This window comes from Dorea sp. 210702-DFI.3.17 (genome assembly GCF_020560825.1).
Classification (GTDB): domain Bacteria; phylum Bacillota; class Clostridia; order Lachnospirales; family Lachnospiraceae; genus Dorea; species Dorea formicigenerans.
Map to the genome: position 1 here is coordinate 288,357 of NZ_JAJCNB010000001.1, position 57,035 is coordinate 345,391.

Consider the following 57,035-nt stretch of genomic DNA (forward strand, 5'->3'; position numbering starts at 1 on the left):
CCGTGCTCCGGAACAAGCCATATATTTGCAATTGCTAATATCAATATAAAAATATGAAATCTATCATAAATAATCTGGGTATCCCAATCAATAAGGGCTACCACAAGTAGTATTCCAAAATAAATCAACATGACTGTACCACGCATTGATAACAATCCAAGACTGCCACAGCCATAACGAATTCCACAGCCGATAAATGCTGCGCCGCCAATCACTTCCACGAAGAAATCTCTTCCCGGAATGCGGCTTTTACAACCTGCACATCGTCCGCGCAGGAATATGTAGCTGACACACGGGATCAGTTCCCACGCATGTAATACTCTGCCACAATTCGTACAATGACTTCTTCCGTTTACCACACTTTCTGCTCTTGGCAAGCGGTCAATCACCACATTCAAAAAACTAAAGATACAGGCTCCGAAAAAAAACCGGATCACCCATAAAATACTTTCTAATACAATTAACATGTTATTCTACTCATCTGTCTTATTCTTCTTTGCCAGCCATATAGTCTTCATAGTAGACCGTATATGATTTTGGCTCTAATGTGTACCAGACGGTGTAATCACCTTCCCGGTAAACGAACTTTTCAACGGTATATCCGTCCTCTGCCATCTAAAGCACCCAGAAATCTCCCGGTGCTTTGCTTAAATTAAGCACTTCTGTCCGGATACTCTCAGCAACGCCTCCCTCCTGGGAAGCGTCGAAAAAAGTACCACTCCTGCCATAGCATTCCTGTCCAGTTACCTGGAGCGCCAGCCGCACCGATTTTGCATGCCCCAGAGCCACTTGAGCGTCTGCCCGATGTAAAAGTCGGATCGCACACCCATACCAGATACTCCACGTCTGCCGGTTTATTCGCCCTGTCCGGTCCGTGCTTTACCAGCCAGTCATAAGCTTCCAGCACGACCGGATCCTGTTCTTTCAAATCCATCCTGATATACTCCTGTTTCGCAATGTAACGACCAGACGTCTCCAACTCTTTTAACACATTTTCATGCTGTTTGGTCCAGACAGTAATATTCGACATACGCTCCCTCCTTTTTACATACCTTTATTTAAAAGATGCCAGGGGCAAAAGGTCTTTCATCCACATGAGCTTGCTCATAAGTGGATGAAAGACCTTGGGATCCGCCCCAACATCATTTATTGCTATAATATCTTTGTTATACTTATCCATCAAGTAATTGCTTACATAAAATAGATGATATGTCACAAATTGTCAAATTATGCGATTTTTTTGTAATTATAGTATATTTTTGGAAAGCTCACAATGATTATTCTTTTACAATCCACTCATCTTTGATGCACCACAGTCCTGCCTGCACACTGTGAACACCACTGTTATCCCCCGCCTCGATTGCTTGCTGATGACCAAACAGACGTTTCCAGCTTTCCTGAATTCTCGCTTTCTGCTCCGGATAAAAATTACTGGTCATAATCTGAAATTCACTCATTCCCATGTTCTTCAATTCTTCGGAAAATGCAGATTCTTCTGATTCATTTTCACCGATATAATGCATCTGCATAATCTTCGTCCAGTCGAACATGTCAAACAAGATTGCTTCTCCTATTGGCACGTCTAACGTCAGCACATGTCCATCTCCTGTCTGATCCACATTATAAAGATCTGTGAATGCCCAGTATGGATACTCGGCTCCTTCTGGTTTTGGAACTATATGCTGCGCCTCCTTTACAAACCAGCCATATGCATTTATAAATACCTTCGCAGACTCCTTATATTTTTTTCGTACATACTCTTCTTTTGAATAACATACGCCGTCCCGTTTCAATACCTGATATACAACATCAGTCTGAAAAGAATACAGTCTTATCGTATTACATCTGTCAGCCATTCTCTTCTCAACTCCCATACATTTCCATATTTCGCATCGCTTCCCATAAGGATTGTATCATCAAACAGCCGCTCCCAGCTATTTTGTATCTCCCGCTTAATCTGTGGATAGAACTGGGAAATAACTGCTTTTACATCACTGATTCCATAATCATCCAGAAGTTGTCTGTGGCGTCTTAAGTCATTTTCGTCTTTCGGAATATATCCGTAATTTAAAATATGTCCCCACTTTGCGATATTAACTGATGTAATGATTGCAGGATCCAGTGACAACTCTAAAATTACTGTATTTTCACTGTTCATCATTGTTCCTTCGTTGGTAAATGACACCCATACCGGATACTCCACGTCTGCCGGTTTATTCGCTCTGTCCGGTCCGTGCTTTACCAGCCAGTCATAAGCTTCCAGCACGACCGGAGCCTGTTCTTTCAAATCCATCCTGATATACTCCCGCTTCGCAATATAACGACCGGTCGTCTCCAACTCTTTTAACACATTTTCATGCTGTTTAGTCCAGACGGTAATATTCGACATACGCTCCCTCCTTTTTACATACCTTCATTTAAAACCCACCGTTCTGATATGCTCTTGCGATCACATAAGATGGCTCATAAAATGCACTGCAGTTATCATTGATTTTAATACTTCCAGAAATCTTCGATTTTTTCCAGCTTTTTCTTGTAAATTCTTCCGGAAAATGCCAGATGTGGAAGTTCGTAGAACTCACATTTTTTCGGACAGATCGGACGGTACATTGGATCTGCTGCTATGATATCTGCATCTTTTAAAGCTTCTTCCATGTCTTCCTCTCCAAGAACCTGCCGGCTTGTTCGAAACAATAAATCTTCCGTCTCCTGTAACGGGCATAATACATGAACTGGTATTCCATATTTCTGTTCAATAGCCAAAGCCAGTGACTCTGTCGTGACCGGTTCACCGATCAGCATAACTTCTTTATCGTTTTTGCCGCTTCCAGGCTGCTCCTTATCCGAATTTTCTTCACGTAATCTTTTATATGGGTATCGTTCTTTCTTCTCCAATGCCTGTACGATTTCTTCTGTAAATGTTCCTACTGGCGTCCCAACTACATATGGCATTTTATATTCTTTTTCCAGATATTTTGCGGTGCGCAATCCCACGGAAGATACAACAAGATTTACTTCTGCTTCCAGTGCATGGCTCAATACTTCAAGATCATCTCCCATCGCCCAGGTTGATAACACCTTCCAGCCACATTTTTCCAGATTTTTTTTCATATATCCGGCACGGCTATATGCTCCAAAATCAAGCGGCGTGACACCAAGAAGATTAACCGTATGTGGCTGTATATTTTTCTCTTCGCAAACTGCCTTTGCAGGCACAAACTGCCTTGCAATCTGCTCCAGAGCTAGTCCTGCACCATATACATAATCGTGCATACCATTGGTCGGTACAGAAAATGTAGGAATCCCAAGTTCCTGTTCCAGCACTTCTGCCAGTGCCGGAAAATCTGTTCCGTTCATATATGGAATCGGCGATCCGGCAAGTGCAATAAACCTCGGTTTTAATTCCCGTGCTGCATCCATGATATCATTCAGGAACTTTTCATCATTTCCCATAATCGCATCGATTTCAGTAAGTCCCGAGATGTAGATCAGGCTGTCCTGGTCATACCAGCGGATCTCATCATGTGTATTATAAGTAGAATTACAGCCGGACGGATCATGCATCACTGTCATACCGCCCAGTTCATAAAGTGCAGAACAGACACCCGACACATCCGCCGTGTAAATTGGTATAATTTTGTATGTCTGTCTCATATGCAGCTTTCGCACCCCCATCCTTTTCGCACAACCAGATCCTCCACTTCTTTTTCTTCTTTGTAAGCCCGGATCATAAGTTCTGCCATTTTCCGGATTCCATCAAATCCATACCACCCTGCGCCTTCAACTACATTCACAAAATATGGGCTCTGGGTGAACCATGCTGCTTTTTGTCCCAGTGCCAGCATTTTTCCTTCATGATTTCTTGGAAGCACGCGCATCTTTGGCTGAATGGTCGCGCGAAGCTCCAGTTTTGGCGCATGTTTGCTAAGCCAGTAAAATTCCTGTTCTTCCTCCGGGCTTACACCATCCAGATAAACAGCTTCCACACAAAATCCATGTTCTAAAAGATATTTTGCCAGTCCAAGCGGTCTCGGATGCATGAGATAGTCGATGACGATTGGTGTGTCTCCAACAACTTCTCTTACTTTTTTAATAGTTTCTTCGCAAGCTTCAATCTCTTTTTCGTAATAGAAATCTTTTTGTGCATCTATCAACACATTTAATGTCTCTATCTGTTCTTCAGACGTCTGAATTATCTTAGATACCAGTGTCTTTTCCAGTATCTCTGCCAGTCTTTCCATCTGCTGCTTTATCTCTTCATAGTTAAAACTTGCCGGCATGTAAATGTGTTCTCGTCCCAGTCTTTTTGACAGCGTCTGCGCCCCGTATTTTGCTGTCGGATAGATAGAAAGAAATATATTTGCTTCACCAAGTTTCTCATACTTGTCCCATGTATCACAAGTCGTAATCTCTCTGAGTTCAAAGCCACATTTTTTTAGGAATCGTTTGATGTCAGAAGTTTCGTCCAATGGGAAATTATGTCCAAGCAACGTGACGATATGTGGATCTGCTTTTTGTACTTTTAATGGGTCATACATTGCTTTTCGTAGTTTCTGATCTGGTGTCAGACCAGTTTTTTGCATGATTGGATCCATATAGCAGCGTACAAATGCAATTTCCGGGAAACGCCTGTCAAGTTCCTCATAGACCATCTTAAGATCACAGCCAAGAAAATGGTGGAGGCACACGGTAAATAAGAGCACTGCTTTTGGTTTTCGTTCCAGTTTCTTTAATACATCTGTGACACCTTCAATTGTGATATCCTCCAGATTTCCGTTCAACAGATCGTCTTCTTCGATGATCACGTATGAAAAACGATCTGCCGCATTCATCTCGGCCGCCGTCAATACAACACCACGCATACAGTTATCTGCACAGACATATATCTGAATGGTCTCCGGCATCAACATTCCGGTGTGTACAATATTCCAGTTTCCATGAACCGGAGAGTTAAACTCCAATCCCGGATGAAATGGTGCCGGATAGGACGCATCTTTTATTCTGATTATGGCTCCTTCCGGGGTTACATGGTTTTTCTCCATTTCCGTCTGTCCTACTCGTTTTAACATAAATTCCCTCTCTAAATTCTTTCCCACTACATTTCACATTTTGTTCAAAAATGCCCCGGCAGCTTAGTTCTTACATATCGCCAGAACCGCCTCACTCAGAGCACGGTATTCATCTGCCATCTCACTGTCAGGATAACACTCCATCAACGTTTTTTTCTGCTCTTCAGCCGCCATTACAAGCTCGCTTCTGGAGAGGTACCCAATAGTACTACTATGGAAATCTTCTGCCAGTTCCTGCACTTTTTCTTCTTCTCTTGGCACATTTCTCCGGTTCAGAATAAATCCGCCAAGTTTTGCATATCCGCGATTCTGGAAGCGTTCCAGTGCCATTGCAATGTTCGCTCCGGCATGAATGGACATATTTTCTCCCGAAGTTACAACAAATACATAGTCTGCATACCCACTCCGCATAGGCATGGAAAATCCGCCACACACTACATCGCCAAGTACATCGTAAAGGACTACGTCCGGTTTGTAGACTTCATATGCTCCGGTCTCTTTTAGTTTCTCCAGTGCAGTGATAATTCCGCGTCCTGCACAGCCAAGTCCCGGGGTCGGTCCTCCTGACTCCACACAGACAACTCCTTTGTATCCGATTCTTGTAATCTCTTTCAAAGTCACATTGCCTTTTTTCTCATTATAGATATCCAATACTGCCGGCATAGGTTCTCCATCGCGCAAGGCAATCGTAGAATCTGCCTTTGGGTCACAGCCAATCTGCATAACTAATAATCCTTTTTCAGCCAGTGCGACCGCCATATTGGATACTGTCGTAGATTTTCCGATACCGCCTTTGCCATAAACTGCAATTTTTAACATGATAATTCCTCCGGTTTGGTGATGACATTGGAGTAAGCAGTCTTTGCCGACACTCCCTTAAGACGCCCTATTTTTCCAGAAAGCGCACTGATCACATCCTGCGGCGCATCAATCGCAATACTGATAATATGGATTCCTTTTTGACGGTACGGGATTCCCATTCTTCCAATAATATATTTTCCAGACTCATGCAGATATTGATTCAACTGCTCCGTCGCCTCCGGGTTTTCTACAATAATAGAAATCACTGCTACTCTTGTTTCCATACTTTCTCTCCCTGCTCTTATTTCTAAGTAATCTGATCTTAGCAGATTCTCGGCAATAATTCTCCGCCTGGCTGTGGCAATAATGCCTGGGTTCCAATCTCCGTCATCATTACAACTTTTCCCGGTTGTTCTTCTGTAATTTCACCAATAATGGCAGCATTTTCTGAATATGGGCACTGATGCAATGTCTCCACAATCTTCTGTGCTTCTTCCTTCGGTGCAATGATAACCATAGTTCCTTCACATGCAAGATACAATGGTTCCAGTCCCAACATGCCACAGACACCCCTTACTTCCGGCTGAACCGGAATATTGGCGCTGTCAAGCTGTACGCCTACCTGGCTCTGCTTCGCAATTTCATATAATACAGTTCCCACGCCGCCACGTGTCGCATCACGAATAACATGCAGATCGTGTGTCCTGTTCATCACTGCTTCCACCGTCTTCCAAAGGGGTGCACAATCACTCTTGATATCGGCCTCAATTCCCAAATCTTCTCTCTCAAGCAGGATTGTACAGCCATGGCGTCCGATATCTCCTGTTACAATAACCGCATCACCGGGTTTCGCAAGCTCGCCGCCGACTTTAACTCCATCTTCAATCTGTCCCATTCCTGTTGTTGTGATAAATACTCCGTCCACCTGCCCTTTTCCGGCTACCTTTGTATCACCGGACACGATGTGAACACCTGCTTCTTTGGCGGTTTTTTCCATTGCTGACGCAATTTCTTCCAGTTTGTCCATTGGAAATCCTTCCTCAATGACAAATGCACAGGTCAGATACAGTGGCTTTGCTCCCATACACGCCAGATCATTGACTGTTCCGCAAATAGACAGTTTTCCGATATTTCCTCCTGGAAAAAATGCAGGTGATACGATAAATCCATCGGTAGACACTGCCATTTTCCCAACTGGCGGATTTAACACAGCCGCATCATCCGCAGTCAGATCCGGATTTGCAAAATGTGCCGCAAATATGTTATCGATTAACTCTGATGTCTGACGTCCTCCGGCACCGTGTGCCATGGTGACTGTCTGATCTTTTATTCCATTATTCATAATATATCACTCCCAGCTTTTTATTTCATTTTCTCTGCTTCGCCGTACATATAGTACGCGGAACATGCACCTTCTCCTGACACCATGCATGCACCGATCGGATGCTGTGGTGTACAGACCTTACCAAATACCTTACAATCAGAAGGTTTACATTTTCCCTGAAGAACATCTCCGCACCGGCATGCAGGATTTGCTTTTCCCTGAATCAGCGGAATCTTGTATTTCTTCCGTGCGTCAAATGCGCTCCATTCCTCTTGAAGTCTCATTCCTGAACCTTTGATTACGCCAAGTCCTCTCCATTCACTATCACAAGGTTCCATCATCTCTTCTACCAGCTTCTGCGCCTGTGGGCTTCCATTCTCTGTTACTACACGCGGATAACAATTTACAAAAAATGGCCTGCCTTCCTGAAACCGTGCCAGTGCCACTGCCAGCGCTGTCAAAAGTTCTTTTGCTGTAAATCCTGCTACCACACCGCTGACTCCTTCTTTTGCCAGTTCTTCGCACAACTTTGTCCCGGTGATTGCATTAACATGTCCCGGATACAGGAAAATGTCTGCGCTTCCCTTCAATGCTTCATATGCCTGCGGCATCGTTTTATTCGCTGTCAGAATCGAGTAGTTCGTCAAGCCCTCTTCCCTTGCTTTTTTCACAGAAAGACAAGCAGACGGAGTGGTGGTCTCAAATCCGACTGAAAGGAATGTAACCTGTTCCTTTGGATGTTCTTTGGCATACTCCTTCGCATCTACTGGAGAATAGACAATACGGATTTTCGCACCCTTTTCTCTTGCCCCGGCAAGACTCATATTCGTTCCCGGTACACGTACCAGATCACCAAATGTACAGATCGTCACTTGCCTTTCCAGTGCCAGATAAATTGCTTCGTCAATGAATCCGACCTGTGTTACACAAACCGGACACCCCGGTCCCGAAATCAGTTCCACCTGTTCTGGCAAAAGTTTCCGGATTCCAAGTCTGAAAATCTCATGTGTATGGGTTCCGCACACTTCCATGATCCGCACCGGAGGACCATCATAGCCTTCGATGATCTCTCTGGCTGTTTTCTTTTTTTCTTCCATTATAATAAATCCTCCATGAGCTGATCTGTCTCACTTTCATCTTCATCCGTAATCTTCGCGATTGCAACTCCTGCATGTACCATTACATAATCTCCCGGCTCCAGTTCATCCAGAAGTTCCGCAGAAACCTCCCTCTTTGCTCCATCAGCATCTACCACTGCCATGCCTTCATTTATTCGCACTACCTTTGCTGATAATCCAACACACATGCTCTTAACCTCCCATAATCTATTCTTTTTATCTTTCAAGATCTGTTTTTACTTTACATTTTTACTATCTGTCTGCTTCTTTTTATTCAGATATGCCATGCCGTAAACTGCCTGGCCAAGCCCGATACCGCCATCATTTGGTGGAATCAGATGATGCCGCAATACCTGAAACTTTCGATTTAAAAGTTCCTTTTCCACGAGTTCCAGCAATAGACGGTTCTGAAATACGCCGCCGCTTAGCGCCACCTGATTACATTTCTTCTGCATTCGTACATTTTCGCAGGCAGCGCAGATCTCCATTGCAAGCAACTGATGAAATATATACGCAAGCTTTCCGACATCTTCCCCTTGTCTTCTGCCCTCGATCATCTGCCAGACAATTGCATTCGTCTGCAAGAAAATATGTTCATGCTCCTTAACATCTGTATACTTACCATTCTTAGCATTTGGAGCATTCTTGACATTCTCGGCATTTTTGGCGTTTTTGGTATTTTCCGTATTCTTTGCCTCATGTTCTTTCTGCCATGCCTCTGCTGTGAATTCCAGTGCCATGGACGCTTCCCCTTCAAATGTAGAGCTTTTTTGAATCCCCAAGATTGCACTTACTGCGTCAAACAACCTTCCTGCACTTGTAGACTCAATTGCATTCAAATGTCGCTGTGCCATAGTAAGAATCACATTTGCTTCTGGTTCGGTACATAATTCCAATTCTTTTATGATATTTTTTGCTTTTTCTTTCTCCCTCACAAGTCCACCAATGATGGAGACTGCAATACGAAATCCTTCTTTGGAAGCAATGTCTCCGCCTACATGCCAGAATGGTTCAATACTGCCTATTCGCTTAAAATGTTCATAATCTGCGTACAGAACCTCACCGCCCCAGATTGTGCCATCCGTTCCATATCCGGTTCCATCAAAGGAAATGCCAATGACCGGACCTGCGCAGTCATTTTCCGCCATACAGGATAAAATGTGCGCATAATGATGCTGCACTTGTATCATTGGAAGCTCCATTTCATGCGCCACCATTGTGGAATTGTACTTCGGATGCAAATCTGCCACTACAAGCTCTGGCTCTACTTCCAGCAAAGCAGTCAGTCGCGTGATCGTCTCTTGAAGCGCTTTCACCGTCCGAAGATCTTCCAGATCTCCTACATACGGCGCCGGATAAAACCGGTCATCATGTCCAATACAACATGCATTTTTCAATTCTCCGCCCACAGCAAGTACCTGCCCCTTCCACGCTTTTGAAAGCATATATGGGAGTGGTGCATACCCCCGGCTTCTTCGGACCATATACGGTTCTCCCCGGTAAAAATCCATCACAGAATCGTCTGCACGGATACGGATCTTCCGGTCATGAGAAAGTATGCAGTCGCATAAATGTGACAGTTCCTCTTTCGCTTCCCGGTCATCTCTGCAAATTGGTGCACCGGAAATATTCCCACTGGTCATCACGAGAAAATCCGGCATCTGAATGCCGTCATCATACTGAAATAACAATAATTGAACCGGTGCATAAGGAAGCATCATGCCCACCTTCGGATTAAAAGGAGCTACCGATTTTGCAAGTTTGCTTACGCCTTCTTTTTTATCCAGCAACAGTATCGGTTTTTGATGCCCGGTCAGTATCTTTTCCTGTTCTTCGCTAAGTTCACATACACTGCGCACCGCCTCTTCGTTACGTGCCATCACTGCAAATGGTTTGACCGGACGTTTTTTTCTTGTCCGCAAAAGTTCCACGGCTGATTCCTTTGTCGCATCACAGCACAAATGAAACCCACCGATTCCTTTGACTGCCACAATTCCGCCTTCCGCGATTACACGTCTGGCGTAAGTAACCGCGTCTCGTCCTCGTTCGCTTCTTTCTGCCAGATACACCTGTGGTCCACAATTATTGCAGCAAACAGGCTGTGCATCAAATCTGCGGTCCTCTGGATCATGGTATTCGTGTTCACAGTCCGGACACATTGGAAATTCTTTCATACTGGTACGTTCCCGGTCATACGGAAGTGCATCTAAAATAGTCAGTCTCGGTCCGCAGCATGTACAGTTAATAAATGGATGCAGATACCGTCTGTTCCCCGGCTGATACATCTCTTCCTTGCACTCTTCGCAGATTGCAATATCTGGAGAGACAAAGATTTCCCCTTTCGTCTTTTCGCTCTCAACAATCTGAAAATCTTTATAAATTTCCGGATTTTCAACGTCTTCTATATTCATCTTCAAGATTGCTGCACGTTTCGGAGACTGTTCACGGATCATGGTCACAAATCTATCCACCTGTGCTTTTGGCGCCTGTGCGAAAATCTCTACATAAGGACCTTTGTTACTGACGCTCCCATGGATATTACAAGTCGTTGCGTGACGGCTTACGGTTGGACGAAAACCGACTCCCTGAACAATTCCGTAGACACGGATTCGTCTGGTCACTGTTTCTTTCATCTCTACGCCTCCCGCTTTTTCATTTCCTCACGCAATTTTCCTGACACGGCAAAATGTGTGGCATCTATAAAAATTCTTTTTCTTTCCGTCTCATGTGCATCCGCCACACAACCTGTTCCAGCCATTTTATAAGCATCTTCAGTCATGCGTTTCATCATCGGATCTGCAAAAACAATGTCGTAATCCTCTTTCTTGATAAGCTCCATATAATCATCTTCTTCTCGAAGTGAAATGTCACCTTCTTCGGAGAGTTCCTGCTTCATCATGAACCAGCTTGCTACCGTAATAACTGCATTGTTATCAACAGCTGGATCCCCATTTACTTTCTGGCATCTTCGTCTGATTTCTGCACGCATTGCATTTCCAATAACCTGTTGATGCACAATCAGGATTTTCTTTCTCCGATAATCCATATCCGGAACCAGCTCTTCTACAATTGGGTAAGTGACCTCATAAGGTGTGCCAAATGTTTTTTCCAGATATTTCGCAGCTGCCAGAGCCGCCGGGGAAACTACAATATTTTTTTCAACCTCTCCTGCTGTTCGATGATTGTCAAGACCATACGTACTCCGGCAGACATTTTCTCCCATGCAGTAGCAGATTGCTTCTTTTCCTTCTTTTTCCTGATAATATTCTCGAATCTTCTTTGGTGCCTGAAGGTCACTTATATCCTGCGGCGTTAATCCAAGAACCCCGATCTTTCCCTGTTTTTTCTCAATATCCAGATTCGGCTTAATTCTTTCACTTGCCTTATCAATCATTTCCTTTTCTGCAAATGTCCGGAAAAGCTCCAGCCATGCTTTTTCTTCGCCCACATCATATAATTCCATACCATCTGTATCAATGGTGATAACAGGCATATTTAATTTTTTCTCGCACATTCTTCCAAGTGCCTTGTAATCCGTTCCGATTACTGCTGGAACCGGTGTCCCGATGATTGCTACAAACTTTACATCGAGCTTTGAAGCTGCATCCACCAGCTTCTCCACCAGACGGTCATCTCGTCCGAGAATTGCGTCCATATCACGCAGTCCCGCACTGAACAAGGCACTTTTTTGTTCAAACCAGCGCGGCTCATCAAAACCACATACATTTCCTGTACAGCCGCCGGCGTCACAGATTGCGATCAATCCCCCAAGTTCATATAACACGGACACCGCACCAGACTGATCCGGTGCAAATGGTGTCAGATATTTTCTAAGTCCTCTCACTATACTACCTCCAGTAATTGTTCGAATAATCTTCTCACTCCTGCATATCCATATGGCTGTTCTTCCCCGTTCCACATGACATATGGACAATCCGGATGATAATAACAGGCATCTTTTCCGATTGCCAGATTCACATCGCTTTTCACCGGGTCATAATAAATCATCGTCGGTTCCATATTGGAAAATACTTTCGTCTCTGGACTTATTTTTGCCAGAGAACGAATGTATGTGAAGTTCTCCACCGTGATTGTCCCGTAAATTTCCGGCACAGAAAATCCGTAACGTATCAAGGCTAATGATAGTTCAAATGGATCAGCGTTCAGGCATTCTCCGATTGCAAAAGAAGCATCCGGACACTTCTGCCGGAATTTTTCCAGTGCATCTTCTGCCTGCTTTTTATATTTTTCATCATAAAATGCAACACCGAGTGCATTACCAAGTGCATGATACTGGTTTTCAATCTTGTCTATCTGATAGAGTCTTCGAAGCTCGATAAATGGAATTTGAAGCCGGTTGTGAAAATCTTCTGCTGCAAATCTTGCTTCGTGATGCAGTACCAGATTGAAATTCGCTTCTGACATAGTCTGATATTCCATATAATCCTTACATCTGGAAATCTCATGAATCGTCTTCACTCCCGCACTGTGCAGCAAATCATAAATCTCACAGTCATCCACAAGCGGCGAGAAAAATCCCAAAAGATTGACTACATTGCCTTTCTTTTTTCCCGGCTCAAGCAGTGAATATAAGGACTGCCTTACATGCACCATCGGTGGTTTTCGGCCTTCTCTTGTAAGTGCATACATATAACAAGGTCTGACCGGAATCTCTACCTGTTCTTCCGCCTTTTTGCACACCCGCTCCATATCCGTTCCAAGAAGGGCATCCACACAGGTAATGCAGATCATAACGACCGACGGTTTTTTCGGACAGACACTGCAGATTTCCTCCACTGCTTTTGGAATTTTTTTCAAATGTCTTCCTGTCACAATATCGGTCTCGTCCATCATCAGATAATAGAACCGGTCATTATATTCTTTCATAGAACTGATCAGTGAAGTATTCCTTCCACAACACCCCGGAGCCACGATCAACATAATGGAATCTGGTACTGCAAGACCGGCACGCTTCACGCCAAAGCCTTCTGCTCCCGGTGAATTGAATGCCAGTGTAGCCGGCGAACTGTAGATCAGATGCTTATGTGACTGAAACTGTGTCGGAATCTGTTCCAGGCCAAGCCTGCTCAGTTCTTTCGTTGTACAGAAAAATGCTTCTTTTTCCGCTTTCTGTTTTTCTGCTTTCATCTTCGTAATTTCCACCATGTCCTTACTCCTCGCTTTCCAGTAATTTTTTTGCGAGGTCATAGAATCTTCCACTGATCTCTGACTCTGGATTTCCTTCAATCACTGTCTGCCCCTGATCTTCGTAACGGATGATCTCATCGCTTCTTGGAATCTCTCCCACGATTGGAATTCCGCTTTCCTTAGAAAATGCCTGCACTTTTTGCACCTCATTTTCCACGTTTCTGTGATTCAGTACAATGCCAAACACCCGTGCATAGCTTCGGTCTTCAAAATTGCGAACTGCGCTGGAAATGTTATTAGCCGCATACAACGCCATCTTTTCTCCAGATGTTACAATCAATACTTTTTCTGCATAGCCTTCCCGGATCGGTGCTGCAAAGCCGCCACACACAACATCTCCGAGAACATCGTAGAGCACTACATCCGGCTTATATGTCTCAAAAAGTCTCAAATCTTCCAGAAGCTGGAATGTTGCGATAATACCTCTGCCAGCACATCCCAGTCCCGGCGTCGGGCCGCCTGTCTCTATACAGAGTACGCCGCCAAATCCTTCCTTTGAAATATCTTCTAATTTCTCCGGTTCTTCGTCTTCCTCCCGCATATAGTTCATGACCGGACGAAGAGGCTTTCCTTCCAGCAGATTAATTGTAGAATCTGCTTTCGGGTCACAGCCTATCTGGATGACTCTTTTCCCCATTGTAGCAAATGCTGCCGCCAGATTCGAAGTTACTGTGGATTTCCCTATTCCACCTTTTCCGTAAATCGCTACCTTTAACATGTCTTTCTCCCAATTTTCCCCCAACGAAAAAGGACCTTTCTCCTTCCGGAAAAAAGTCCTTATATCTGCCACTAAAGTAGTATTCACCCTGAGAAATCTGTACAGATGCGATTTCTGCATGATGGATTCTTGTACAAGGAAGATGCACTTTCCCCAACTGTATCTTCCCTGTGTCTGATATATTCGACTATTCCCGCTCGGATCACCTTGCCGTCAGAGTCTTTTTTAATTATTTTCTTTTAAATTATCTTTGTTTATTATAACCTGCCAAACTACTTTTGGTCAACATATGCTATTTTATTCACAAAATTATTTTTTCTTTTTCGGCAAAAACAAACTCAACAACAGAGAGACTACAAACACACCTGCCACTGCATTTCCATTGAAGATATCTCCCACCTCATGTGGAAATGCACTGAAGAAGTTTCCGGATGTCTGTGTCAGTCCTACACCAATCGCAAATGCCAGTGATACAATGACCATCGTCCGGTCATCGAACTCACATTCTTTGAGCATCTTGATTCCTTCATACATAATAGAACCAAACATCATAACTGTACAGCCACCAAGAACTGCCTGTGGCAGGGAATTAAAAAATGCTCCCAGCGGCGGGAAAAGTGATGACAAAATCAAAATAAATGCTCCCATCAAAATCGTAAACCGGTTGATGACCTGCGTTATCGTTACAAGTCCTACATTCTGGCTGAAAGAAGTCAACGGCAGACATCCAAAGCAGCCGGAAAGTGCACTGGAGAATCCATCTACAGCAAGTGACCCCTGCAATTCTTCCATCTTGATTTCGCGATCCAAAGCACCGGTACATACGGCGCTTGTTGCACCAGTTGTCTCTGCCGCAGATACAAGAAATACAATAGCAATTGTCAAAAATGCTCCCAGATCAAAGATTGGTTTATGGCTGGTCAGAAAGACCAGCTTCGGCAGACTGAAGACTCCAACTTCCTGTACAGTCTTTGTAATTCCAGAAAAGTCTACCATCGGCGCAATACCTGCAACCGTAAAAATGATCGCCAACAGATATCCAAGAATCAATCCTACCAGGACATTCAGATTCTTATATACCCCTTTCAGTAAATATCTGGCTATCAGGCATACAATCAGGGTAAATGCTCCAACAACCAGATGATACCATGCGCCAAAATCAGCAACTCCGCTTCCGCCGCCCCAGGAATCCATACCTACGGACAATAACGAAAGTCCGATTGCGATAACTACACACGCGGATACGACCGGTGTCAGGAAGCGCTTCCAGTATCTGGCACTAAGCCCCACCAGTCCTTCAAAAATACCGCCTAAAATAACAGCACCAACCATCCCTTCATATCCAAGTTCCGGATTGGTACAGATTACTAACAGACTTCCAAGAAACGTAAAGCTGACTCCCATAACAATCGGAAGCCCAGACCCGATCTTCCACACCGGATATAACTGCATACATGTTCCGATACCTGCCACGAACATAGCACATTGTAAAAGCTGGGTGATCTCTGCTGAAGTCAAATGTTCCCCTGTTCCTCTTACCAGCGCGGCACTGCAAACGATCAGCACCGGCGCCAGGTTTGATACAAACATAGCCAGTACGTGCTGCAGCCCGAATGGAATTGCTTTTTTCAGTGGCACTCTTCCGTTCAGCCGGTATATATTCTCCGTACTGACATCTGCCACTTTTTCTTCTTTGTTTGTTGTACTCATTGTTTTTCCCTCTCAAATCCTTTTTCTTACTTTTATTAGTCCGGTCTACTCAACCTTACCAACCTCACTGAACGGCCAGTAGCGGAAAACGGCCTTTGCAAGAATCGCATCTTTTTCTACGAAATGATTCTTCCAGTACCTGGAATCCAAACTGTTATTACGATTATCCCCCATCATAAAATAGCAGTTTTGTGGAACTTCATATGGTCCGAAGTCTCCGATTGGTACTTCGTTGCAGAAACTATCATCCAATGGCTTCTCTGCTCCATCTATGTATACTTTTCCGTCTTTCACTTCCACAGTCTCCCCAGGCAGACCAATGACTCTTTTTATAAATATCTTAGATGGATCATCCGGATATTTAAAAATGACGATATCAAACCTCTGCGGATCTTTTGATTTGTATGCAAGCCGGCTGCCGATGATCCGGTCTCCCTTCATAATTGTTGTCTGCATAGATTCAGACGGAATCACCGCATTGATATAGACCAGTTTATTTAGTGCAAACACGACCAGAAAAATAATAAGAAATGTCTTGGCATAATCCCATATCGTTGCAAGTACCCCTTCTTTTTCCGGTTCATGTTTCCCTTTCTTTCCACTCATATATATCTTCCCTTCTACTTGAACATTCTCTTTTCAAAATATCATGTGTTACAGCTCACAAGATGTTTCTATTCTACCACACATTGCCCTATGCAGGAAACTAATTTCTATTTCTATTTTTCAATGCTTCCAGTTATGGCAAAAATGGCAAAAATCACATTTTCATCTTGCTTTTACGTTTTTTCAGGTCTATAATAACTGGTGAATCGGAACGTTCCATGCAATACATATCATTTCATGGACATTTCGAAAATTACATACGGGGAGCTGGTGAAAACCGGCTGAGAGGAAGCGTAATTCCGCTTCGACCCATAACCTGATTTGGATAATGCCAACGTAGGGAACATATCTTAACGCGATAATTAAGGAAGATGCTCTACGCACCTTCTTTTTTTGCGTTATTTCATCAGGAAATTACATTTCCTGGCAAACCCAAAAGCGATACATTGGGGACACCACCTTGTACCGCTATAGAAAAACTCAGACAAAAAATGAAAATGGAGGCAAAATGAACATGAGAAACTACACTACACAAATGGATGCAGCCAGAAAAGGAATTCTCACGCCTGAAATCAAGACCGTTGCTCAAAAAGAGCATATGTCCACTGACGAGATGATGAAGCTCGTTGCTGAAGGCAAGGTTGCAATCTGTGCCAACAAAAACCACACATGTCTGAATCCGGAAGGCGTCGGCAGTATGCTTCGCACGAAGATCAATGTAAATCTCGGAGTCTCAAGAGACTGTAAAGATTACGATATCGAAATGCAGAAAGTGATGAGTGCTGTAAATCTCGGAGCAGAGGCCATTATGGATTTATCCAGCCACGGCAACACTCAGCCTTTCCGGCAGAAGCTGACACACGAATGTCCGGCAATGATCGGAACTGTTCCGGTCTATGACAGCGTCATCCACTATCAGAGAGATCTTGCTACTCTGACTGCACAGGATTTCGTCGATGTAGTACGTCTTCACGCTGAGGACGGTGTGGACTTTGTAACACTGCACTGTGGAATCACCCGCAAAACTATTGAACAGATCAAAAAACACAAACGTAAAATGAATATCGTAAGCCGCGGAGGAAGTCTTGTATTTGCATGGATGTGCATGACCGGAGAAGAAAATCCGTTCTATGAACATTTCGACGAAATTCTGGATATCTGTGAAGAATACGATGTTACCATCTCCCTTGGTGATGCATGCCGCCCGGGATGTCTGGCCGATGCCACAGACGTATGCCAGATTGAAGAGCTTGTACGCCTCGGCGAACTGACAAAACGTGCATGGGCACATAATGTACAGGTCATGGTCGAAGGTCCTGGACATGTACCGCTTGACCAGGTCGCAGCCAATATGAAAGTTCAGCAAAGCATCTGTATGGGCGCTCCATTCTACACACTTGGACCACTCGTCACAGATATTGCTCCTGGATATGACCATATTACTGCTGCCATTGGAGGCGCAGTTGCTGCCATGAACGGTGCTGCTTTCCTTTGCTACGTAACACCTGCCGAGCATCTGGCACTGCCAAATGTAGACGATGTAAAACAAGGTATCATTGCTTCTAAGATTGCCGCCCACGCTGCAGACATTGCCAAAGGTATACCTGGCGCAAGAGATATTGATGATAAAATGGCTGATGCACGCCAGAAACTGGACTGGGAAGCACAGTACGCCTGTGCTCTTGACCCGGATACTGCAAGAGCAATCCGCGACAGCCGCCGTCCGGAGGATGACCACAGCGATACATGCAGTATGTGTGGTAAATTCTGTGCCGTACGAAGCATGAACAAAGCACTTGCCGGCGAATACATCGATATTTTGTAATTCACCTGCCACTTATAGCAGGAATCTTCTCAGGAGATAGAATACATAAGAAAAAGGGATACATAGAAAAAGCTTCCAGATACAAATACATTTCATCTGGAAGCTTTTTCTCTAAAATCTGTTTTATTTATTTTCCTTTTTCCATCTCTTATGAATGTCATTCAGATACTTTTTATTGTACGCAGCCCATTCGTACTGTGACATATACTCCCCTTTATATGCATTCATAACCTCTACATCTTTTTTATTGAATTTGTAATAGTCACAGTCGATCATCTCCGGAACAATGGCAATATTATTGTAGCTTTTCTCTATTACGTCTTCTGCTTCCAGCTCCTTCAACGTCTGTTGCAGGGATGACAAAATCTTCTGAATATACCACTGTTGTTTTTTATCATAGGGTTCATTTTCAAATAAAACTGCTGCCAGTTCCTTCACTGAGCAGGAAGAACCGTTGCGATCCACCAAATATGCCATTACCTCTTTCGCCTTCGATCTGCTGAAATGTGCCGGCTTTCCAGTTCTGTCATATACTTCAAAATTGCCAAAGCACTGAATTTTCAATCTTGGTTCATTTTCAGCCGGCAATGGATAGCGAAGATCTTCCGTCTCTTTTCTGACTTTCCCAGCCGTTACTGGTTTTTCAATATAACCGCTGGCATGTATTGCCATTGCGTCTTTTGTATACTCATCATATCCTGTAACAAAGATAATATTAATGTCCGGAATAATTTCTTTTAACTGTTTTGCCACATCGATGCCGCTCACACCACGCATACAGATATCTAAAAATGCGATTTTACATCTCGTCTCCTTTGCAAACTCCAGTAATCTGGACGGTTTGCTAAACGGGTAAATATTTGCTTTCGGGCATACCTCCCGGACAGCTTCGCACGTCATCTCCAATGCCAATGGTTCATCATCCGCTATTATAATGTTCATGATTGTCCCCCTTTCGGTAAATTAATTCGTATTTTAGTTCCTTTTCCCTTCTCACTGTAAATATCTACAGTTCCATTGCACATCTTTTGAAACCGGATTCTTGCGTTACGGACTCCTATGTGCTGTCTTCCATCACTTTGCTCTTCCATCTTTGATATATCAAACCCGACTCCGTCATCTATGACGCAAAGTTCAATCTGTTCTTCATTCTCTCTTGTCGTAATTCAAACAGTTCCCCCATCTTCTTTCTGTCCAACTCCCCAGTTTATTGCATTCTCAACAAAAGGCTGCACAGATAACATTGGTACTTTAAAATCAGTTTTCTGCAGATCATATTCTACATGCAGATCATCTCCAAATCGAAGCTGTTCCAGATATAAATATATTTTAACATATTTTAGTTCTTCTTCAAATGGAATTGATTCTTTTTTGTCAATTGCGTTTATATGATTGCGCCAGTAATCCGCAAAATTGATGATTGCCTTCTTCGCTTCTTTTGGATCTTTGCTGCAAAGCTGCGCCAGTGCTGTCAGCGAATTATATAGGAAATGTGGCTGGATCTGGGCAATCATCATCTGCATCTGATTCATGGACAATTCATGTTCCTGCTGTATCAGAAGCTTTTCCTGTTTCACGATCCGATCATACTGTGCCATATGGACACTAATGCAAATATAGATCAGCGCCAGCGTTGTCGCCAGATTAAATGTGGTTGATTTCCAAATCATTTGTGCCGGAATCGATGCAATCGGTATCAATCCGTACATAAGAAGGCTTAACACATCATGTCTGACAAGTGCTTTCCTGTGTTTTAACAAAATCACAATGTTTCCACACATCACAATAATACAATAAAACTGACACAGCCAATAAATCGAACCTTGTGTATAATTCCCCTGTGTGTCCAGATAATAAAACTTCCCACTGATATCACTGGTGATCCATAATATGATTGCAATCACTGTTGACAGCATGACGAGATACACGTAAGTATTTCCAATCTTCTCGTGTTGATAGATTGTCTCTTTTACATAATAGGTATAGACCATACATTCCAGAGAGAGACAGGTAAATGTCAGATTCAACATAAATAGAAGCCACACTTCATTCTTTCCGAAATCCATAGCGGTCCAGCTCAGTACATCTGCCGTAAGTACGATCATGTGAATCACAAGCCAGATGATCAGAATATAATCTAATGTATTCCTCTTTGCTTCCTTCAATGTAACATGTTTGATTCCACGTTGCATTTTAATCTTTGCAATACATGCAAACAGCAATACGAATGTAACTAATGCTGCGAAACTTTCCAAAGCAGTATTGGCAAAAGCTATTTCACCCGACATAAAAATCCCTCCATTTTTATTATCCGTATAATTTTTTATGTATCATTTGACATCTTGTAAAAAGAAAAGGATCCTTCTTTCTCGAAGAACCCTTATATGCACGTCTATATAAAAAAGAAGCTGGAAATCGGACTTGAACCGACGACCCCTTCATTACGAGTGAAGTGCTCTACCAACTGAGCTATTCCAGCAAATGTTGTGATTGACGTACGACAACCACAACTACTATTATATCGAATCTTCTCAGATTTGCAAGAACTTTTTTAGTTTCTGAAGCATTTTTTACTTCTTGCTTCTTATCAGTTCTCTTTTCCCATCTGGACAGTCAGATGCGGATATGCCATCTCAATCTCATTCTCATCCAGTTTCAGTTTGATTTCTTCCAGAATCCTCCATCTTGCATTCCAGTAATCTTCATTCTTCACCCATGCACGGGCACCAATGACTACCGAACTTTCTGCAAGTTCATGGACAAATACCAAAATTTCTTCATTCTTGATGGTCGCATCGTCCTGTCTGATAATCTCCTCAATGACCGCCTTTGCTTTTCGCAAGTCCGCTTCATAAGCAATATCTATTTTCAGATCCAGCTTTCTCTCCGCCTTAGCCGTTGCATTCGTCAGACTGTTGTTGGTCAGCATTCCATTTGGAATCACAATCGTTTTATTATCAACGGTCGATAACTTTGTATAAAAAATCTGAATTTCCTTTACCGTCCCTTCGTTGTGGTTTGTATCCTCAATAATATAATCTCCCACTTCAAATGGTTTCAGAAGCAGAATCAATACTCCACCTGCAAAATTAGAAAGGCTTCCCTGCAGAGCAAGACCGATTGCTACACCTCCAGAAGCAATAATCGCTGCCACTGAAGTTGTATCAACTCCTAATTTTGCTGCAATCATAAAAATCAACAGAAAATATAAAGAAAATTTCAAAACAGAGTCTACGAACTGCTCTACTCCTTTGTCTGCACTGGACCTTGCCAGCGATTTTCTCACAATTTTCCGTATAAATTGGATCAGAACACGCCCGATCATAAATACTGCAATTGCGATCAGCACTTTCACTCCAAATCCGATCAGGTCTGAAAGATGCTCCTGCAGATACTGCGTTGCCTGATTCACCTCATTCACTGCATCCTGCGTTGCATCTGTCACTCCTTTTGTCGCATCTGCCACCCCTTGTGACACATCCCCTGAATCCACTTTTAAGGATGTCCCCTGTGTTGTTGCCAATTTTAACAACATGCTATTCATATTATTGTCTCCTGCTTTACTTTCTAGTTTACATTTTCATATCCAGTCTCTCTATTTCTTCAGGGCAAGAAATGCACTCAATGTTCCGCGTTCATTTCCTGTTGTTCTGTGTGAGAACAAAATATCCGGGTTGCAGTGTGTACATACATTGGTCACTGCAATATGCTCCGGAAGAATTCCTGATTCTAAAAAAACAGACTCATTTGCCTTCCATAAATTCAACTGATATTTCCCATTTTCTTTCTGATAAAAAATTTCAGGCCAGAGATTTTCGTCATAATTCTCACGGAATTTTTTAATAACATCTTCACTGACTTCATAACAATCCTGACAGATAGACGGTCCTACCGCTCCTAAAATATCTGCCGGATCACAACCAAACTCTTCCTCCATCTTTTCCACAGTTACTTTTCCAATCTTTCCAACTGTTCCTCTCCATCCAGAATGGCTCAGTCCAATGACTTTCTTCACCGGATCCACAAAATAAAGTGGTACACAATCTGCATAAGAAGTTACAAGACAGATTCCCGGCACGTCCGTAATCATTCCGTCTGTCTCAGGAAAGGACTGTCCCCTCTCCCTGGCGTACACGCGCTTTACATTCGTCGTATGTGTCTGCTGCGTATAAGTAAAATCTGCTACTTCTACGCCGATTGCCTGCGCAATCAGTTCACGATTCTTTTTCACCGCCTCCGGATCATCTCCTCTTGTCAGGCTGATGTTCATAGAACTGAAGCACCCGGTACTGACTCCACCCAGTCTGGTAGAAAATCCGTGGTTGACGATTCCTGTATTTTCCAAAAGCGGATAAGACAGATACGGCACACCGCCACGCTGCCGCTCTGCAAATATCTGCTCATTATTCTTATATTTTAATCCAAGACTCATATATTTCTCCTAACTTCATCTGTCCATACTTCGTTGCTACATTTACATATCTTCAAATTCAAAAACTACATTAACTACATCAGTGTAAATGCATCTTTATACAGCGTGATTTCTTCCTGACCCTCAGCTCCGGCTATGGCAACCACGTCGAACCTACATGGTACGTCATCGTTCCCCTGCTTCATCAGAAAATGCATGGCACATTTTGCGATAGTCTGTTGTTTACGGGCATCGACTGCCTCTGCCGGATAGCCGCTTACACCCGTAGTTCTGTATTTCACTTCTACAAAGACAAGGTATTCTCCGTCTCTTGCAATCAGATCGATTTCTCCCAGCCTGCAGCGATAATTATATGTCACGATCTTGTATCCCAAAGATTCAAGATAAGCACCTGCTTTCCTTTCATAGCCGGTGCCTGTCCTGCGATTATTCTTCTTATACATAATTATGTATGAAAAATCTTCTGTGGATCGGTGTCGGTCCCAGTTCTTTTAACCCTGCAATATGTGCTTTCGTTCCATATCCTTTATTACTTGCAAAATCATACCCCGGCAGTACCTTGTCATATTCCACCATCAGCCGGTCTCTCGTCACTTTTGCAATAATACTCGCTGCCGCGATAGAAATGCTTTTCGCGTCACCTTTGATAATCGGCACCTGCAAAATGTCTACCTGTGGAATCGTCACCGCATCATTTAACAAAATGTCCGGACGCACTTTCAGATTATCAATTGCCATACGCATTGCTTCATAAGTGGCCTGTAAAATATTAATTTCATCAATTCTCGCAGGACTTGCCATACCAATCCCCGTTGCTACCGCGCGGTTCATGATCTCGTCATACAGCATTTCACGCTTTTTTTCGGACAGCTTTTTTGAATCATTCAGATACAGGATCATATCATCTTTGGGCAGAATCACAGCTCCTGCCACGACCGGACCTGCCAACGGTCCTCGTCCGACCTCATCAATCCCGCAAATGTACGGATAATCCTTGTATTCTTCTTCAAATGTGCTCATTGCTTTTGTTCTTGCAATCTCTTTTTCCAGACGTTCCTGCTGTTTTTTCAGCTTTTCTTCTTCCCGCTTATTCATGCCTGATCACTCCCATCTTGTCAAATGGATAGATACGCACCCACGCTTTTCCCATGATTGTATCTTTCTTCACTTCTCCTACACTCGGGTCACGGCTGTCCTGACTGTGATTCCGGTTATCGCCAAGTACAAAATATTCATCTTCTCCAAGGGTAATTGGCCGCGATGCCGCCATCGGATCGTCCATCAGTTCATTTCCATAAATGTCTGATTCCAAGCGGCTGCCATTGATATAGACATAACCGTCTACTACCTGTACCGTCTCTCCCGGCAGTCCGATAATACGTTTTATATAGTAAGTATTTTCCTCATACTGATATGGAAATACAATAATATCAAAACGTTTCGGATCTTGGAACCGGTAAGACAGCTTGTCCACCAGAAGCTGATCTCCATCGCTTAGAGTCGTCTCCATGGATGACCCGCTGACACTTGTTCTTTGTCCAACATAAGTAATGATGACATATGTTAAGACAAGAATGACTATAATATAAAAAATCCACCCTAATATCTCTCTTATAATTCCCGGCTCTCTCCTTCTTCGTCTTCTTGACATAGAAAGTAAGTTCCCCTTTCTGATTTCTATTTACCTTTACGCTTCTTCTGTCTGTGGATACTCAAGCGTAAGTCGTCCAAGCTTTCCTTCCCGGAAATCATCCATCAAAAGCATGGCTGCCTTCTCCGTATCCAGTTCATTTCCACGGACAAGGCAATGTCTGCTTTCTGCAATACGCCCAAGCATTACATATGGGTCTGGGGCAGCTGTAATGGTATACTTATTCTCCAGTACACCCGGATAATTTGCTGCCAGAAAACGGATCAGCTCTGCTGCCAGCTCTTCTGTCTGTAACACCTCATCCTTAATCGAACCGATCAGCGCAAGCCGCAATCCTACTGTCTGATCTTCGAATTTTGGCCAAAGAATTCCCGGTGTATCCAGAAGCTCTACCTGTTTGTTCAGGCGGATCCATTGTTTTCCTTTCGTTACACCTGGCTTGTTACCGGTTTTAGCGGCTGCTTTTCCGGCAAGTGAATTAATAAATGTAGACTTTCCTACATTCGGAATTCCAACGACCATGGCACGAACCGGACGGTTCAGAATCCCTCGCTTTCTGTCGCGCTCGATCTTCGCCTTACATGCCTCCTGGATCACGCTTTGTACGGATTTTACTCCGCCACCTTTTCTTGAATTTACTTTCACAACATGGAATCCTTTTTTCTTAAAATATTCGGTCCATGCCTCATTCCATCTTTCCTCTGCCAGATCTGATTTATTCAAAATGATCAGTCTCGCTTTATTCTTACCAAGCTCATCAATATCCGGATTCCTGCTGGATAACGGAACCCTGGCATCTACAAGCTCAATGATCAAATCAATCAATTTAATATTTTCCTGCATCATACGCTTTGCTTTTGTCATATGACCCGGATACCACTGAAAATGCATATTTCTACTCCTTTACAAATCCAAAGTGTGTTTTTGGCGAGATGACAAACCAGGCTTTTCCGTAAATGTAGCTGTATTTCACATTTCCTACATTGGCATTACGGCTGTCTTCACTGTTCTGCCTGTCGTCACCAAGAACAAAATATTCATCACTGCCTAATTTTATCTTTTCATTTACAATGCCTACATCATCAATCTTGGAAGTCTCATAATCTTCTTGCAGCTTTTCACCATTGATGTAGACTGAATTTTCGACAATCTCCACGCTCTCTCCTGGAAGAGCAATGATCCGCTTAATATAATAATGGGAATTTTCATTTCCCTTTGGTTTAAATATAATGACATCGCCACGCTTCGGCTTGCTTGCATTATACACAATCCGGTTGGCGAGCACAATATCCCCGTTTTCAAGAACCGGCTTCATGGAATCTCCGACAACACTCACACGCTGTCCGAAATACCATACACACACAAATGCGATCAGTATTGTCAATGCAATCTGAAAAATCCACTTTCCAATAACTGGGATTAAAGACCAGTCTATGCTTCTTAACAGCTTTACAGCTTTTTTCTTTGTCGGCTGCTGCATTCTCTTCTGCTGTCTTAAAAGTTTTCTTCTCTTAGCTTCCCGCTGTTTCCGGCGTTTCTTTGCCGCCCTTTTTCTGGCATTCTCTCTGCCCGTAAAATTACCCCTTATCGAACTTTTTTTCATAGATTTATCCCTATATCAGAAAAAGGACAATTACATGTATGTAGTTGTCCTTTTTTACTCTGTTCTCTTCGTTTAATTATTTTACCAGCTCTTTAACTTTAGCTTTCTTACCAACGCGGTCTCTTAAGTAGTTAAGTTTAGCTCTTCTTACTTTACCTCTTCTTACTACTTCAACCTTCTCTACGTTAGGTGAGTGAACTGGCCATGTCTTCTCAACACCGATTCCGTTAGATGTCTTTCTAACTGTAAATGTCTCTCTTGAACCGCCACCCTGTCTCTTAAGAACAGTTCCTTCAAAAATCTGAATTCTCTCACGGTTACCCTCTTTAATCTTACCGTAAACCTTTACAGTATCTCCAACTCTGAATTCTGGAGCCTGCTCTTTTAACTGAGCCGCCTCAATATTCTTAATAATATCGTTCATCTGTGTGACCTCCTTGTTTAATTGGACGTTCTTAATACAAAATGTACCAGAGGACCATCTCGTTTTTCTTCACAACATGCTATATTTTATCACAAACTTCTTTATGTTGCAAGAAGTTTTTAATTTTATTTTTTCATTTATTTTTCCGGCAATCCATTCAATGTTTTTAATCTTTACAGATTGTAAATTGACATTTTTCTAAATTCTACTGTCCTGTAGCTTCAAGCATAATTTCTTTTGCCAGCTTCTGCTCTTCTTTTGTCAGTTTGGCTTTTTCAATCAGATCCGGACGGTTCTTTGCTGTGCGGATCACAGACTGCTCTCTGCGCCATTTTTCTATATTCGCATGATGACCGGACAAAAGTATGGCTGGCACCTGCTTATCATGCCAGATCTCCGGTCTGGAATACTGTGGGTACTCAAGAAGATTATCCTGAAAGCTCTCGAATTCTGCGGACACATCATTATGCAGAACCCCCGGCACCAGTCTGGAAATCGCATCGATCATAATCATAGCCGGAAGCTCTCCGCCAGTCAGGACATAGTCTCCAATCGACACATAGTCTGTGACAACTTCATTTAATACCCGTTCATCAATTCCTTCATAATGTCCGCACAAAAATACCAGATCTTCTTCCTGGGCAAATTCCTCTGCCATCGTCTGGTTAAATGTCTTTCCCTGTGGAGACAGATAAATCACACGCGGGCTTTTCCTGGTACCCGGATCGCTTAGCAAAGCTTTCGTTTCTATTTTCTTTTTCACAGCCTCATAGCACTGATACACTGGCTCTGCCTGCATCAGCATACCTGCTCCCCCACCATAAGGATAATCATCTACGCTGTTGTGTTTGTTAAATGCATAGTCTCTGATATTTACCGCTTCTATATCCAAAAGTCCTTTATCCATGGCACGTCCGATAATACTTGTATTCAGACCGTCCATTACCATGTCCGGAAATAACGTCATAATATAAAACTGCATGATTACACTCCTTAAATCAGACCATTCATCAGATGAACAGTAATGATCCCACTTTCCATATCTACGTTCAGAACACATTCTTTAATTGCAGGCATAAGAACCTCTCCATGCTCCTTTGAATCAATCACATAGACATCATTCGCCCCTGTTTCCATCACGTCACTCAGTGTTCCGAATTCTGTTCCATCTTCTGTTATAACTTTCATGCCGATCATGTCTGCAACAAAATACTCATCTTCTTCCAACGGCACAGCATTTTCTCTCGTCACGAGCAGCGGGCAGCGTTTATAACGCTCAATATCATTAATATTGTCAAATTCTTTAAATTTTACAATAACGAACTGCTTAAAAAACTTCACATGTTCCACTTCCAGATCCAGCTTTTCTTTTCCCGTATCCAGAATTACTTTTTTCAGTTTCTTAAATCTTACCGGATCATCTGTAGTCGGAAAGACTTTCACTTCTCCGCGCACCCCGTGTGGCTGTGTGATGACACCTACCTGCAATAACTGTTCCATACATTCCTCCGCTTTTTCGAATCAATTCGTATATATCTATATCTGGTAACGTCCGAAGAACTTTCACTGTTCTGGCGGACACATTTCTTTCTTCATAAAGAGAGACAGGCCTGGTAAAACCCGGTCTGTCCCTATATCCATCCTGATTAATCCAGAATATCTACAATCACTTTCTTGTCTTCCTTCGCTGCCGCTGCTTTTACTACTGAACGGATAGCCTTGGCAATACGTCCCTGTTTTCCGATTACTTTCCCCATATCAGAATCTGCAACACGTACTTCCAGGATAGTTGTCTTCTTCTCCGTGCGTTCGTTTACCGTTACGCTTTCCGGATCATCGACAAGAGCTTTTGCAATAACTTCAACTAACTCTTTCATCTTTGTACCTCCAGGCACGAATTATCTATTTCTCAATTCCAGCTGCTTTAAAGATCTTTCCTACAACCTCTGTCGGCTGAGCTCCTGTATTTAACCATCTCTTAGCTGCTTCCTCATCTACAGAAATTCCGCTTGGCTCAAGGTTTGGATCATATGTTCCAATCTCCTCGATGAACTTTCCATCTCTTGGGGCTCTGGAATCTGCTACTACGATTCTATAAAAAGGTGCTTTCTTCTGTCCCATTCTTCTTAATCTGATTTTTACTGCCATTGTTCTTTTCCTCCATAAATGAAAATATTTATTTTTAATAGTTTTATTATATAAAGTGCCTTGCACCATATACCATTTTTAGAAAGGCAACTTGAACTTGCCTTTTTTGCCTGGTTTTGCAAATGTCTTCATCATCTTCTTTGCTTCGTTGAACTGCTTGATCATACGGTTCACTTCACTGATGTCTACACCTGCTCCTTTTGCGATTCTGTGCTTTCTTGATGGATTTAAAAGATCCGGATCTCTTCTCTCAGCCGGTGTCATAGAATGGATCATAGCTTCCATACGTGCCATACCTTTTTCTGCTTCATCCATCTGCTCATCGCCAAGACCCTTCATCTTGCCCATTCCCATACCGCCAAGTCCCGGCAACATGTTCATGATATTTCCAAGTCCTCCAAGCTTCTTCATCTGCTTGATGCTCTCAAGATAATCATCAAAATCAAACTGGGCTTTTTTCATCTTCTTGGACATCTCTTTTGCTTTGTCCTCGTCAATGTCAAGTTCTGCCTCCGCCTTCTCGATCAGAGATAAGACATCTCCCATACCGAGAATCCGGTTTGCCATACGATCCGGATAAAATTGCTCCAGATCAGAAAGCTTCTCGCCCATACCGACATACAGAATCGGTTTTCCGGTTACTGCCTTAACGGATAACGCAGCACCACCTCTTGTGTCACCGTCCAGTTTGGTCACGATCACACCGTCTACACCAATCTTTTCGTCAAATTCTTTTGCCACATTGACCGCATCCTGTCCGGTCATAGCATCAATAACAAGAATTGTCTGATGTACAGTAACAGTATTCTTAATCTCTTCCAGCTCAGCCATCATATCTTCATCGATATGAAGACGTCCTGCCGTATCAAGGATCACCAGATTATTGCCATTCTTCTGGGCATGCTCAATTGCAGCCTTTGCAATATTCGCCGGTTTATGGTTGTCACCCATGGTAAATACTTCCACACCCTGCTTTTCCCCGTTGATCTGTAACTGCTTAATTGCTGCAGGACGATAAACATCGCAGGCAACCAAAAGCGGTTTCTTGCCTTTTAACTTAAACTTCCCGGCAAGCTTTGCTGTTGTAGTCGTCTTACCTGCTCCCTGAAGACCTGCCATCATAATCACTGTAATGGCACTTCCCGGCTGAAGCTTGATCTCGGTTGTCTCAGATCCCATCAGATTACAAAGTTCTTCATTTACAATCTTAATTACCATCTGACCCGGATTCAGACCATTCATAACATCCTGGCCGACCGCTCTTTCCTGAACAGTCTTAATAAAATCCTTTACAACCTTAAAGTTTACATCTGCCGCCAGAAGCGCACGCTTAATCTCCTTTAACGCTTCCTGCACATCTGCTTCCGTAAGTCTTCCTTTACTTCTAAGATTCTTAAATACATTCTGCAGTTTTTCTGTCAGACTGTCAAACGCCATACTATAACTCCTCTATGATTTCTCCGGACAAGATTCGAATTCCGCTTAAAATATCTTCCCTGCGTTCTTTCTCATACTCATCCAGCAATTCATCAATCTGTTTTACTTTATTCTTCACGGTCATGAACTTCTCAACAAGATGAAGCTTTTCTTCATATCCTGCCAGTGACTGTTCACACCGCTTTACAATATCATGTACTCCCTGTCTGCTGATACCGGCATCCCTGGCAATCTCCCCAAGGGAGAGATCCTCTAATAGAAACTGTCCGTATATCTCTTTCTGATGATCTGTCAGTAATTCTCCATAGAAATCAAACAGAAGAGCCTGTTTTAGAATCTCATTCACATTTATCACCTGTGTTATCATACACGATACGCCTCATGGTGTCAAGTATTTTTTCTTTACACTTATATTTTTATTGTATTTTCTCGCATACAATCCCTATTCCTTCCTCTTTAGACTTCTAAAGTTTCAGAAAATCGCGGATATTCAGCATCCCCCACCCCTGTTCGCCTGCTCCGGGTAAATGTATGCACGTCTCCCTGAGTCTTAATTTCACCTCTACATTGGTAATCCTCGGATATTTTTCCATCAATAAAGCAACAGCACCGGACACGACCGGGGTCGCCATGGAACTTCCACTTTTTACCGTATACGCATCTTTCTTTCCGTGTATCTGACTGTTGCAGGAAATGATCTGGTATCCCGGTGCTATTACGTCCGGTTTCACTACACATTCTTTCGTAGGACCGGCTCCCGAACAGCTCCCCTTCTCTGCTTTTTCTGTTTTTACAGCGCCGACCGTAATCACTTTACGACTGTTTCCCGGAATTGCAATGGTTCCTTCTCCCGGTCCGTTATTTCCCGACGACACCACAACAACCAGACCTAAGTCCCATAGATGTTCTACAGCTTCGATCAACATTTTTTCTTTCCCGGGCTCCAGATTTTCCCCAGCTCCTGCTGACAGATTCACAATCCGTATCTTATATTTTCTGTGATTCATTTCCACCCACTTAAGACCTGCAAGAATACTCGCTACATTTGCCTCCCCTTTTTGATCCAACACTTTTACAATAACAAATCGACAAAGCGGAGCAATTCCGGACAGAATCCCACCGGACATCTGTCCACTTCCACCTAAGATCCCTGCCACATGAGTTCCATGTCCATTATCATCATAACATTTTTCTTTCCTATATATACAGTCCCGCCAGCCGACAACCCTGCTCTTAAAATCCGGATGCGGCGCAAGTCCGGTATCCAGAACCGCAACCGTCACCCCTTTTCCGGTAAGCCCTGCTTTTTTTATATCATCACACCAATAATGCACCATCTTTTTTACACGATCCATAAATGTCTCTCCAAAATATTTCCTTTAAAAATAGAATATTCGACGAAATAGAAATTGATTTCTTCACGCATTTGTCGTATGATATTCTTGCTAATTATTGGGGAGTAAATAGTGACACCATAAGGGGAGGAAATTTATGGAATCCAAAAACTATTATGATATACTTGAAGTTTCCGTAAAGGCGTCCGCACAGGAGATTACACTGGCTAAAAATAAACTGGCCAAGCGTTATCACCCGGACGTCAATATGAGGAACGGAATTGATACAACTGATAAGATGCAGGAAATTCTGGAGGCTTACCTTGTTCTTTCCGATCCGGTAAAGCGTGCCGAATATGACCGGGAAATCCGTGGAAACCGTCCTTCGAAAATGCAGACATTTAATCTCTATGAAGAATCTGAAGAAGTTGAAGACCCAGATCATCCTACATTTGTAACTTACTGGAAAGCAGCCGGTGCCTTATATGACATCATCGAGCAAAGCAATGCCCTGTTCCACCAAAGAGAAAACGCCGCCAAACTAGGTGAACTTGCGATCCAGGCACTGCATCATATCATTCTGCTGCGCGAAGCAAAAATTCCGGAGCGCTACTGGTATCCGGATATTATGAACTGGCTTCTGTTCAAATGGTATCAGAACCGGAATTATAATCTTGCATATCTTCTGAAGCTTTATGATGAGCATGAAAAGAATGATATGAACAAAATTGAAAAGTTAAAACTACAGAACCGGGCTTACCGCTATCAGCATTCCGTGAAGAAGTTGCTGCGCTACTAAAGCCCCAAGCATTATTAAAATGTTATGTTATTACTCACAGCTTTCCTGTAAAGTCTAATGTAATGCGCAATATTAAAAGATATAATTTATTCACACATTTTCTCCGCAGACATAGGATATAGTGTAAATATTCTTTATGCGGAGGAATTGACATGAGCGATTTAAGCGCAACAAACTGTGGCTGTGGATGCGATGACGGAAGAAGAGGAAATGGCTGCGGATGCGGTAATGATTGCGGATTTGCAAATAATAGCTGCCTGTGGATTATCTTATTGCTTATCTGCTGTGGCGGATGCGGCAATGGCTGTGGCGGATACGGCAATGACAGTTGCCTGTGGATCATCTTATTACTCATCTGCTGCGGTGGACTCGGCAATGGTTGTGGCGGATGTGGTGGCTGCGGTGGATGCGGCTGCGGCAACGACTGCTGCTAGTTCACATCTTTCAAAGTGTAGTGTAGACTTTTTATAAAGTCAAAATGAGGGAGATTCGGTTGAATCTCCCTCGTTCTATTTTTCTTCTTTCTCATATATAAATCTGATTTCTTCATAGATTTTTGCAAAATCCACCTTACATTCTCCTCCAAATATTCCAACTGGAACCTGCGTATCAAATCCATAGATTTTCGGAATTTCTTCCTGTTCAAAATCATAGACGATTACTTTTTTCTTTTCCGGATCAACAAGCCAGTATTCCCGTACCCCGGCATTCTGATACTTCATTAATTTCAGATAAGAGTCTTTCTTCTTTGTACTTTCAGATAAAATCTCTATCACAAAATCCGGCGCTCCGTAAATCCCACGTCTCGTAATCTGATTTCTGTCACACACAATTAAAATATCCGGCTCTACTATTGTCTTATCATCTTTATCCAATTGCACACCTATTGGTGCAAAAAACGGAATACATGATCCGCCTTTTTTCTCTATGTATCTTGCTAAATATCCATGTATTTTAGCCGACAGCAACTGATGTACGCTTAGAGGCGGTGCCATATCATAGATCACACCATCAATCAGTTCAGCCCTCACATCTTCAGGAATGGCATAGTAATCCGAGATGGTATACTCTCCCTGCTTCTTTTTCTCTGCTAGATAAGTCACTGCCTCTGCCACTCTGTCCGGCTGCATCATGTTTTCTACGTCTTTTTTCATCTTCTTCGTTCTCCTTTCTTTGACAAATGTAATATGTCCGAAAGAATTCAAGAATGCCTCAGCATTCTTGCTGCGAGGTGCGCGTCATGCAATTGCATGACATACTTCTACTGCGCATCTCTGCAATCCTGCCGGAGGCTATATCAGCTGGGGGATTGACTCCCCCACTGATACCAGCTTGTTTCTCACCACCTATAGAGGTTGAAGTCATCTCCCAGCTGATATATAATTATATTATCTCATATTCAAAATATATTCAAGATATATTGCTATAAACATATTATTGTCACTTATTCACCACTTTGGAATATTACCTGATTACTATTAGGCTCCGAAATGATTGAAATTTGCAGATACATTTTGCGGATGATAAAGAAGCATCATCCGCATGTCGATAGATTACCATACTATTTCAGGAATTGCCATTACAGATTTCTTACAATTCTGTTACATTTTTCCGAATGTTACAACTACCCTTGCCGCATCCTGAGCATACGTTTATATTCGTTCAAATTCTCCTGAGTTCTTCTCCTCTCTTCCATCTGGTTCTTTTCCGTCTGTACATCTTCCAGTCTCTTTTTCAGCATACAATTTTCATCCAGTTCGTATACGGCATTTCCATCTATAATCAACTTTCTACTCATTTTTAATCTCCTTTCATATGATGCCTTAAGATTGCTTCCTGCTACGCACTTCCACTAGCACCTTAAAATATCTTCTTACTATAAAATATGCCCGTTTTTCATAATTTCCATTCAAATCACATATATATTTACAACGATAATTTAAGGAGCGCTTATGGATCAGAAGCCCAAATTAATGACTCCTTTTGACATGCTTGTTACTTCCTCTTCTCTTTATACACTAAAGCTGATGCTGCCTTTTGCACCAGCTTCCATGCAGCGCTCCTTAGCTATCTACATAAAATTTTCGGAACTGAAAGCTACGATGGAACATTTCTATGGATTTCTAAATACAGACCATCCTGGTTCCGTCCTGGAGCAGTTAAAATCCTGTTTAAGCCCGGAAGAACAGACGCAGATGTCACAAATGGAAGAGCTCATGAATATGATGGAAATGATGCAGACTATGAATTCTGATTCCGATGGGGAAAATGGTTTCTCCCCTATGGATTTTATGAAAGGAGTTTTTAACAATGAATGAATGGTTGAACCACCCGGCACTGAAAAATATGGATCCTGTGAAACTGGAGCTGATAAAGCTTGCTGCGAAACAGACAGAGGGGAAAAACGGGAAATCACTCGCCCCGGTCATGATGTCTCTGATCAGCAGTGCACATAAAAAGGGAATCACTTTTTCTCCGGAGGAAATGTCCTTTGTTCTGGAAATCTTAAAAGATGGAAAATCAAAGGAAGAGCAGGCACAGATTGACCGCATGGTCCGGATGGTTTCCGGATATGCTAAGAGAGCCGGGAAATAATCCCAGCTCTCTCATCTCTTTTATCATTATAAAATTACAGTGATTTTCTAAGTTCTCTGCGTCGTTTTGCCTCTTCCCATTCTGCGGCTTCATCTTCTGTTGTAGGTTCAAGCCTTGGCACTGGAATCGGATGGTCGTTTTGATTCAGTGCTACCACTGTCAGATAAGCATGATTAATCAATGTTCTTGTGCCATCCATGGATTCTACATAGCTATCCACCTTAATGTCCATGGAAGTCCGTCCCACATAGACAAGCTGGCCAATGATCACAACACTGTCACCTGGATAAGCTCCTTTTAAAAAACTTAAATTATCCACACTTGCAGTCGTCACATTTGTGTGGGTATGACGTTTTGCCACAAGTGCAGCCACCTCATCAATCCACTGCATGAGCATGCCGCCAAACAGACGTCCTGCTGCATTCAGATGGTTTGGTCTTACAATATGAACGGTCTCTACTCTGGAATCCGATACTTTTCTGCTTTCTACTTTCATATTAATATTCTACTTCCTGTAAATACAGTCCCTTCGGATCACAAGGATTTCCAACTGTCTTTTCTCCGTTAAAAATTGCCTCAATATCTTCTTTCTTTCGAAGTCCAAACCCAATATCCAGAAGTGTTCCGATCATAAGTCTTGCCATGTTGTGCAGAAAATCGTCTGCCTGAATGAGGATCTGCATTTCCTCATTATCTCCATAAATGTCAATGTCGTAGACCTCACGTGTCGTGTTCTTGCTCTTCTTTGCAGTAGAGAAATTACGGAAATCATGTTCTCCGATAAATAAAAGAGCAGCCTGCTGCATTGCCTTTTTATCCGGTGTCTTAAAGCAATGGTAAGTATGCTTACGCTCAAAAACACTTGGAACATCCATAATCGTCATACGGTAAACATAAGTTTTTGATACTGCATTCAACTGGGCATGGAAACGATCCGGAACCTCTTCAACTTCCGTAATTGCAATATCCATTGGCAGATACCGATTCAGATAATGCTGAATATCTTTTGTACTCAGATTAGAAGAAGTCTTAAAATTCGCCACTTGTGCGTAAGCATGTACACCGACTTCTGTACGGCAGCCACAATTCAGCTCAATATTCTTTTCACCAGTCATTTTCCCTAATACATCAATAATCTTGGCAGATATTGTGTTGTTAGATTCATCTTTTCCAAGTCTTGTCCAGCCTTGATAACGGCTGCCATCATATTCAATTGTAATTTTTATATTTCTCATAATCTTATACTCCCTGTATTTAAACTGTAATGATATTTTACCCTATCATCATACGATTTTAGTATAACAAATTCCATCATATAATAAAAGAGCCTGTTGAGGTTTCTTTTCAAGAATGCCTCCATCAGCTGGGGTGATTGACTCCCACCACTGATACCAGTTTGTTTCTTACCACCTATAGAGATTGGGTCATCTCCCATCTGATATAATAGAAAATGCAATTCTCACTATTATACAAAAAAAACTGCAACTCAATCTTACAAGTTACAGTCTTTTCATCTCTACATATTAAATTTACTTTTTAGTCTTCGTCGTCATTCTGGACTGTGTATGTCTGACGTTTTCTTGCCATCTCATCACTTTCCAGATATTCGTCATATGTTGTTATCTTGTCAATCATCTTTCCGCCCGGAACAATTTCCATGATACGGTTTGCAGTTGTCTGAACAATCTGGTGGTCTCTTGATGAGAAGAGAATGACACCTGGGAATTTTGTCATTCCATTGTTCAGTGCTGTGATACTTTCCATATCCAGGTGGTTCGTAGGCTCATCAAAAATCAGTACATTTGCACCGGAAATCATCATCTTGGATAACAGGCAGCGCACTTTCTCTCCTCCGGACAGAACTTTCACTTTCTTTACTCCGTCATCTCCGGCAAAAAGCATACGTCCGAGGAATCCACGTACATAAGTCGCATCTTTCTCTTCAGAGTACTGTGTCAGCCAGTCTACAATTGAATAGTCATTATCAAACTCACTTCCACTGTCTAATGGAAAATATGCCCGTGAAGTTGTGATGCCCCATTTGTATGTTCCCTCATCTGGCTCCATCTCTCCCATAAGAATCTGGAACAGTGTTGTCTTGGCAAGCTCGTTACTTCCGACAAATGCGACTTTATCATCATGTCCCAATGTAAAAGAAATGTTGTCTAATACTTTTTCTCCGTCAATGGTCTTGCTCAGTCCTTCTACTGTTAATACTTCATTTCCAATCTCACGGTTCGGGCGGAAATCAATGTATGGATATTTACGGCTGGATGGCTGGATATCATCAAGCTGGATTTTCTCCAATGCACGCTTTCTTGAAGTAGCCTGCTTGGATTTTGAAGCATTTGCACTAAACCTTGAAATAAATTCCTGCAGCTCTTTGATCTTCTCTTCCTTCTTCTTGTTCGCCTCTTTCATCTGGCGGATGAGAAGCTGGCTGGACTCATACCAGAAGTCATAGTTTCCGGCATAGAGCTTAATCTTACCATAGTCAATATCTGCAATCTGTGTACAGACTTTATTCAGGAAATAACGGTCATGTGATACAACGATGACTGTGTTTTCAAAGTTGATCAAAAATTCCTCAAGCCATGCGATCGCATCCAGATCCAAGTGGTTCGTAGGCTCGTCGAGAAGCAGGATATCCGGATTACCAAATAATGCCTGTGCAAGCAGAACCTTTACTTTCTCAGGACCATTTAAGTTCTTCATCATCTCATAGTGAAGTTCTGTTCCGATTCCAAGACCATTTAACAATGTTGCTGCATCAGACTCTGCTTCCCAGCCATTCATGGTCGCGAACTCTGCTTCCAGCTCACTTGCCTTGATACCGTCCTCGTCTGTAAAATCTTCCTTTGCATAGATTGCTTCTTTTTCTTTCATAATTTCGTACAGTCTCGCATTTCCAAGCATAACTGTATCAAGAACCGGATACTCGTCATATTTGAAGTGATCCTGCTGTAAGAATGAAAGTCTCTGTCCCGGAGTGATGATGACTTCTCCGTTGGTCGGCTCAAGCTGTCCGGAAAGAATCTTTAAAAATGTAGACTTACCTGCACCATTGGCACCGATCAGACCATAACAGTTCCCTTCTGTAAATTTAATATTAACGTCTTCAAATAATGCTTTTTTCCCAACTCGTAATGTAATATTACTTGTACTGATCATTATATTTGCTCCTTTTTATCTATCAATCACGTTTTAGCTCATACGATGAATATCTTACCAAAGATACGTCAAAATAGCAAGCCGGGAAACCACTGTTTTTCGGCACTTTACGCACTTTTTCTATTTCCGTCGCATCTTTTTACTGCCTTTTTATCTACTTCCTGCATTTTTAACTGATTTTTTGTAAAAAGGCATTTTCATGATTCTATTTTTCGTTATATAATATCACTTAGAAAATGTTTCCAAAGTCAGGAATCCCTGCCTTTGAATCATGTTTCACCGAAAACTATTATCGAATTATTACAAAACAAGAGGTGTTGATTATGATAAATGCAACAATCGTACTGGAAGGCGGTGCCACCAGAGGTGTATTCACTTCGGGAGTTTTAGATTATCTTATGGAACAGGATACTTATCTCTCCCACGTTATTGGTGTTTCTGCAGGAGCATGTAATGCCGTAGATTACGTGTCAAAACAGATTGGGCGTACACGAAACTGTATGATCGTGGAAGATAAAGAATACAACTATCACAATAATCTTCGTGATTTCATGCGTGAAAAGAGTCTTCTGGATATGGACATGGTTTTTGACAAGTACCCACGCGAAATCTTTCCATTTGATTTCGAAACATTTCAGAAATCCTGTGAACAAGGCGTGGTCTGCGAGCAGGTCACAACGAACTGCATTACCGGAAAAGCAGAATATATGATTGAAACACAAGATTTTGACAGACTGTTACGCATCTGCCGGGCATCAAGCAGCATGCCTCTTCTGTGTCCTATGGTTAATATTGACGATGTACCTTATCTGGACGGCGGACTTGCAGATTCCATTCCAATCCGACATGCATTGCATCAGAACAATGAGAAGATTGTTGTGATTCTGACTCGCAATCCGGGATATCGCAAAAAGTCAATGACAAAAGGCATGGCAAAGTTATATCGCCGCGCTTATGGCAAATATCCGGAGGCTGTCAAGACTATGATCCGCCGGAATTATATGTATAACAAAGAACTGGAGCTCATCGAAAAATTAGAACATGAAGGACGGATTTTCGTACTGCGTCCACTCGTCCCAACCGTATCAAGACTGGAGCAGGACTGTGACGTTCTAAGAGAATTTTACGAACATGGATATCACCTTATGAAGCGAAACTATGAGAATCTGATGAGGTATTTAGAAAAATAATAACTTGAAAATCTCAAAACTTTTTCCTCTTTCAAGATTCCAGATATTATATAAGCCTCAACCTGTCGGGTAAAACAAAATAAATCTGCACAAATTCTCAAGATCAGAGATGAACATTGGATTTATTTTCGTACTATTTGTGAGCCTAGCTCGTCTTGATATGTACTGTCTGAGCCTGTTTTTTAGGCGAGTTTACATAGCAAGACGAAAATAAGCGGCGAAACAAATATAGAAAATAATCCACGTTCATTGTGATCTTGAGATTTGAGGCAGATTTACTTATTCATTACATGAGACTGATAGAATATCTTATCGCGCCCAATCCGGCACCTCATCTTCGTAATATACCTGATTTTCGGACAGTATCTGCATTTCTTCGCCTTTGATTTCTACTTCTGTGACTGCGCAGTTTTTATGAATGCTGCCAGCCCAAAGTTCGGATAATGGTGCTTTTTTTATATTATTGAGTAATGTTGCCAGCGCAACTCCGTGTGTGACCAAAAGAATATTTTTATCTCCGTATTCCTCCTGTCCTACAAGCCATTTAAGGAAATTATCTGTACGTTCTTTTACTTCTGCAAAGGATTCTCCACCCGGTGCTCCTACAAAATGTTCCGGATCATCGTAGAATTTCAGGAATTCGTCCGGAACTTCCATCTGGTTTCTTGCTACACTTTTTCCTTCCCATTCACCAAAGGCAATTTCTTTCAGTCTTTTATCCATAATAATTGGAACTTTACTGCTTCCTTCATCTAAAATCAGATTAGCCGTCTCCAGTGCTCTTTTTAAGTCACTTGAAAAACAAAGATCGAATCTGACATTGCGAAGACCGATCCCTGTCTCTTTTGCGAGATGTCTTCCAAAATCATTTAACGGAATGTCTTCCTGTCCCTGTAGCCTTTTTTCTTTGTTCCAGTCTGTCTGTCCATGTCTGACTAAATATAACTTCATAATCTGTCACCTGTTCCCTAAAATTCTATTTTGCAAAAACAAATTTTGCATTTCAATCTCGCATTTTTCTAGCATATCTGTCTGCCAAATGTTATACTGGTATTATTGTATTGATGCATATTCTAATGTTCCAATACAATAAATCACAATGAAAAGGAGTATTTTATTATGGAAAAAATCACAAGTTTCACCATAAATCATCTGAAACTGTTACCTGGCGTCTACGTATCTCGCGTAGATTATGTTGCAGGCAATCCGGTTACAACTTTTGACCTTCGTATGACTGCCCCGAACCGCGAACCTGTTATGAACACTGCAGAGATGCACACCATTGAACACCTTGGCGCAACATTCCTCAGAAACGATCCGGAATTCGGTGAAAAAGACATCTACTTCGGACCTATGGGCTGTCGTACTGGTTTCTACCTTGTACTTGCAGGTGAATACAAGTCTCGCGACATCGTTCCTCTAATGAAGCGTATGTTTACATTTATCGCTGAATTCGAAGGCGATATTCCTGGTGCCGCTGCCCGTGACTGTGGCAACTACCTAGATCAGAATTTAGGAATGGCCAAATACCTTTCCAAAAAGTATCTGGCCGAAGTTCTGAACGATATTACTGATGAAAGATTGATCTATCCTGAATAATCTTATTCTTCATTTTCAATCTGAATTTGACATGTCTTCATGACTGCCAGTGCATTCTTATGGCCTTCTGGTGTTGATCCGGCACAGCATGCTGCATCAACGATAATCGGTTTATCCGGGAAGAAGGCTTTAAGAATCATTGCATTAGAGATCACACAAATATCTGTACAGACACCAATCAGTGTAATACTCTCCACTCTTTCATTCTTAATGACACGAAGATTACTTCTGTAATCATTCAGCTTAAATCCAAGTTCAATACTTCCAAATGATGATTTATTTAAAATATCTCCTTCACAGAGTACATCAATTTCCGGAGTCAGTTTCCATCCATCTGTACCACGGATACAATGTTTAACCAGAAGATTCTTTCCTTCCTGTGTCTCCAAATATTTTTCATCGTGTGTATCACGGGTATAGAACACCTTTCCATCAAAATTCTTGATCTTCTCTGCCACTTTGGGCACAATTGCCTAAGCTTCTTTTGTTCCAAGCGCACCGTCAATAAAATCATTCTGCATGTCAATTACGACTAATATCTTCATAATCGATAACCCTCCAATACTTTTTTCTACATTTTGCTCTCTATTTTCTATATTATATAATCTTTGTGAATAATGCAAGTGCAGTTGTAGATAAAAAAACAAAAAAAAGAGAACAAAATATATACATCTTGTCCTCTGATTTATTCTTATTCAAATAAGTATTCTTAATTTAATTAAGCGATTTTGCTTTTAGCAAGCTCTGCAAGTGTTGCAAATCCTTCTGCATCATTAACAGCCATCTCTGCAAGCATCTTTCTGTTGATATCTACACCAGCAACTTTAAGTCCGTGCATCATCTTGCTGTAAGAAAGTCCATTTAATCTGGCTGCTGCGTTGATACGAGCAATCCAGAGCTGACGCATCTGACGTTTGCGCTGTTTTCTTCCTGCATATGAAGATGTAAGAGCTCTCATTACAGACTGTTTTGCAACTCTGTACTGTTTAGAACGTGCTCCTCTGTATCCTTTTGCTAATTTTAAAGTTCTATTGTGTTTCTTTTTAGCGTTAAGTCCGCCTTTAATTCTTGCCATGTCTTATTTTCCTCCTTCAATCTATCTGCTGAAAATCTTATAAATATGGTAAGATTTTCTTCATGTTCTTTACGTTTGTCTCGTCTGCGATTGTAGCGTGTCTTAAGTTTCTCTTTCTCTTAGTAGACTTCTTTGTTAAGATATGGCTCTTGTAAGCTTTATTTCTTTTTAATTTTCCTGTACCTGTCTTTTTGAAGCGCTTTGCTGCTGCTCTGCTTGTTTTAATTTTTGGCATGATATAGTTCCTCCTTTAATGAAATTACATGTAATTATTTTTAACGTTTTTCAGTTAAAACCATGCTCATACTTCTACCTTCCAGTTTGGCCGGCTTCTCTACTACTGCAACCTCTGCCAGCATCTCGGCAAAATCGTCAAGAATATGCTTGCTCTGCTGCATATGTGCCATCTCACGACCACGGAAACGTAATGTAACTTTTACTTTGTTTCCTTTTGCGATAAATTTCTTTGCATTGTTTACCTTCGTGTTCAGGTCGTTGGTATCAATGTTAGGTGAAATTCTTACTTCTTTCACCTCAACGGTTTTCTGCTTCTTCTTAGCCTCTTTTTCTTTTCTTGCAAGCTCATATCTGTATTTACCATAGTCGATAATCTTGCATACAGGTGGCTGAGCCTTTGGAGCAATCTTGACCAGATCTAATTCAGCTTCCTGAGCCAGTTTCATGGCTTCCTTAACCGGCATTACACCTAACTGATCTCCGTTCTCTGCAATTACTCTTACTTCTTTGTCTCTGATCTGTCCGTTAATCATTAAATCGCTAATTGTCGTGCACCCCCATCATAAAAATAAAATAAGTGAATAGTTCGAGACTATCCACTTATATATCTGCATCATAATCCTATTATGGTTATCAGCTCAATATCTGACCAATAGTCACCCGATTGTGCTATGGTGAGAGTGGATACTCTACTTTGTTTTTGTTTCACACAAGTGATAGATTAACACATCAATCCTGTAGTGTCAACAACTTTTTTGACTTTTCCTGAAATATTTTTGACTTTTTGACATTTCAACACTTTCCTATGCTGACCTTACAGCTTTACTTCTCTTTTATCTCCCATACAGAATACTGCTACAACACCCGGACCGGTATGTCCTCCGATAACAGTTCCGATATTGTTAATATAAATGTTCTGGATTCCCATTTTTTCCTGAACTCTTTTTGCAACATACTCTGCATCTTCCGGGCAATCACCATGTGTGATCATTATGATCTCATTTTCATATCCCTCTGCCTGCTTTGCGGCCATATCTACGATCTTGTTCAGAGACTTCTTTCTGCCACGCTCTTTGCCAACTACTTTCAGACATCCATTATCATCCATAATGATGATTGGTTTAATCTGTACCATTGTTCCAAGCACAGCACTTGTCTTGGACACACGTCCGCCTCTATGCAGATGATTCAGATCATCCACTGTTACATCATGGCAAATATGAAGCTTATTCTCTTCTGCCCACTTTGCAGCCTCCTCAATCGTTGCCCCGTTTTCCTTTTGTTTTAATACATAATATAGAAGTAACGCCTCTCCCAGACATGCACACAGTGTATCAATTACAATAATCTTACGTTCTGGATACTCCTCTTGAAGTTCCTCTGCCGCAATTTTCATACTGTTGCATGTTCCACTTAATCCAGATGAAAATGAAAGATGCAAAATATCTTTTCCTTCTTTCAGATATGGCTCCAACGCCTCACGTGCTTCGTCCGGATTGATCTGGGAAGTAGTAGACGTTTTCCCTTCTCTTAATTTGTCAAAGAATTCTTTTGAAGACAGACCTTCCATATCCGAATATGTCTGTCCATCAATTGTATATTTCAACGGAATATACGGCACGCCTCTCTCGGTCAGCCATTCTCTCGTTGTATCTACGGTACTGTTTACAGTAATAATATAGTCGCTCATCGCAAGTCCTCCTTATATAACCGCTTTTTGGCAGTGTATAAATGCCATACTCACCTATGCAATATCATATCATGTTTATAGGAAGGTTGCAAAATTTTTCTTATATTTGCTATTAACTTCAAGAATGCCTCGGCATTCTTGCTGCGAGGTGCGCGTCATGCAATTTGCATGACATACTTCTACTGTGCACCTCTGCAATCCTGCCAGAGGCTATATCACACAATTCTAATGTTTTAATTCAATCTGATATTCAAATAACTCCGTCCGGACAGCGTTTTGTTAAAGCAGATGCTGCAGATCACAATCACCGTTCCTGCCAGAAATCCAATCCAGTTAAATACCGCAGTCAGTACCAGTAATTCCAGTCTCATAAATTTTAACGCATATCCAAGCTCAAAATTAGGCTGCGTATAGTTCGCAACTGCCACAAATGCCATGTACAGCATAACTTCTGCGTTAAACCATCCGGACTTCACGGAGAACTCTCCCATAACAAGACCGGCAATCACACTCAAAGGCGTACTAAGCATGCTCGGGGTGTTCAGCGCTGCAAGCCTCAGACCATCAATAGCTACTTCCAGCATCAAAAGCTGAAAAATAAGCGGAATGTTGACAGTATCTTTTACCGCCACAAATGCAAAAATTTTCGGCAGCCAGCTCAAATTCTGCATAAATAACAAAAACACTGGTGTCAGAAAGATGGTCAGAAATGTAATAAGCGCCCGGGATATTTTCAAATACATGCCCGTCAACGTCGGAAAATAATAATCATTTGCTTCTTCAATAATATCCAGAATTGACGTTGGCAGAATCATTGCAGACGGTGAATTGTCCACCAGGATCACGACTTTCCCTTCCAGCAGACAGGCAGCTGCGGTATCCGGCCGCTCTGTAAATTTAAATTTCGGGAATGGATTGTACCATTTCCGTTTAAACAGGCACTCTGCCAGACTTTGCTGATTCATGCGAAGATCATCCACTTTGATATCCCGGATCCGGTAATTTAAATTCTTTAAAAGTTCCTGATCTACCCGGTCTTCCATATAACAAAGTGCCACATCCGTTCTGGAACTTTCTCCAACCTCCAGCATTTTCATAACAAGATGCCGGTCACGGATACGCCGCCGCATGAGGGCGGTATTAAATACAATTGTCTCCACAAACCCGTCCCTGGAACCACGGAGAGATTTATCCTTGTCCGGTTCATCCACACTTCTCGCCGGATATGTTCTGCAGTCGATGGCAAGGCAAGCCTGATATCCGTCAATGAACAAACACGTGACTCCTGACAAAAGATTCCGGAAAATCTGATCAAAATCCCCGATCACGTCCACTTCCACATAGGGAATGCAGGTCGTTGCGAACGCCGCTGCGTCCTTTGGCATATCTTCCTCTTTGATATTAAAAAAAGAGTCCATGATTTTTAACATAGACTCATCTTTCGTAAAACCATCTATAAAGTAAAATGTAGCGTCTTTTCCTCCAATCTGTATATCCCTTTGAACGATATCAAAACTGTCTTCTACCGGCAGCATCTGATTCATATAGTCTACATTTTTATCTCTTTTTGAAAAAACTTTTGTCTTGTCAGCCATACATTTACCCTCATCTTCTAAAATTCTACTTACATTTTCTTTTCGTTGTTTCATCTGTTAATCGGTATATCTTGAAAAGTAATAATAAGTCAAAATCTATGATAATAGTATGTCTGAAACTTGCAGTATCATACTTGATGCCCTGACATTTTTCAGTAATCCTTCTAATTATCTCTGGGATGTACTTCCGAACCCGCCATTTCTCACAGTTGTTACATCATCATCCATTGTAATTCCGTATTCCACAAAGATTCCCTGCATAAACCCACTTCCTGCTTCCAGTTCTACAGTCTTTCCTTCATTGGAATCATTCGTAAGTTTTGCAAAAATGTGTCCTTCATTGTCTGAGTAAAAATAATCGCTATCGATAATTCCTACCGTATTATTAAGCTGCAGACGGTACTTAAATCCAAGTCCGCTTCTCGGATAGCATTTTAACACCCAGTTTTCCTGCATCTCCACGCGGATTCCAGTCGGAATCTTTACTGTTTTCCCTGGTGCGAGCACAATCGGGATCGGTGTATAGAAATCATATCCGGCAGATCCGGCCGTTGCACGTTTTGGAAGCTTGATCGACTGATAAATTTCCTTTAATTCCCCTTCTTTCATTTCTCCGAAGGTGTCCTTAAATCCTTCTGCGAACTGTTCAAAACTTACTTTGTGAAACTGTGCGATTCTCTTTGCCATCATATGTTCTCCTTTTTTTCCTTACATTTTTTTGAAATCTCCCGTATTAATTGCCACATTCAATACTGATTTCATTAAATAAGGTAAGAATATCATCGATTGCCATGTCTTCTTTCTCTTTGCCCTTTTTGTCCAGTATCATGTGACCATTATGCATCATCACGAGGCGATTCCCATATTCTACTGCATAGCGTAGATTGTGTGTGACCATAATCGTTGTCAATTGTTTTTCTTTTACAATCTTATCAGTGAGCTGCATGATCAGCTCTGCCGTCTTTGGATCCAGTGCTGCTGTATGTTCATCAAGGATCAGAAATTCAATCGGTGTCATAGTGGACATTAAAAGTGCCATTGCCTGTCTCTGACCTCCGGATAAAGAACCGACTTTCACGTCCATCTTATCTTCCAGTCCAAGACCAAGCTGGGCAAGCTGCTCTCTGTAATATTCTATCCGAGCTTTATTCGTCCCACGTCCAAGACCATATAATTTTCCTTTATTGTCTGCCAGTGCCATATTTTCCAGAATTGTCATACTTGGACACGTGCCCATGGACGGGTTCTGATAAACACGGCCGATTCTTTTATTTCTCTTATATTCTTTTTCTTTTGTAATATCTGTATCCCCGATCAGAATCTGTCCAGACTCAACCGGGATACTTCCACAGATAATATTCAACATGGAAGTCTTTCCGGAACCATTGCTTCCGACTACGGAAAGGAATTCTCCTTTTTCAATATTCAGATTAAAATTCTGAAAAAGACACATCTCATTGACGGATCCTACATTATAATACTTTGAAATTCCTTTTAATTCAAGCATTTCCTTTCACCTTCTTCTTTCCACCCATGCTGATTACAAGAACAACTAGGAATAATATTGCTGTAATAAGCTTCATTGCCTGTGGCTCAAAGTTACGGATTGCCACTGCCACGCATGCTTTGTAAATAATCGAGCCAACCAGAACTGCCGTTGTTGTCTTCACAAATGAAATCTTTTTAAAGATACTCGTTCCAATGATGACGCTCGCAAGTCCAATGACCATTGCTCCTGTTCCCATAGAAATCTCAAACACTCGCTCCTCCTGAGCAAATACACAGCCTGCCAGAGAGACAAGTCCATTTGAAATAGCAAGTCCAAGAATCTTTACATTTCCCTGGTCTTTTGCAAGAGAAGTTACAAGCACATGATTGTCTCCTACTGCTCTTAACAGATAGCCTGATTTTGTCTGCATGTAAAGATCCAGAAGGATTTTACAGATTATCGTCAGAACCAGAATCAAAATCAGAGTCATATATGGTTTTATTCCTGTCGGAAGTCCATTTATAAAATCATTTTTAAAAATACTCTGCTGTGAAAACAGCGGTACATTTGCCGTTCCTGCAATATACAGATTCATGGTCCACAGAGCTGTCATCATAATAATACCTGACAGAAGATCACGTACTTTGCATTTTACATGGATAAGCCCTGTACAGATACCTGCCAGCACACCGGCTGCAAATGCCACCGGAAGCGTCAGATATGGATTCACTCCTCTTGTAATGAGGGCTGCTGTTACAGCCGCCCCCAGTGGAAAACTTCCGTCTACTGTCAAATCCGGAAAATCCAGTATTTTATATGTAATGTAAAGTCCAAGTGATAAAATTCCATAGATAAGACCTTGTTCTAATATGGTTACGATAAGATTCATGAAAATGCCTCCGTTTACTTGTTCTGTGTGATCTCGTCAAATGTTTCTACTGCATTGTCTGAAAGATCTGTTGGAACTGTAATTCCAAGGTTCTCTGCCACTTTATTGTTCACATAGAATCCTGGAGTTGTAATTGTCTCAAAATTAAGTTCTGATGCTTTTTTCTCACCTTTCAATACCTGGGCCGCCATTTTACCAGTCTGTTTTCCAAGAGAAATGTAATCGATTCCCTCTGCTGCAAGGCATCCGATCTTTACCTGCTCAATCTCACTTCCGAACACCGGGATTTTCTTGTCATTCGCTTTTTCAAGTATCGTTGGAAGAGAAGCAACAACTGTATTATCTGTCAGGTTTGTAATGCAGTCTACTTTACTTAAAAGATCATCCGCTGCGAGAGAAACATCTGCAGTTGTTGTAATTCCTTTTGTCACAAGTTCAAAATCATATTTACCTACAAGGTCTTCATATTCTTTGATTGCTGATACAGAGTTTGCCTCACTTGTTGTATACATGATTCCGATTGTCTTTGCCTGTGGAAGCATCTCACGGATCATCTTAATCTGCTCTTCTACCGGAAGTTTATCAGATGTTCCTGTCACCTCTCCTGCCGGGGTCCCATCTTCTGATGCAAGCTCTGCTGCAACCGGATCTGTAACTGCTGTATAAATGACCGGAATTCCAGCATCCATTGCTGCGTTGTATGCGCTTTGTGCACTTGGTGTTGCAATTGCACAGATCAGATCTACTTTATCAGATACAAAACTATCGGAAATCTGTCCTGCTGTTCCCATATCTGCTGCTGCATTCTTCGTCTCAACTTTTAGGTTATCTCCTTCTTTGATTCCTTCTTCTTCCAGTCCCTGTAAAAATCCCTCCCGGCAATTATCTAAGGAACCATGCTCTGCAAACTGTTCAATTCCAATCGTATAACTTTCTTTTGCATCACTGCTCTTGTCGTTTCCGGATCCTGCACATCCTGTCAGTAATGCTGCCATCATTGCTCCTGTTAATAATCCTGCTACTAATTTTTTCTTCATAATTTTGTCTCCTTTTCTTTGTTTAAATTTTTCCTGTCTGCAGTCTGCATATCGCCAGCCGACTGACCACTTGTTAGGAGAGAAAATGTTCTGAGGGATTTATCTGGATAAAACAAAGAATGTACCTTGGCACATTCTCGCGCCGAGCGCGGTCGCTTGCGACATAATTCTTATTCGCGCGAGTGCGCATCCTGCCGGAGGCTTTTTGCATAATAGGAAATGCAATTTCCTATTATACAAAAAAACCGCCTCAAACAAACTGTTTGAGGCGGTAATATTATCTATTATCGCGGTACCACTCAACTTGACATAATGTCCACTTTTCTCATGTACTAACATACACTCCTGATTGATAACGGGTTCGGTTCCCGACAAACCATAATCTTCTGCATTCAGAATTTCCGGCTGCCCTCGAAAGTCCATTCGATCATCCACTTAGTACGGCAATCACACCACCTGCCGCTCTCTGAAACTTCGTCAGATTATCTACTCCTCTTTCTCAACGGTTTCTATAAATATTTGTTTTTATTTATGTTCTATACTTTAACGTGTTAAACTTATTTTGTCAAGTTCTTTTTTTGCAATTTTTCAGTATTTTTCGTATCTATTGCAAAATAGTCTTATTTTTCTCCTGACTTTCTAATGCCTCATATGCACTTTCATAGAAGAACTCCTGTGAATTAAGCGGTGCCTCTTCTCCCGGTTGTAATCTCGTATATTTTCCACTGCTATTCAGTTCTCTTGCCTGTACATTGTCACTGAGCATCGTGATAAACATCTCGTTCAGACGCAGCTTCAGATCCGGATTCTCCACCGGTGCCGCCACTTCGACTCTATGTACCGTATTTCTTGTCATCCAGTCTGCAGATGCTATATAAATTTTCTGTTTTTCTTCTTTTCCAAATATGTAAATTCTGGAATGTTCCAGAAAACGTCCTACAATACTGATGACCCGGATGTTTTCTGTATACCCTTCCACTCCCGGGATAAGGCAGCAGATTCCACGTACAATAAGTTCTATCTCCACGCCTGCCTGAGATGCCTCAATCAATTTATCCATCAGCTTTTTATCAGTCAGAGAATTCATTTTCACACCGATATAAGCTTCTTCGCCTCTCTTTGCATGACGGATTTCTTCCTCTATCATATCAAGTAATCGGTTCTGAAGACAATTTGGCGCTACCAGAAGTTTTTTGCTGACCTGAACCGTTTCTCCCATAAATAATGCCTGGAAGATTGCTGCTGCCTCCTCACCAATCTCCTGATCATACATCATAAGAGACAGATCTGTGTACAGTCTTGCTGTCTTCTCATTATAATTTCCAGTACCAATTTGTGTATAATACTCGATTTTTCCATTCGTCTTTTTTGTGATCAGACACAATTTTGAATGAACCTTATAGCCGTCCAGACCATATATGACTGTACAACCAGCCTCTTCCAGTCTTCTTGACCATTCAATATTATTTTCCTCATCAAATCTTGCTTTTAACTCTACAAGAACCAATACATCTTTTCCATTTTCCGCCGCATCGATCAAAGCTTCCACGACCTTGCTCTGCTTTGCGACACGATACAGTGTCATCTTGATTGATACAACTTCATCGTCATTTGCAGCCTCAGAAAGCATATCTAAAAACGGACGTATACTCTCATATGGATAAGACAATAATTTATCTTTCTCCTTGATCTGCTCCAGAATCGATCTTTTGCTGTCAATCTGTGTAGACTTCTGAGGCACTCGTTTCTCATAGAACAATTCCGGATGATTGCGCAGGCTGTCCTGGATCTGGAATACAAAGGACAGATCAAGTGGTGAACTTCCACGGAATACATATTTGCCATCCAGATCCAGATACTCGCAGATCTTATCCACGATATCTCCATCCAGTTCTCTGGAAAACTCCACTCTTACCGGAAGCAGACGCTTTCTTTTCTTGATGATTCCTTCCATAAAATCGCGGTAATCCAGATCTTCATCATACAGCGCATCTGCATCTATATCCGCATTTCTCGTTACGCGGATCAGAGATTTTGCCTTCACAAAATAACCTTTGAATACTTTCGAAATAAAGTGGAGGATCAGCTCTTCTGCCAGCATGTAAGTTTCTTCTTCCCCCGGCACCTGCACAAGTCTCGGGAATACACCGGAATTACACGGAATAATTCCAAGTTTTTCTTTTCCGTTTTTCTTCTCCAGTACGACAACTGCATAGATACCTTTATTTTTCAAAAATGGAAACGGCTGTCTTTTTCCGACAACAATTGGAGAAATGAGCGGGGCAATCTCTGCATCAAAATACTGTTCCAGATATTTTCCTTCTTTTTTGCCAATTTTACGGAAATCCACAAGGCGAATCCCTGCCTGTGCAACTTCATCCATCAGATTTTCATAGACTGTATCTTTTCTGCGGTTCAGCTTTGCGACCCGTGCCAGGATTGCCTGAATCTGTTCTTTTGCTGTCATTCCAGTTTTATTGTCTTTTACATTTTTCGAAACAATCATCTGATCGATCAAAGATCCTACACGCACCATGAAAAATTCATCTAGATTACTCTGGTAAATTGATGCAAATGTCAGCCGTTCACAGAGCGGATTTTTCTCACTTTCTGCTTCTTCCAACACTCTTTCATTGAATTTCAGCCAGGATAATTCCCGATTCATAAATATCGTTTCATTTGTCATTTTACTTAATTTTCCTCCTTTACAAATGCTGTAAATTCATTTAAATCAGACTGCGCAAGTACAGCATCTGCAATATTTACACAACAGTTTCCCATTCTTCCGATATTCTGAAGAACATGGTTAAACGGTACCGTCAGCTTGCTGGAACATTTTCCCTTTCCTACACGCTCGACATGGGATTTTCCCATATGTATGGTGAGATTCAGAACCTTTTCTTTTTTCTTCACAATTTTTTTTGCATTCTCTGTACTGCCCGTCATAAGTACCTGAATTGCCTCCCGGTACATACCCTGGATCTGCTCCAGACTCTTCGTCAGATCACGCATGGCTTCTTTGGAGTATTTGTACTTCTGTTCTTTCTTCTCACGGACAGATTCTGCAATCTCCATACTCAGACCATTGACGCGGTCTACATCTCCAAGCATATACATAAGCCCTGCTGTCTGGGTAGTCTGCTTCTCTGTCAGGGAACCGGAAGAAAACATATTTGTCAGATACTCATTGATCTGCTCTGTTAATTTTCCTACATCATGTCCCTGTTCCATCACTTCTTCCAGTTGTTCATTGGTTTCCCCTTTCACAAGATTAATCAATTTCTGGAGTGTTTCACCTGCCATCTCACTGCATCTTGTAATTTCTTTTCTCGCAAGACTCAGTGCAACTGTCGGTTGTCCGATCAGTTTATCATCAAGAAACTGCGGACGTGAAGGCTCTCTCTTTTCACTTGTCTTTGCGTCCGGAATGATTTTCATAACAATCTTCACCATCAGCCAGATCAGTGGAATCCAGATCAATGTCATCACAATATTAAAGCTTGTATGTGCATTTGCAATCTGTCGGGAAATCACCTGAACCTCCGGTCCCTTAGGTGAGATCATCTGGATCACATATGCGAATGGTTTGATAAGCCAGATAAAAATCAGTGCACCAGACAGGTTAAAAACACAGTGTGCGACCGCAGTTCTCTTGGCATCTCTTGGCTGTCCAACGCTGGCAAGAAGTGCTGTGATCGTTGTTCCGATATTGTCTCCTAAAAGAATCGGGATTGCACCGGTCAGTCCCAAAATACTGGTTACACCATCCGGTCCTGCCTGCGATGCAAAATTCTGCAGTACCGCGATGGTCGCACTACTACTCTGTACAACCAGCGTCATCATCGTTCCAACTACAACACCAAGCACCGGCATATCTGCAACTTTTGCAATTAAGTCTACGAAAAACGGACTGGATGCCAGTGGCTTCATAACGCTTCCCATAGTCTCAATTCCAAGGAACAATAAACCAAATGCAAAAATAGTCTGTCCGATACTCTTTGCTCTTTCTGATTTTACAATAAATGAAATAATAAATCCAATAAATATAATGATGTAAATATAATCGCTCAACTTAAATGCGATAATCTGAGCTGTCATTGTCGTACCGATATTTGCACCTATTATAATCGAAATTGCCTGTGGCAGATTCATAAGTCCTGCACTGACAAAACCAATTGCCATAACTGTCGTTGCACTACTGCTCTGAAGCACTGCTGTTGTAAGCGCACCTGCCAAAACACCAAGGATCGGATTCTTTGTAAGTAATGCAAGAATCGTCTTCATTTTCTCTCCTGCTGCCTTCTGCAGACATTCGCTCATCATATTCATACCATACAAAAATATTGCAAGACCACCTAGCAGGCCAAATACAATCTGTAACTTTTCATTCATCTTCGAATTCTCCTCTTTCTCTTTTTCATACGCTACTTACTGTAAATCTTCCCAGTTCTTGACTCCACCGGTATATATACTTTTCAGCATATATAATGTGATATCAGATAGTGGATTTTTCTGGTTTACAATCACTGCAATTTTGTCTTTTGCCACCGTATTATAGTTCAAAAGTTCTTTTTCATAATCTTTTAAATCTCTTGATGACATTGCCATGTCACAATTTCCTGACATAACACTGTTCAGACCCTTTGTAGAATCTGTTGCCGTAACTTGAATAGTTGCATGTGTATTAATCTTCACATATGCATCTGCGATTTCCTTCATCAGTGCAGCCATTGATGTTGAACCTTCGATTCGTATTGTTCCTTCTGACTGGTTCGATAAAAATGTCGCATTCTTGGCAATTGTTTCATAATGCCCACTTACTATTTCCTGTCCTGCACTTTGAACATATGTCATAAAATCCTGTTCCACATCATTAAGTGTTCCACTGTAGGAAAGATAGAACGAACGAGTCAGAGGATATTTCCCCTTATTATCAGAAACCGCTTCTCCATTGATTTCCAAAGTCTTTACACCCTCGATCCCGGTAGTTCCCGCTGACACATAACCGATTGCAGATGGATTTTTACTCACAGTTTCAATGACTGAGTCCATACTGTCAGCAATGGTAGCTGTATTCACTGTTTTGTCTATACCATCAGCTCCGTCTTTATTAAATCCTGCAAGCGAAGCAAATGTATCTCTTGTCCCTGAGCCTTCTTCCCTGGAAATCACCTGAATTTGCCCGAGTTTATTAAGTTCTTCACTATTATTTTTATCTACCTGAGAGTTTTTCTGTCCGCAGCCAATTAAAGCAGTCACCAGACAGACTGTAAATAAAAATGACCATTTTTTTCTTGTCATTACATGTTCCTCCTCATTATCAAAATCAGTGTAACGTATCTTCGTAAAATCTATGTTAAGTCAAATGTTAAATGTATGTTAAAAATAACTTTAAAAAGAAAAGCACCAACAGAAGATTCTATTTCTTCCATTAGTGCTTATTAGTACTTATCGTTATAATGTTGTCTGCCCTTTTATTTTGTCTCCACGGGAACTTATTTTATACCTTTTTCTTTCATATTTTTTGCATAAAGAAAGCCTTCCAGCATGCCCACTGAAAGACCTTCCTTATTTGAATAACTTCGTATATTCAGTTCTCGTATCCGCAATGTGATAAATATATACTATGTCCTTGATTACTCTGTAAATTGACACATGTTTACCGCTTATCACCATTCTATAGCCTTGTTCGTTCATCCAATCATCAGGTGTCCTTGATCCAGAATCCAGAAAGTCCCCTAACCTTTCGATTCCGTCTAAAATATGGTCACTGACTTTTATTGCTGTCTCCACATCAAAATTGATGAAATAGCAATCTTCAATCTTCTTTAAATCTTCCCATGCTGCCGGGAGAATCTCTACTTTATACTTCATTTGCCCGTTCTCTCAATCGTCTTCTTGCTTCTGCAACACTCATGGTCGGTTGTCCTTCGATACGTTCCTGCTCTGCCTTCAGAACTCTCTCTCTTAATTTCAGCATCTGCTCTCTTTTCTCAAATGCTTCTATATTCATAACAACCAAATCACCGTCACCATTCTTTGTAATATAAATCGGCTCATTCGTCTCTTTCGCAAGATTGGATATTCCAGCATAATCATTTCTCAATGCTGTTGATGCTTTTATAATCATCATATCACCTCCATTTATTATGATATAATTTTACTATAATTATGATAGATTGTAAAGGCTATATCTGAAACAGAATCCATATCATAATTACACAACCAACGAATCACCAGGAAATGTAATAATGCTGTTCTTCTTTTCTTGCTTGTATCTTGAATCAATAATCTCTTCTCCTGACTCTGAGAGTTTTTCCAATTCATTATCCAGCTTATCAATTTCATTCGAAAGATGCTTTGGCATTACACTTGTATACAAATCCATCGTCATTTGTAACGTTGCATGTCCTAGATATTTTTGAACAGTCTTTGGTTGACTCATTCCGGTCGTTACCGCAACATTAAAGAAATTAACTCAATATGTCCAACAAAGCACTGCTATATGATAAAAAATAAATCTTGTAATTATGAAAGGGAATGACATTTCTGTCATTCCCTCTCTTACGATTCCATTCATTCAATTTAATCGGAACTTGTCCTTTTATTTTGTCTCCACGCATTTTCGAATTGTCTCCACTTTGTCTCCATGAATAGAGCAAAATACACGAAAATGCATAAAATTATATTAATTCTCTTCTTCCAGCGAAGCCTTCTGAAACTGCGTAAATGCTTCCAGATCCGGTGTTCCGTCCAGGTCATACGGTGTTACCTGATATACGTAATAATTCAGCCAGTTTGTGTAGAGATTGTTCGCCTGTGCACGCCATGTCAGAAGCGGGCGGTTGTCCGGATTATCATCTGGATAATAATTCTTCGGCATATCAATCGGAAGTCCTTTTGAAAGATCCCTCTTATACTCCTGATCCAGTGTCATGCGGTCATACTCCGGATGCCCCATCACAAAAATCTGACGTCCATCCTTTGCCATAGACAGAAATGCTCCTGCTTCATCAGATTCTGCCAGGATTGTAATTCTGTCATCTGCACGCAGCTTCTCAACCGGCACATCTGTATGTCTGGAATGCGGCGCATAGAACACATCATCAAATCCACGTACAAGCGGAATTCTACGGTTCAGGACACGGTGTCTGAACACTCCAAATAATTTATGGTCTAACTGTTCTTTCTGAATTCCATAATGATAATACAATCCTGCCTGAGCTCCCCAGCACAGATGGATGGTAGACATAACATGTGTCTTGGTCCACTCCATAATCTCTTCTAACTCTTTCCAGTAATCCACTTCTTCGAATGGTATTTGTTCTACCGGTGCTCCGGTAATGATAAATCCATCAAATTTCTGATCTTTTATATCCGAAAACTTCTCGTAAAATTTATTCAGATGGCTGGACGATGTATTCTTAGATTCATGACTGGATACAGCCACAAATGTTACATCAATCTGAAGCGGTGTATTGGACAAGGATCGTAAAATCTGCAGTTCTGTCTCCTCCTTAAGCGGCATCAGATTCAGAAGTCCAATTTTTATCAAGCGGATATCCTGATGTGTTGCACGATGTTCATCCATCACAAATATATTTTCTTTTTCCAGTATCTCTTTTACCGGAAGGTCATTTTGTACACGAATTGGCATAATTTATGCTCCCTTCTGCTTTTCTTTTATTTTTCCTCTGCTTTACTCTTAATCTCTTCTGAGTGGATATACTCTCCTGAAGAATCCACATAACTCCATTCGTCATATGACTCTGACCGGACAGGCAGTTTCTTTTTCTTTAACTTATTATCCAGAATCATATCTACAATATAATAAATGACTGCAAATGTCGGGACTCCCATAACCATACCGACAAAGCCAAACAATCCGCCACCGAGCAAAATAGATGTTACGACCCAGAATGCTGACAGTCCGGTAGAGTTTCCAAGAATCTTCGGTCCCAGAATATTTCCGTCAAACTGTTGTAAAACCAGAATAAATATCAGGAAATAAACTCCTTTCATTGGATCTTCCAATGCGATCAATATCGTACTTGGGATTGCTCCGATATATGGCCCAAAAAACGGAATTACATTTGTCACTCCTACAATCACACTTACCAACATTGTATATGGCATATTCAGAATTGTCAGGCCAATAAAGCACAACAGACCGATAATTGCTGAATCCAGAATCTTGCCGATCACAAATCCTCCGAAGATCTCATTACTTTTTGTTGTAATATGAAGAACCATATTGGCAC

At 41.6% G+C, this 57,035-nt stretch carries 66 protein-coding genes, 1 tRNA gene, 1 pseudogene, 1 riboswitch and 1 other annotated feature (2 of these 70 cut by a window edge); of the genes and pseudogenes, 7 read left to right on the plus strand and 61 right to left on the minus strand.

Annotated features, from left to right (window positions below; all coding sequences use genetic code 11):
* From LI149_RS01370 to lepB (LI149_RS01450), 18 genes are all read right to left on the minus strand, one after another.
* On the minus strand, positions 1-467 hold the 5' portion of the coding sequence (locus LI149_RS01370) for an A24 family peptidase (protein WP_173786056.1). Its footprint begins 316 nt before the window's first position; the window shows 467 of its 783 coding nt (coding positions 1-467); it begins with the start codon at positions 465-467; its stop codon lies beyond the left edge, outside the window.
* A gap of 19 nt (positions 468-486) precedes the next feature.
* Positions 487-615, minus strand: coding sequence for a hypothetical protein (locus LI149_RS15405; RefSeq protein ID WP_255647409.1), 129 nt, complete (start codon positions 613-615; stop codon positions 487-489).
* Positions 616-676: 61 nt separating this feature from the next.
* Positions 677-1,030, minus strand: a complete 354-nt coding sequence (locus LI149_RS01375) for a DUF3841 domain-containing protein (protein WP_227142898.1) — start codon at positions 1,028-1,030, stop codon at positions 677-679.
* 247 nt (positions 1,031-1,277) lie between these two features.
* Positions 1,278-1,856 (minus strand): DUF3841 domain-containing protein, encoded by a 579-nt coding sequence (locus LI149_RS01380; protein ID WP_118397087.1) that lies wholly within the window; start codon positions 1,854-1,856, stop codon positions 1,278-1,280.
* Positions 1,832-2,389 (minus strand): DUF3841 domain-containing protein, encoded by a 558-nt coding sequence (locus LI149_RS01385; RefSeq protein WP_173786057.1) that lies wholly within the window; start codon positions 2,387-2,389, stop codon positions 1,832-1,834. The genes LI149_RS01380 and LI149_RS01385 overlap by 25 nt, the downstream gene beginning before the upstream one ends.
* Positions 2,390-2,493: 104 nt before the next feature.
* The gene (locus tag LI149_RS01390; RefSeq protein WP_005332965.1) at positions 2,494-3,654 is read right to left on the minus strand and encodes a nitrogenase component 1; all 1,161 of its coding nucleotides are present in this window, start codon (positions 3,652-3,654) and stop codon (positions 2,494-2,496) included.
* The gene (locus LI149_RS01395) at positions 3,651-5,069 is read right to left on the minus strand and encodes a nitrogenase component 1 (RefSeq protein WP_173786058.1); all 1,419 of its coding nucleotides are present in this window, start codon (positions 5,067-5,069) and stop codon (positions 3,651-3,653) included. The genes LI149_RS01390 and LI149_RS01395 overlap by 4 nt, the downstream gene beginning before the upstream one ends.
* Positions 5,070-5,132: 63 nt before the next feature.
* Entirely contained in the window at positions 5,133-5,888 is a 756-nt protein-coding gene (locus LI149_RS01400) for a nitrogenase iron protein NifH (protein WP_173786059.1), read from the minus strand.
* Complete coding sequence (locus LI149_RS01405) at positions 5,882-6,154, minus strand: TM1266 family iron-only hydrogenase system putative regulator (protein WP_005332971.1); 273 nt, start codon at positions 6,152-6,154, stop codon at positions 5,882-5,884. The genes LI149_RS01400 and LI149_RS01405 overlap by 7 nt, the downstream gene beginning before the upstream one ends.
* Positions 6,155-6,192: 38 nt before the next feature.
* Complete coding sequence (hypE, locus tag LI149_RS01410) at positions 6,193-7,212, minus strand: hydrogenase expression/formation protein HypE (RefSeq protein ID WP_117656993.1); 1,020 nt, start codon at positions 7,210-7,212, stop codon at positions 6,193-6,195.
* Positions 7,213-7,232: 20 nt separating this feature from the next.
* Complete coding sequence (gene hypD / locus LI149_RS01415; RefSeq protein ID WP_173786061.1) at positions 7,233-8,291, minus strand: hydrogenase formation protein HypD; 1,059 nt, start codon at positions 8,289-8,291, stop codon at positions 7,233-7,235.
* The gene (locus LI149_RS01420) at positions 8,291-8,500 is read right to left on the minus strand and encodes a HypC/HybG/HupF family hydrogenase formation chaperone (protein ID WP_005336157.1); all 210 of its coding nucleotides are present in this window, start codon (positions 8,498-8,500) and stop codon (positions 8,291-8,293) included. Before LI149_RS01420 ends, hypD begins: the two co-directional genes overlap by 1 nt.
* Before the next feature lie 48 nt (positions 8,501-8,548).
* Positions 8,549-10,945, minus strand: coding sequence for a carbamoyltransferase HypF (hypF, locus tag LI149_RS01425; RefSeq protein WP_173786062.1), 2,397 nt, complete (start codon positions 10,943-10,945; stop codon positions 8,549-8,551).
* Positions 10,946-10,947: 2 nt separating this feature from the next.
* Positions 10,948-12,156, minus strand: coding sequence for a nitrogenase component 1 (locus tag LI149_RS01430; RefSeq protein ID WP_227142899.1), 1,209 nt, complete (start codon positions 12,154-12,156; stop codon positions 10,948-10,950).
* Positions 12,156-13,478 (minus strand): nitrogenase component 1, encoded by a 1,323-nt coding sequence (locus tag LI149_RS01435; RefSeq protein ID WP_227078382.1) that lies wholly within the window; start codon positions 13,476-13,478, stop codon positions 12,156-12,158. Before LI149_RS01435 ends, LI149_RS01430 begins: the two co-directional genes overlap by 1 nt.
* 4 nt (positions 13,479-13,482) lie before the next feature.
* Positions 13,483-14,238 (minus strand): P-loop NTPase, encoded by a 756-nt coding sequence (locus LI149_RS01440; protein WP_040015488.1) that lies wholly within the window; start codon positions 14,236-14,238, stop codon positions 13,483-13,485.
* Positions 14,239-14,547: 309 nt separating this feature from the next.
* A complete protein-coding gene (locus LI149_RS01445; protein ID WP_227078381.1) occupies positions 14,548-15,948 on the minus strand; it encodes a uracil-xanthine permease family protein in 1,401 nt (466 codons plus the stop codon).
* 45 nt (positions 15,949-15,993) lie between these two features.
* The gene (gene lepB, locus LI149_RS01450) at positions 15,994-16,554 is read right to left on the minus strand and encodes a signal peptidase I (protein WP_227142900.1); all 561 of its coding nucleotides are present in this window, start codon (positions 16,552-16,554) and stop codon (positions 15,994-15,996) included.
* 250 nt (positions 16,555-16,804) lie between these two features.
* Positions 16,805-16,915, plus strand: a riboswitch (TPP riboswitch).
* Positions 16,916-17,068: 153 nt separating this feature from the next.
* Between lepB (LI149_RS01450) and thiC the strand changes: the two genes are divergently transcribed.
* A complete protein-coding gene (gene thiC / locus LI149_RS01455) occupies positions 17,069-18,379 on the plus strand; it encodes a phosphomethylpyrimidine synthase ThiC (protein WP_005336130.1) in 1,311 nt (436 codons plus the stop codon).
* A gap of 123 nt (positions 18,380-18,502) precedes the next feature.
* On the opposite strand, the gene LI149_RS01460 is transcribed toward thiC, so the two are convergent.
* The 19 genes from LI149_RS01460 to LI149_RS01545 all read right to left on the minus strand — a co-directional run bounded on the left by LI149_RS01460 (position 18,503) and on the right by LI149_RS01545 (position 31,429).
* Positions 18,503-19,321 (minus strand): LytTR family DNA-binding domain-containing protein, encoded by an 819-nt coding sequence (locus tag LI149_RS01460; protein WP_168933297.1) that lies wholly within the window; start codon positions 19,319-19,321, stop codon positions 18,503-18,505.
* Entirely contained in the window at positions 19,318-19,545 is a 228-nt protein-coding gene (locus tag LI149_RS15890; RefSeq protein WP_330636376.1) for an ATP-binding protein, read from the minus strand. The genes LI149_RS01460 and LI149_RS15890 overlap by 4 nt, the downstream gene beginning before the upstream one ends.
* Positions 19,546-20,667, minus strand: a complete 1,122-nt coding sequence (locus LI149_RS01465; RefSeq protein ID WP_173786066.1) for a sensor histidine kinase — start codon at positions 20,665-20,667, stop codon at positions 19,546-19,548.
* A 118-nt stretch (positions 20,668-20,785) separates the two neighbouring features.
* Positions 20,786-20,858: transfer RNA gene (locus tag LI149_RS01470), tRNA-Thr, on the minus strand.
* A gap of 108 nt (positions 20,859-20,966) precedes the next feature.
* Positions 20,967-21,923, minus strand: coding sequence for a mechanosensitive ion channel family protein (locus LI149_RS01475; protein WP_168933295.1), 957 nt, complete (start codon positions 21,921-21,923; stop codon positions 20,967-20,969).
* Positions 21,924-21,974: 51 nt separating this feature from the next.
* A complete protein-coding gene (gene pgeF, locus LI149_RS01480; RefSeq protein WP_117613260.1) occupies positions 21,975-22,811 on the minus strand; it encodes a peptidoglycan editing factor PgeF in 837 nt (278 codons plus the stop codon).
* A 74-nt stretch (positions 22,812-22,885) separates the two neighbouring features.
* Positions 22,886-23,254, minus strand: coding sequence for a YraN family protein (locus LI149_RS01485; protein ID WP_005332992.1), 369 nt, complete (start codon positions 23,252-23,254; stop codon positions 22,886-22,888).
* Positions 23,247-23,906 carry a ribonuclease HII gene (locus tag LI149_RS01490; protein WP_227142901.1) on the minus strand — a complete coding sequence of 220 codons (660 nt, stop codon included), beginning with the start codon at positions 23,904-23,906 and terminating at the stop codon, positions 23,247-23,249. The genes LI149_RS01485 and LI149_RS01490 overlap by 8 nt, the downstream gene beginning before the upstream one ends.
* Positions 23,899-24,462: a signal peptidase I gene (lepB, locus tag LI149_RS01495; RefSeq protein ID WP_173786067.1), complete on the minus strand. Its 564-nt coding sequence runs from the start codon at positions 24,460-24,462 to the stop codon at positions 23,899-23,901. Before lepB (LI149_RS01495) ends, LI149_RS01490 begins: the two co-directional genes overlap by 8 nt.
* A gap of 36 nt (positions 24,463-24,498) precedes the next feature.
* A complete protein-coding gene (gene ylqF / locus LI149_RS01500; protein WP_117495453.1) occupies positions 24,499-25,353 on the minus strand; it encodes a ribosome biogenesis GTPase YlqF in 855 nt (284 codons plus the stop codon).
* Positions 25,354-25,357: 4 nt separating this feature from the next.
* On the minus strand, positions 25,358-26,065 hold the full coding sequence (gene lepB / locus LI149_RS01505) for a signal peptidase I (RefSeq protein ID WP_173786068.1): 708 nt from the start codon (positions 26,063-26,065) through the stop codon (positions 25,358-25,360).
* Between the two features lie 76 nt (positions 26,066-26,141).
* Positions 26,142-26,489: a 50S ribosomal protein L19 gene (rplS, locus tag LI149_RS01510; RefSeq protein WP_005333002.1), complete on the minus strand. Its 348-nt coding sequence runs from the start codon at positions 26,487-26,489 to the stop codon at positions 26,142-26,144.
* 205 nt (positions 26,490-26,694) lie between these two features.
* Positions 26,695-27,471, minus strand: coding sequence for a tRNA (guanosine(37)-N1)-methyltransferase TrmD (gene trmD, locus LI149_RS01515; protein ID WP_118145727.1), 777 nt, complete (start codon positions 27,469-27,471; stop codon positions 26,695-26,697).
* An 11-nt stretch (positions 27,472-27,482) separates the two neighbouring features.
* The gene (gene rimM, locus LI149_RS01520) at positions 27,483-27,989 is read right to left on the minus strand and encodes a ribosome maturation factor RimM (RefSeq protein WP_005333007.1); all 507 of its coding nucleotides are present in this window, start codon (positions 27,987-27,989) and stop codon (positions 27,483-27,485) included.
* A 146-nt stretch (positions 27,990-28,135) separates the two neighbouring features.
* A complete protein-coding gene (locus LI149_RS01525; RefSeq protein ID WP_005333013.1) occupies positions 28,136-28,366 on the minus strand; it encodes a KH domain-containing protein in 231 nt (76 codons plus the stop codon).
* Between the two features lie 25 nt (positions 28,367-28,391).
* Positions 28,392-28,637, minus strand: a complete 246-nt coding sequence (rpsP, locus tag LI149_RS01530; protein ID WP_005333014.1) for a 30S ribosomal protein S16 — start codon at positions 28,635-28,637, stop codon at positions 28,392-28,394.
* Positions 28,638-28,715: 78 nt separating this feature from the next.
* Positions 28,716-30,074 carry a signal recognition particle protein gene (gene ffh, locus LI149_RS01535; protein ID WP_005333015.1) on the minus strand — a complete coding sequence of 453 codons (1,359 nt, stop codon included), beginning with the start codon at positions 30,072-30,074 and terminating at the stop codon, positions 28,716-28,718.
* Position 30,075: 1 nt separating this feature from the next.
* Positions 30,076-30,441, minus strand: coding sequence for a YlxM family DNA-binding protein (gene ylxM, locus LI149_RS01540; protein WP_168933291.1), 366 nt, complete (start codon positions 30,439-30,441; stop codon positions 30,076-30,078).
* Between the two features lie 97 nt (positions 30,442-30,538).
* Positions 30,539-31,429, minus strand: a complete 891-nt coding sequence (locus LI149_RS01545) for a S8 family peptidase (protein WP_147566909.1) — start codon at positions 31,427-31,429, stop codon at positions 30,539-30,541.
* Positions 31,430-31,565: 136 nt separating this feature from the next.
* On the opposite strand from LI149_RS01545, the gene LI149_RS01550 reads away from it, so the two are divergent.
* Both LI149_RS01550 and LI149_RS01555 read left to right on the plus strand, forming a co-directional pair.
* Positions 31,566-32,207, plus strand: coding sequence for a J domain-containing protein (locus tag LI149_RS01550; RefSeq protein WP_168933290.1), 642 nt, complete (start codon positions 31,566-31,568; stop codon positions 32,205-32,207).
* 152 nt (positions 32,208-32,359) lie between these two features.
* A complete protein-coding gene (locus tag LI149_RS01555; protein ID WP_029731650.1) occupies positions 32,360-32,641 on the plus strand; it encodes a hypothetical protein in 282 nt (93 codons plus the stop codon).
* Positions 32,642-32,716: 75 nt separating this feature from the next.
* Here LI149_RS01555 and LI149_RS01560 read toward each other — a convergent pair whose 3' ends face one another.
* Positions 32,717-33,361 (minus strand): Uma2 family endonuclease, encoded by a 645-nt coding sequence (locus tag LI149_RS01560; protein WP_173786069.1) that lies wholly within the window; start codon positions 33,359-33,361, stop codon positions 32,717-32,719.
* Positions 33,362-33,831: 470 nt separating this feature from the next.
* Positions 33,832-34,005, minus strand: a complete 174-nt coding sequence (locus LI149_RS01565) for a hypothetical protein (RefSeq protein ID WP_005339299.1) — start codon at positions 34,003-34,005, stop codon at positions 33,832-33,834.
* A gap of 154 nt (positions 34,006-34,159) precedes the next feature.
* On the opposite strand from LI149_RS01565, the gene LI149_RS01570 reads away from it, so the two are divergent.
* Positions 34,160-34,525, plus strand: coding sequence for a hypothetical protein (locus LI149_RS01570; protein WP_168933288.1), 366 nt, complete (start codon positions 34,160-34,162; stop codon positions 34,523-34,525).
* Entirely contained in the window at positions 34,518-34,802 is a 285-nt protein-coding gene (locus tag LI149_RS01575; protein ID WP_022279094.1) for a hypothetical protein, read from the plus strand. Before LI149_RS01570 ends, LI149_RS01575 begins: the two co-directional genes overlap by 8 nt.
* 34 nt (positions 34,803-34,836) lie before the next feature.
* Here LI149_RS01575 and LI149_RS01580 read toward each other — a convergent pair whose 3' ends face one another.
* From LI149_RS01580 to LI149_RS01590, 3 genes are all read right to left on the minus strand, one after another.
* Positions 34,837-35,298 (minus strand): acyl-CoA thioesterase, encoded by a 462-nt coding sequence (locus LI149_RS01580; protein WP_005333043.1) that lies wholly within the window; start codon positions 35,296-35,298, stop codon positions 34,837-34,839.
* A gap of 1 nt (position 35,299) precedes the next feature.
* Positions 35,300-36,037 carry a tRNA pseudouridine(38-40) synthase TruA gene (truA, locus tag LI149_RS01585; RefSeq protein WP_022279092.1) on the minus strand — a complete coding sequence of 246 codons (738 nt, stop codon included), beginning with the start codon at positions 36,035-36,037 and terminating at the stop codon, positions 35,300-35,302.
* 301 nt (positions 36,038-36,338) lie between these two features.
* Positions 36,339-37,973 (minus strand): ABC-F family ATP-binding cassette domain-containing protein, encoded by a 1,635-nt coding sequence (locus LI149_RS01590; protein WP_005333046.1) that lies wholly within the window; start codon positions 37,971-37,973, stop codon positions 36,339-36,341.
* A gap of 323 nt (positions 37,974-38,296) precedes the next feature.
* Between LI149_RS01590 and LI149_RS01595 the strand changes: the two genes are divergently transcribed.
* On the plus strand, positions 38,297-39,163 hold the full coding sequence (locus tag LI149_RS01595) for a patatin family protein (protein ID WP_173786071.1): 867 nt from the start codon (positions 38,297-38,299) through the stop codon (positions 39,161-39,163).
* Between the two features lie 309 nt (positions 39,164-39,472).
* Here the strand turns inward: LI149_RS01595 and LI149_RS01600 are convergent, their stop codons facing one another.
* On the minus strand, positions 39,473-40,114 hold the full coding sequence (locus LI149_RS01600) for a histidine phosphatase family protein (RefSeq protein ID WP_168933286.1): 642 nt from the start codon (positions 40,112-40,114) through the stop codon (positions 39,473-39,475).
* A 168-nt stretch (positions 40,115-40,282) separates the two neighbouring features.
* Between LI149_RS01600 and LI149_RS01605 the strand changes: the two genes are divergently transcribed.
* Positions 40,283-40,762, plus strand: a complete 480-nt coding sequence (locus LI149_RS01605; RefSeq protein WP_119210509.1) for an S-ribosylhomocysteine lyase — start codon at positions 40,283-40,285, stop codon at positions 40,760-40,762.
* A 2-nt stretch (positions 40,763-40,764) separates the two neighbouring features.
* Here the strand turns inward: LI149_RS01605 and LI149_RS01610 are convergent.
* The 18 genes and pseudogenes from LI149_RS01610 to LI149_RS01695 all read right to left on the minus strand — a co-directional run.
* Positions 40,765-41,307 (minus strand): annotated as a pseudogene (locus tag LI149_RS01610) (cysteine hydrolase family protein).
* 173 nt (positions 41,308-41,480) lie between these two features.
* A complete protein-coding gene (rplT, locus tag LI149_RS01615) occupies positions 41,481-41,837 on the minus strand; it encodes a 50S ribosomal protein L20 (protein ID WP_005333053.1) in 357 nt (118 codons plus the stop codon).
* Positions 41,838-41,874: 37 nt separating this feature from the next.
* Positions 41,875-42,072 carry a 50S ribosomal protein L35 gene (gene rpmI / locus LI149_RS01620; RefSeq protein ID WP_005333054.1) on the minus strand — a complete coding sequence of 66 codons (198 nt, stop codon included), beginning with the start codon at positions 42,070-42,072 and terminating at the stop codon, positions 41,875-41,877.
* 40 nt (positions 42,073-42,112) lie between these two features.
* Positions 42,113-42,607 (minus strand): translation initiation factor IF-3, encoded by a 495-nt coding sequence (infC, locus tag LI149_RS01625; RefSeq protein WP_005333055.1) that lies wholly within the window; start codon positions 42,605-42,607, stop codon positions 42,113-42,115.
* Positions 42,608-42,888: 281 nt separating this feature from the next.
* The gene (locus LI149_RS01630; protein ID WP_173786072.1) at positions 42,889-43,764 is read right to left on the minus strand and encodes a DegV family protein; all 876 of its coding nucleotides are present in this window, start codon (positions 43,762-43,764) and stop codon (positions 42,889-42,891) included.
* A gap of 233 nt (positions 43,765-43,997) precedes the next feature.
* Positions 43,998-45,359, minus strand: a complete 1,362-nt coding sequence (locus LI149_RS01635; protein WP_005339277.1) for a spore germination protein — start codon at positions 45,357-45,359, stop codon at positions 43,998-44,000.
* A 168-nt stretch (positions 45,360-45,527) separates the two neighbouring features.
* Positions 45,528-46,049: a deoxyuridine 5'-triphosphate nucleotidohydrolase gene (locus LI149_RS01640; RefSeq protein WP_227078377.1), complete on the minus strand. Its 522-nt coding sequence runs from the start codon at positions 46,047-46,049 to the stop codon at positions 45,528-45,530.
* Between the two features lie 43 nt (positions 46,050-46,092).
* On the minus strand, positions 46,093-46,866 hold the full coding sequence (locus LI149_RS01645; protein ID WP_168933284.1) for an ABC transporter ATP-binding protein: 774 nt from the start codon (positions 46,864-46,866) through the stop codon (positions 46,093-46,095).
* Positions 46,859-47,737: an ABC transporter permease gene (locus LI149_RS01650; RefSeq protein WP_005333065.1), complete on the minus strand. Its 879-nt coding sequence runs from the start codon at positions 47,735-47,737 to the stop codon at positions 46,859-46,861. The genes LI149_RS01645 and LI149_RS01650 overlap by 8 nt, the downstream gene beginning before the upstream one ends.
* Positions 47,738-47,751: 14 nt before the next feature.
* Entirely contained in the window at positions 47,752-48,774 is a 1,023-nt protein-coding gene (locus LI149_RS01655; protein ID WP_173786073.1) for an ABC transporter substrate-binding protein, read from the minus strand.
* A gap of 261 nt (positions 48,775-49,035) precedes the next feature.
* Positions 49,036-49,286 (minus strand) — a binding site (T-box leader).
* A gap of 92 nt (positions 49,287-49,378) precedes the next feature.
* Positions 49,379-51,460 (minus strand): polyphosphate kinase 1, encoded by a 2,082-nt coding sequence (ppk1, locus tag LI149_RS01660; protein ID WP_173786074.1) that lies wholly within the window; start codon positions 51,458-51,460, stop codon positions 49,379-49,381.
* A gap of 5 nt (positions 51,461-51,465) precedes the next feature.
* On the minus strand, positions 51,466-53,166 hold the full coding sequence (locus LI149_RS01665; RefSeq protein ID WP_173786075.1) for a Na/Pi cotransporter family protein: 1,701 nt from the start codon (positions 53,164-53,166) through the stop codon (positions 51,466-51,468).
* A 36-nt stretch (positions 53,167-53,202) separates the two neighbouring features.
* Positions 53,203-54,075, minus strand: coding sequence for a substrate-binding domain-containing protein (locus LI149_RS01670; RefSeq protein WP_227078376.1), 873 nt, complete (start codon positions 54,073-54,075; stop codon positions 53,203-53,205).
* Between the two features lie 267 nt (positions 54,076-54,342).
* The gene (locus tag LI149_RS01675; RefSeq protein WP_173786077.1) at positions 54,343-54,648 is read right to left on the minus strand and encodes a type II toxin-antitoxin system RelE/ParE family toxin; all 306 of its coding nucleotides are present in this window, start codon (positions 54,646-54,648) and stop codon (positions 54,343-54,345) included.
* Positions 54,638-54,904 (minus strand): type II toxin-antitoxin system prevent-host-death family antitoxin, encoded by a 267-nt coding sequence (locus LI149_RS01680; protein ID WP_005339263.1) that lies wholly within the window; start codon positions 54,902-54,904, stop codon positions 54,638-54,640. Before LI149_RS01680 ends, LI149_RS01675 begins: the two co-directional genes overlap by 11 nt.
* Positions 54,905-54,991: 87 nt before the next feature.
* A complete protein-coding gene (locus tag LI149_RS01685; protein ID WP_118447100.1) occupies positions 54,992-55,219 on the minus strand; it encodes a hypothetical protein in 228 nt (75 codons plus the stop codon).
* A 243-nt stretch (positions 55,220-55,462) separates the two neighbouring features.
* Entirely contained in the window at positions 55,463-56,431 is a 969-nt protein-coding gene (gene metA, locus LI149_RS01690; protein ID WP_173786078.1) for a homoserine O-succinyltransferase, read from the minus strand.
* A gap of 26 nt (positions 56,432-56,457) precedes the next feature.
* A protein-coding gene (locus LI149_RS01695) for an AI-2E family transporter (protein ID WP_227078375.1) crosses the window boundary here: on the minus strand, positions 56,458-57,035 show its 3' portion. It continues 769 nt past the right edge of the window; the window shows 578 of its 1,347 coding nt (coding positions 770-1,347); its start codon lies beyond the right edge, outside the window; its stop codon occupies positions 56,458-56,460.

Excerpts from the sequence above, each read along its gene's own strand:
- LI149_RS15405 (WP_255647409.1), bottom strand. The coding sequence starts at position 615 with ATGGCAGAGGACGGATATACCGTTGAAAAGTTCGTTTACCGGGAAGGT.
- LI149_RS01375 (WP_227142898.1), bottom strand. The coding sequence starts at position 1,030 with ATGTCGAATATTACTGTCTGGACCAAACAGCATGAAAATGTGTTAAAA.
- LI149_RS01380 (WP_118397087.1), bottom strand. The coding sequence starts at position 1,856 with ATGGCTGACAGATGTAATACGATAAGACTGTATTCTTTTCAGACTGAT.
- LI149_RS01385 (WP_173786057.1), bottom strand. The coding sequence starts at position 2,389 with ATGTCGAATATTACCGTCTGGACTAAACAGCATGAAAATGTGTTAAAA.
- LI149_RS01390 (WP_005332965.1), bottom strand. The coding sequence starts at position 3,654 with ATGAGACAGACATACAAAATTATACCAATTTACACGGCGGATGTGTCG.
- LI149_RS01395 (WP_173786058.1), bottom strand. The coding sequence starts at position 5,069 with ATGTTAAAACGAGTAGGACAGACGGAAATGGAGAAAAACCATGTAACC.
- LI149_RS01400 (WP_173786059.1), bottom strand. The coding sequence starts at position 5,888 with ATGTTAAAAATTGCAGTTTATGGCAAAGGCGGTATCGGAAAATCTACG.
- LI149_RS01405 (WP_005332971.1), bottom strand. The coding sequence starts at position 6,154 with ATGGAAACAAGAGTAGCAGTGATTTCTATTATTGTAGAAAACCCGGAG.
- hypE (WP_117656993.1), bottom strand. The coding sequence starts at position 7,212 with ATGAATAATGGAATAAAAGATCAGACAGTCACCATGGCACACGGTGCC.
- hypD (WP_173786061.1), bottom strand. The coding sequence starts at position 8,291 with ATGGAAGAAAAAAAGAAAACAGCCAGAGAGATCATCGAAGGCTATGAT.
- LI149_RS01420 (WP_005336157.1), bottom strand. The coding sequence starts at position 8,500 with ATGTGTGTTGGATTATCAGCAAAGGTAGTGCGAATAAATGAAGGCATG.
- hypF (WP_173786062.1), bottom strand. The coding sequence starts at position 10,945 with ATGAAAGAAACAGTGACCAGACGAATCCGTGTCTACGGAATTGTTCAG.
- LI149_RS01435 (WP_227078382.1), bottom strand. The coding sequence starts at position 13,478 with ATGGTGGAAATTACGAAGATGAAAGCAGAAAAACAGAAAGCGGAAAAA.
- LI149_RS01440 (WP_040015488.1), bottom strand. The coding sequence starts at position 14,238 with ATGTTAAAGGTAGCGATTTACGGAAAAGGTGGAATAGGGAAATCCACA.
- LI149_RS01445 (WP_227078381.1), bottom strand. The coding sequence starts at position 15,948 with ATGAGTACAACAAACAAAGAAGAAAAAGTGGCAGATGTCAGTACGGAG.
- lepB (WP_227142900.1), bottom strand. The coding sequence starts at position 16,554 with ATGAGTGGAAAGAAAGGGAAACATGAACCGGAAAAAGAAGGGGTACTT.
- thiC (WP_005336130.1), top strand. The coding sequence starts at position 17,069 with ATGAGAAACTACACTACACAAATGGATGCAGCCAGAAAAGGAATTCTC.
- LI149_RS01460 (WP_168933297.1), bottom strand. The coding sequence starts at position 19,321 with ATGAACATTATAATAGCGGATGATGAACCATTGGCATTGGAGATGACG.
- LI149_RS01465 (WP_173786066.1), bottom strand. The coding sequence starts at position 20,667 with ATGTCGGGTGAAATAGCTTTTGCCAATACTGCTTTGGAAAGTTTCGCA.
- LI149_RS01475 (WP_168933295.1), bottom strand. The coding sequence starts at position 21,923 with ATGAATAGCATGTTGTTAAAATTGGCAACAACACAGGGGACATCCTTA.
- pgeF (WP_117613260.1), bottom strand. The coding sequence starts at position 22,811 with ATGAGTCTTGGATTAAAATATAAGAATAATGAGCAGATATTTGCAGAG.
- LI149_RS01485 (WP_005332992.1), bottom strand. The coding sequence starts at position 23,254 with ATGTATAAGAAGAATAATCGCAGGACAGGCACCGGCTATGAAAGGAAA.
- LI149_RS01490 (WP_227142901.1), bottom strand. The coding sequence starts at position 23,906 with ATGAATAAGCGGGAAGAAGAAAAGCTGAAAAAACAGCAGGAACGTCTG.
- lepB (WP_173786067.1), bottom strand. The coding sequence starts at position 24,462 with ATGTCAAGAAGACGAAGAAGGAGAGAGCCGGGAATTATAAGAGAGATA.
- ylqF (WP_117495453.1), bottom strand. The coding sequence starts at position 25,353 with ATGCATTTTCAGTGGTATCCGGGTCATATGACAAAAGCAAAGCGTATG.
- lepB (WP_173786068.1), bottom strand. The coding sequence starts at position 26,065 with ATGAAAAAAAGTTCGATAAGGGGTAATTTTACGGGCAGAGAGAATGCC.
- rplS (WP_005333002.1), bottom strand. The coding sequence starts at position 26,489 with ATGAACGATATTATTAAGAATATTGAGGCGGCTCAGTTAAAAGAGCAG.
- trmD (WP_118145727.1), bottom strand. The coding sequence starts at position 27,471 with ATGCAGTTTTATATTATGACGTTATTTCCGGACATGGTAATGGACGGT.
- rimM (WP_005333007.1), bottom strand. The coding sequence starts at position 27,989 with ATGGAACAGTTATTGCAGGTAGGTGTCATCACACAGCCACACGGGGTG.
- LI149_RS01525 (WP_005333013.1), bottom strand. The coding sequence starts at position 28,366 with ATGAAAGAGTTAGTTGAAGTTATTGCAAAAGCTCTTGTCGATGATCCG.
- rpsP (WP_005333014.1), bottom strand. The coding sequence starts at position 28,637 with ATGGCAGTAAAAATCAGATTAAGAAGAATGGGACAGAAGAAAGCACCT.
- ffh (WP_005333015.1), bottom strand. The coding sequence starts at position 30,074 with ATGGCGTTTGACAGTCTGACAGAAAAACTGCAGAATGTATTTAAGAAT.
- ylxM (WP_168933291.1), bottom strand. The coding sequence starts at position 30,441 with ATGATAACACAGGTGATAAATGTGAATGAGATTCTAAAACAGGCTCTT.
- LI149_RS01545 (WP_147566909.1), bottom strand. The coding sequence starts at position 31,429 with ATGGATCGTGTAAAAAAGATGGTGCATTATTGGTGTGATGATATAAAA.
- LI149_RS01550 (WP_168933290.1), top strand. The coding sequence starts at position 31,566 with ATGGAATCCAAAAACTATTATGATATACTTGAAGTTTCCGTAAAGGCG.
- LI149_RS01555 (WP_029731650.1), top strand. The coding sequence starts at position 32,360 with ATGAGCGATTTAAGCGCAACAAACTGTGGCTGTGGATGCGATGACGGA.
- LI149_RS01560 (WP_173786069.1), bottom strand. The coding sequence starts at position 33,361 with ATGAAAAAAGACGTAGAAAACATGATGCAGCCGGACAGAGTGGCAGAG.
- LI149_RS01565 (WP_005339299.1), bottom strand. The coding sequence starts at position 34,005 with ATGAGTAGAAAGTTGATTATAGATGGAAATGCCGTATACGAACTGGAT.
- LI149_RS01570 (WP_168933288.1), top strand. The coding sequence starts at position 34,160 with ATGGATCAGAAGCCCAAATTAATGACTCCTTTTGACATGCTTGTTACT.
- LI149_RS01575 (WP_022279094.1), top strand. The coding sequence starts at position 34,518 with ATGAATGAATGGTTGAACCACCCGGCACTGAAAAATATGGATCCTGTG.
- LI149_RS01580 (WP_005333043.1), bottom strand. The coding sequence starts at position 35,298 with ATGAAAGTAGAAAGCAGAAAAGTATCGGATTCCAGAGTAGAGACCGTT.
- truA (WP_022279092.1), bottom strand. The coding sequence starts at position 36,037 with ATGAGAAATATAAAAATTACAATTGAATATGATGGCAGCCGTTATCAA.
- LI149_RS01590 (WP_005333046.1), bottom strand. The coding sequence starts at position 37,973 with ATGATCAGTACAAGTAATATTACATTACGAGTTGGGAAAAAAGCATTA.
- LI149_RS01595 (WP_173786071.1), top strand. The coding sequence starts at position 38,297 with ATGATAAATGCAACAATCGTACTGGAAGGCGGTGCCACCAGAGGTGTA.
- LI149_RS01600 (WP_168933286.1), bottom strand. The coding sequence starts at position 40,114 with ATGAAGTTATATTTAGTCAGACATGGACAGACAGACTGGAACAAAGAA.
- LI149_RS01605 (WP_119210509.1), top strand. The coding sequence starts at position 40,283 with ATGGAAAAAATCACAAGTTTCACCATAAATCATCTGAAACTGTTACCT.
- rplT (WP_005333053.1), bottom strand. The coding sequence starts at position 41,837 with ATGGCAAGAATTAAAGGCGGACTTAACGCTAAAAAGAAACACAATAGA.
- rpmI (WP_005333054.1), bottom strand. The coding sequence starts at position 42,072 with ATGCCAAAAATTAAAACAAGCAGAGCAGCAGCAAAGCGCTTCAAAAAG.
- infC (WP_005333055.1), bottom strand. The coding sequence starts at position 42,607 with ATGATTAACGGACAGATCAGAGACAAAGAAGTAAGAGTAATTGCAGAG.
- LI149_RS01630 (WP_173786072.1), bottom strand. The coding sequence starts at position 43,764 with ATGAGCGACTATATTATTACTGTAAACAGTACCGTAGATACAACGAGA.
- LI149_RS01635 (WP_005339277.1), bottom strand. The coding sequence starts at position 45,359 with ATGGCTGACAAGACAAAAGTTTTTTCAAAAAGAGATAAAAATGTAGAC.
- LI149_RS01640 (WP_227078377.1), bottom strand. The coding sequence starts at position 46,049 with ATGATGGCAAAGAGAATCGCACAGTTTCACAAAGTAAGTTTTGAACAG.
- LI149_RS01645 (WP_168933284.1), bottom strand. The coding sequence starts at position 46,866 with ATGCTTGAATTAAAAGGAATTTCAAAGTATTATAATGTAGGATCCGTC.
- LI149_RS01650 (WP_005333065.1), bottom strand. The coding sequence starts at position 47,737 with ATGAATCTTATCGTAACCATATTAGAACAAGGTCTTATCTATGGAATT.
- LI149_RS01655 (WP_173786073.1), bottom strand. The coding sequence starts at position 48,774 with ATGAAGAAAAAATTAGTAGCAGGATTATTAACAGGAGCAATGATGGCA.
- ppk1 (WP_173786074.1), bottom strand. The coding sequence starts at position 51,460 with ATGACAAATGAAACGATATTTATGAATCGGGAATTATCCTGGCTGAAA.
- LI149_RS01665 (WP_173786075.1), bottom strand. The coding sequence starts at position 53,166 with ATGAATGAAAAGTTACAGATTGTATTTGGCCTGCTAGGTGGTCTTGCA.
- LI149_RS01670 (WP_227078376.1), bottom strand. The coding sequence starts at position 54,075 with ATGACAAGAAAAAAATGGTCATTTTTATTTACAGTCTGTCTGGTGACT.
- LI149_RS01675 (WP_173786077.1), bottom strand. The coding sequence starts at position 54,648 with ATGAAGTATAAAGTAGAGATTCTCCCGGCAGCATGGGAAGATTTAAAG.
- LI149_RS01680 (WP_005339263.1), bottom strand. The coding sequence starts at position 54,904 with ATGATTATAAAAGCATCAACAGCATTGAGAAATGATTATGCTGGAATA.
- LI149_RS01685 (WP_118447100.1), bottom strand. The coding sequence starts at position 55,219 with ATGAGTCAACCAAAGACTGTTCAAAAATATCTAGGACATGCAACGTTA.
- metA (WP_173786078.1), bottom strand. The coding sequence starts at position 56,431 with ATGCCAATTCGTGTACAAAATGACCTTCCGGTAAAAGAGATACTGGAA.